The organism is Lacinutrix sp., assembly GCF_029238095.1.
Lineage (GTDB): Bacteria > Bacteroidota > Bacteroidia > Flavobacteriales > Flavobacteriaceae > Lacinutrix.
Window position 1 is genome coordinate 173015 of sequence record NZ_JAQWGS010000027.1, and the last position, 57371, is coordinate 230385.

The window sequence follows — 57371 nt, forward strand, 5'->3', positions numbered from 1 at the left end:
TAATCCAGAGTCACGCATGTTTAAACCTTGATTTAAACCTTGTGACCCACAGCCTATAATTACAATTTTCTTTTCTTTTAAAGCATTTACACCGTCTTGAAACTCTGATGCGTCCATAAAACGACACTTCCCTAATTGCTCTAATTGTTCTCTTAAAGTTAACGTATTAAAATAATTTGACATTTTTTATTCTATTTTTAATGTTGTAATGCTGCAAGCATTGTTGATATTTTCATTTCGTCTTTTGTTACTGCTATACGTCCTGAGCGTGTAAATTGCATGATTCCAAAAACATTTAATTCTCTATATAATAAGTCTATCTCTTCCTTTCTTCCCGATTTTTCAATAACAAAAAAATCTTTGTTTACGGTAACTATTCTGGAATTACTTTCTTTAATTATATTCTGAATGTGACGCTCATCAAACAATAAATTTGATTTGATTTTGAACATACACGATTCTTGATAAATTGTTTCTTCTTCGGTATGATAATATGCTTTAATAACCTCAACTTGCTTTTCTATCTGTCCAATGATTTTTTTCATTTGCTCTTCAGAAAGCTTAACTACCATAATCCATTTGGTTACATTTTCAATTTCTGAAACCGAAGAATTTATACTCTCTATATTAATATGTCTTCTTTGAAAAATTGCCGAAATACGGTTTAGTAATCCGATGTTATTTTCGGTATAAATTGAAACTGTATATATTATTTGTGCACTCATTTATTTAGTTTTAGCTAATTCCACTTTTGTCTTAGTTATAAAAACATTACTCTAATCTTATATCTGAAACACTTGCTCCTGTTGGAATCATAGGAAAAACATTGTCTTCTTTTTCTACTCTTACTTCCAAAAAATAAGGTCCATCTGTTGCTATCATTTCTTTTACAGCAGCTTTTAAGTCTTTTCTTGTTGTTACTTTTTTTGCTTCAATAAAATAGCCTTTAGCAATTGCAACAAAATCTGGATTCGTCATTTCAGTTGATGCATAACGTTTATCAAAAAATAATTGTTGCCACTGTCTAACCATTCCTAAAAACTCGTTATTTAGTACCACAATTTTTACAGGAACTTTCTGTTGAAAAATAGTTCCTAATTCTTGTATTGTCATCTGGTAACCACCATCGCCTATAATTGCAACTACTTCTCTTTCTGGCGCAGCCATTTTTGCACCTATTGCTGCTGGCAAAGCAAATCCCATGGTGCCTAGTCCTCCAGAGGTAATGTTGCTCTTGGTTTTATTGAAGTTAGCATATCGACAGGCAATCATTTGATGCTGACCAACATCGCTAACAATAGCAGCTTCTCCTTTTGTTTGTGTATTAATCTCTTTTAATACTTCTCCCATGGTCAAACCTTCTTTGGTAGGATGTAAATCGTTTTTAATGACTTTCTCGTATTCTATATTATATAAATCTTTAAACTTTTGGTGCCAGTCTTTGTGTGAGTTTTTATTTAACAAAGGTAATAATGACTTTAAACTTGCTTTTGCATCACCCAAAACAGCAACATCTGTTTTTACATTCTTATCAACCTCAGCAGGATCAATTTCAAAATGAACCACTTTGGCTTGTTTTGCATATCGAGATAAATCACCTGTCACACGATCATCAAAACGCATTCCAATAGCAATCAAAACATCACAATCGTTTGTTAATACATTAGGTGCATAATTACCATGCATACCTACCATACCTATATTAAGGTAATGAGATGTTGGCAATGCAGAAGCCCCTAAAATAGTCCAAGCCGAAGGAATTCCTGCTTTTTCTATTACTGCTTTAAATTCAGCTTCAGCTTTACTTAAAATAACGCCTTGTCCCCAAACTATTAGTGGTTTTTTAGCATTATTTATTAATTTTGCAGCTTCCTTTAAAGCCTTTTTATCTGTTTTAGGAACTGGAACATAACTACGAATTCTAGTACATTTTTCATATTTAAAATCAAATAGTTCAAATTGTGCATCCTTAGTGATGTCAACAAGGACAGGACCAGGTCTTCCGGTTTTAGCAATGTAAAAAGCTTTAGCCAAAACTTCAGGAATCTCTGATGCTTTTGTAATTTGATGATTCCATTTAGTTACAGGTGTTGATATCCCTATAATATCGGTCTCTTGAAATGCATCTGTACCCAATAAATGAGATCCTACTTGACCTGTAATACAAACCATTGGAGTACTATCTATTTGAGCATCTGCAATTCCTGTAATTAAATTGGTTGCTCCAGGACCAGAAGTTGCGATTGCAACACCAACTTTACCAGAAATACGCGCATAGCCTTGCGCAGCATGCGTAGCTCCTTGCTCATGACGTGTTAATACATGATGAATTTTATCCTGATACTTGTAAAGTTCATCATAAACTGGCATGATTGCACCTCCTGGATATCCATAAAGAATATCTACACCTTCTGCTAAAAGACATTTAATAACAGCTTCGCTACCTGAAATATGTTCTGCTTTTTGTGAAGATTTATGTGTCTGTTTTATGGTTTCTGCTTCCATATTTATTATTAGTCTTTTTATTTTATTATTTTACTTAATTAAGCATCAGTAATACAGCCTCTAGATGCAGATGCTACTGTTTTTGAGTATTTATATAAAATTCCTTTATTATGTTTTAATGGTGGAGCAACCCATTTTAATTTACGTTCTGCTAATTCTTCATCAGAAATCAAAACATTTATGGAATTGTCTTCTGCACTAATTTTTATTCTGTCTCCTGTTTTTAATAAGCCTATTGTTCCTCCAGATTGTGCTTCTGGTGTAATATGACCAACTACAAAGCCATGTGTCCCTCCAGAAAAACGACCATCTGTAATTAATGCTACAGATTTACCTAAACCTGCTCCCATTATTAAGGATGTTGGCTTTAACATTTCTGGCATTCCTGGACCTCCTTTTGGTCCAACATATCTTATAACAACAACATCTCCTTTTTCTACTTCTCCGTTTGAAATTCCTGTGTTTGCTGCTTGCTCGCCATCATATACCACTGCTTTACCTTCAAAAAGTAATCCTTCATTTCCAGAAATTTTTGCTACTGCACCTTCTGTTGCTAGGTTTCCGTAGATAATTTGAATATTTCCTGAGGATTTTAATGCTTTATTTTTTGGATAAATAACGTCTTGATCTTCAAATTCCATAGCTTTTACATTAGCTAAATTTTCTGCTAATGTTTTTCCTGTTACTGTTAAACAATCACCATGTAAATAACCATTATCTAATAAATATTTCATTATTGCTGGTGTGCCACCAACTCCGTGAACATCTTCCATTAAGTATTTTCCAGATGGCTTTAAATCTGCAATTAAAGGTGTTCTATCTGAAACTTTTTGAAAATCTTCTAAAGTAAACTCAATATCAGCGGCATGTGCAATGGCTAAAAAATGTAATACAGCATTTGTAGAACCACCTAAAGCGTTTACAATTGCAATAGCGTTTTCTAAAGATTCTTTAGAAATAATATCTATTGGTTTTAAATCTAATTCTAATAAATTTTTAATAGCTAATGCTGTGCGCTCTGCTTCAGATAATTTATTAGGATTCTCTGCAGGAATAGAAGAATTGTAAGGTAATGCAAAACCCATACACTCTATTGCAGAAGCCATAGTATTAGCTGTATACATGCCACCACAAGCTCCAGCTCCAGGAATGGCTCTTTTAATAATTTCTCTATATTCTTCTTCTTCAATTTCGCCAGAAACTTTTTGTCCCAAAGCTTCGAAAGCAGAAACGATGTTTAATTTTCTTCCTTTATAATTTCCAGAGGCAATAGTTCCTCCATACATCATTATAGATGGTCGATTTAATCGCAACATAGCTATAACTGCTCCTGGCATATTTTTATCGCAACCAACCACAGAAATCAAAGCATCATAACTTTGTGCATTCATAACGGTTTCAATAGAATCTGCGATAATGTCTCTTGACACCAATGAATAATTCATTCCTGAAGTTCCCATAGAAATTCCGTCTGAAACACCAATGGTATTAAACCCTAAACCAACTAAACCTGCTATTTTACATTCTATTTTAACTTCTCCTGCTAATCCATTTAAATGCATGTTACAAGGATTACCATCGTAACCAGTGCTTGCAATACCTACTTGGGCTTTCTGCATGTCTTCATCGGTCAAGCCAACAGCATAGAGCATGGCTTGAGAAGCTGGCTGAGAATCGTCTTGTGTTAATCGTTTACTGTGTTTGTTTAAATCGCTCATATTGATTGTGCAAATTCTATTTGCTGGACTAAATTAGTGGTTTATAGGTTTTCTGTATATCATGAATACGTTTATTAAGCTAAATCCAATACAACTAAATATTATATAAATATTTAAAAAACAGATACTTAACTGTAATTATTTATGATGTTCAATACTTTTAATAATTAACGTGTTTACATTACAAGCATAAAAAAAGCCTTCCATTTATAGGAAGGCTTAAAATTAATTTATGTTTTAATTTGTCATAGCATTCCTTGGCCTCGTGAAATAATCACGATGCAAATAATAGAAATGATATTAATGGTTTGTTCTTTCATAATGAATTCAAATATTGAAAAAACTTTGTTGTAATCCAAAAAATTTTAAAAAAAATACTGATTCCCTAATGTTTTATGTAATCTTTAAGAACTAACTACGACAAAAAATATTATATTAGAAATTCTAAAAAAATAACTAAACTTTTATATATGTCCAATACATATTACGATCCTGCAGACCTAAAGAAATTTGGAAAAATTAGTGAATGGAATCAGGATTTAGGTGATAAATTTTTTGAGTATTACGGTAAAGTATTCGAAGAAGGTGCGCTCTCTGCTAGAGAAAAATCATTGATTGCGTTAGCTGTAGCGCATACAGAACAATGTCCTTATTGCATTGATGCTTACACAAAAGATGGTTTACAACGTGGTATAACAAAAGAAGAGATGATGGAAGCACTACATGTAGGAGCGGCTATTAAAAGTGGTGCAACCTTGGTTCATGGTGTACAGATGATGAATAAAGTAAACAAATTAGATGGTTAATTTAAAACCATAATCTTTTTTACTTCGTAAAACTTATAAATTAAGAACACCTTTAATGGCAATAAAATCCCTAAAAAAGCAAGGAAGCGACTTATCAAATAGTAAAAGACAATTAGAACTTTTATCTAATGGTATTTTTGCTAATGGTGAATTACCTACGTTTAAAAATAAAATTTCGGAAAGCAATCAGTTTCCTTTAAAAGCAAAAACACTTGAGATTCTTCAAGTTAATGTTGGCTATATGTGTAATCAAGTATGCGAACATTGCCATGTAGATGCTGGTCCAGATAGAAAAGAAATAATGACGAGAGAAACCATGCAACAAATTCTTGATGTTATTAAAACTACTGGAGCACATACTTTAGATTTAACTGGTGGTGCGCCAGAAATGAACCCAGATTTTAGATGGTTTGTTGAAGAGGCCTCAAAAATTGGAATTAAAGATTTTATAGTACGCTCTAATTTAACCATTATTCGCGCTAATAAAAAGTTTTACGATTTACCAGATTTTTTCAAAAAACATAACATTCATGTGGTAAGTTCTATGCCACATTGGACTCGTGGAAAAACAGATAAACAACGTGGTGAAGGTGTTTTTGACATGTCTATAAAAGCCTTGCAAGAGTTAAACGAACGTGGTTATGGTATGCCAGATAGTAATTTAAAGCTAGATTTGGTTTACAACCCAAGTGGTGCTTTTTTGCCTGGAGACCAAGCAGCAATGGAAAAAGACTTTAAAAAAGCGTTGTTAGAGGATTTCAATATACAGTTTCATAATTTATTTGCAATCACTAATCTTCCAATTTCTCGTTTCTTAGATTATTTAATAGCATCAGAAAACTATGAGGATTACATGTATTCTCTTGTTGAAGCTTATAATCCCGCAGCTGTAAAAAACGTAATGTGTACTAACACTTTGTCTGTAAGTTGGGATGGTTATTTGTATGATTGCGATTTTAACCAAATGTTAGAACTCCCAGTAAATAGTAAAGTAAAACACATAAGCCAATACAAACAAGAATTACTGGAAGGCAGAAATATAGTAATTTCTCAACACTGTTATGGTTGTACTGCAGGCGCAGGAAGCAGCTGTCAAGGTGTTGTGGCATAAATTTAAAAATGAAAAAAAGTCTATATATTATATTTGCGCTCATTACTTTAATAGGAAACGCTCAAAACTCTCTTGAAGATTTACTTAAAAAGTATAACGATAATGGTGTGCCTTATATAACTGTTGAAGAATTAGCAAGCCCAAAAACCCAAGCTATTATTTTCGATACTCGAGAACCAAAAGAGTTTAAAGTCAGTCATCTAGAAAATGCCGTTTGCGTAGGTTACGATAATTTTGATATTGCTAAAGTTGAAAAACTTCACCCAAATAAAAACAAAAAAATAGTGGTGTATTGTTCTCTTGGAATTAGGTCTGAAACGATTGGAAAAAAACTAATGAAAGCAGGTTACACCAATGTTTATAATTTATATGGTGGTATTTTTGAATGGAAAAACAAAAATTTCATTGTTATAGATTCCGAAGAAAAAGAAACAAATAAAGTCCATACTTATAATAGAGACTGGAGCAAGTGGCTAAAAAAAGGTGAAAAGGTTTTCTGATTTTTGATAAAAAAGAGATTAAAAAATAATGCATAAAAACCTTATCATAACATTTACTAGAAATCCAGAATTAGGAAAGGTAAAATCGCGTCTAGCAAAAGATATTGGAGAAGCTTCAGCTTTAGAAGTTTACAAATTACTTTTAGAGCACACCAAAAATGTACTTTTACAATTAGATTGTGACAAAGCAGTATATTATTCAGTAAAAATAAGAGAAAACGATATTTGGGATTCCGAAATCTTCTCAAAACACCAACAATCTGGCAATGATTTAGGAGAACGCATGCAAAATGCATTCAAGAATGGATTCGAAAAAGGCTACAAAAATATTATTATAGTTGGTAGTGATTTATACGATTTGGATGCTGAAATCATAAATACAGCTTTTAAAAAACTAGAAAGCCATGATAATGTTATTGGTCCAGCCGTAGATGGTGGTTATTACTTGTTAGGCATGAAAACACTTCATCCATCGGTATTTAAAATAAATAATTGGGGAACCCAAACGGTTTACAAGCAAACCATTTCAAAATTAAACACTAATAGCATGTATGTTTTAGACACACTTAACGACATAGATTACGTTGAAGACTTAGAGCCTTACAACGTTTTTAAACCTTATTTAAAAAATGACTAAATACTTAAATAAAACAGTAGAATACTTACAAGATAAAGGTTTTAAAAACCCAGAAATTGGTATTATTCTTGGTACTGGCTTAGGCCAACTAACAGACGAAGTTGAGATTATTCAAGAGGTAAGCTACAATCATATTCCTCATTTCCCAACAGCAACAGTAGAGTTTCATAAAGGTAAATTAATCTATGGAACCTTAGAAGATAAGACCGTAATTATTATGCAAGGTCGTTTTCATTTATATGAAGGCTACACGTTGCAAGATGTTACTTATCCTGTTCGCGTAATGGAAAAATTAGGTATTAAAACATTATTAGTTTCTAATGCTTCTGGTGCAATTAATTTGAATTATAAAAAAGGAGAATTAATGTTAATAGACGATCATATTAATTTACAAGGTAGTTCTCCTTTAGCGTTTAAAGGAGTTGAAGTATTAGGTGAGCGTTTTGTAGATATGAGTGCGCCTTACGACTTAGAAATAAACACAAAATTTAAAGCTATAGCTAAAGTAAACACTATTACTTTACACGAAGGTGTTTACGCTAGTGTTGTTGGACCACAGCTAGAAACTAGAGCAGAATATAGAATGCTAAAAATTATAGGTGCAGATGCTGTAGGTATGAGTACTGTGCCAGAAATTATTGTTGCCAATCATTTAAATTTAAAGGTAGCTGCAGTTTCTGTATTAACAGATGAATGTAATCCAGATGAACTAAAACCTGTTGATATTCAAGAAATTATTGCCATGGCGAAAAAAGCAGAGCCAGACATGATCACTTTATTTAAAGAACTAATTAAAACGATTTAACATTAAATATTTATCAATAAACATTTGTTAACTAAACTGATAATTGATTAACTGATAATTAATAATTAAAAAAAATGAGCTATTTAAACGCAACTAACGATTTATATAAAGAAGCAGCACTAACTCCAGATGTAGGTTTATGCTGTACAACAAATCCTATTTGGGAATTACCAGGTTTAAAAATCCCCAAAATTATGCAAGAGATGAATTACGGTTGTGGGAGTACTGTAAATGCTAGAGATTTAACCAACAATCCTAAAATGCTTTATGTTGGTGTTGGTGGAGGCATGGAGTTACTTCAATTTGCGTATTTCAATCGTCAAAAAGGTGGTGTTATTGGCATAGATGTTGTGGATGAAATGTTAGAAGCCTCGAGAAAAAACTTTATTGAAGCCGAAGCACAAAACGATTGGTTTAAAAGTGAATTTGTAGACCTTGTAAAAGGAGATGCCTTAAACCTAAATGTTGAAGATAATTCTATTGATGTTGCAGCGCAAAACTGTTTATTCAATATTTTTAAAGCAGAAGACTTAAAGAGAGCTATAGAAGAAATGTATCGTGTTTTAAAACCTCACGGAAAGTTAGTAATGAGTGATCCTACTTGCGAACAAGAAATGAACGATACTCTAAGAAATGACGACAGATTACGTGCGTTGTGTTTAAGTGGAAGTTTACCTATTGCAGACTATGTAAAAGCGTTAACAGATGCTGGTTTTGGAACTATCGAGATTAGAGCTAGAAAACCTTACAGAATTCTAGATCCTAAAAATTATCCTACAGCAGAGTTAATATATATAGAATCTATAGAAGTTGCAGCCATTAAAGATCCAATGCCAGAAGATGGACCTTGTATTTTTACTGGAAAAGCAGCCATATATTATGGTGATGAGGATTATTTTGATGACAAAAAAGGACATGTTTTATTAAAAAACCAGCCAATTGCAATTTGCGATAAAACAGCAGGAGATTTGGCTAATTTAAAAAGAGACGATATTTTTATTAGCGAATCCACCTACCATTACGATGGTGGAGGCTGTTGCTAACTAATAATCGACACTTATTTTTATCACTTAAATGTAAAAAATAACAATGGAAAAATATATAGACATTATAAAAAACGCCTACTTAGGTTATTGGAATTATCTTAAAAATGAAATCATTACCATTAATCATTGGGACAATTATTTTTATGGCTTAATAGCTATATCTATTATTGTTTGGGTATTAGAAATGGCATTTCCGTGGCGAAAAAAACAAGCCTTATTTAGAAAAGATTTTTGGTTAGACACTTTCTACATGTTTTTTAATTTCTTTTTATTAAACCTTATCGTTCTTATTGCGCTTACAGATACTGCAGCTGTTTTTTTTAATGATATTCTAGGTTTAGTAGGTCTTTCGATATCAAGTTTTCAGCTATTCGATGTTGATGAATTACCATTGTGGTTAGGCTTATTTATCTTTTTTATTGTAAGTGATTTTACACAATGGAATACACATAGATTATTACATCGTGTGCCTATGTTGTGGAATTTCCATAAAGTACACCATAGCGTTAAAGAAATGGGCTTTGCGGCACATTTACGTTACCATTGGATGGAGCCTATTGTTTATAAATCTTTACTTTACATTCCAATTGCCATTATTGGAGGATTCGATGCGCAACAGGTTGCCATTGTTCACTTTTTTGCCATAACTGTTGGCCACTTAAACCATGCTAACTTAGGTTGGGATTATGGCGTTTTAAAATATGTGTTTAACAACCCAAAAATGCATATTTGGCATCACGCAAAAGCGCTTCCAGAACATACTAACTACGGTGTTAATTACGGCATTACATTAAGTATTTGGGATTACCTTTTTAAAACCAATTATGTTCCTGGAAGTGGCAGAGATATAGAATTAGGATTTAATGGAGATGAAACCTTTCCAAAAGACTTTATTAGTCAAGAATTATATCCTTTAAAAAAATGAAACACCTTTCAATAGTATTACTAATAATTACAGTATTGTCTTGTAGTAGTACTAAAAAAATAATAGAAAATACTCCAAAAGAAATTGCTAAAACGAATTCTATAAGTATTGAAGACATTCCTGAGGTTGTAGAAGATAGTATCGCTCAAACATTAGAGGTTATAGACAGAAACGGAAAAACAATTGCAAAAATTGACACTTTTAAAGAGACTAAAGACCTTTTAGAAAACGAAAATAAAACGGAAGAAACTAATTCTAAAATACCACTACCTCCAAATCCTCCTAAACAAGATTACAACTCAATTTTCAGCCATAAAAGATGGAATTCAATATTACAAAAGCATGTATCCAACATTGGAAATGTTGATTATAAAAGCATTAGAGAAAATCGGACAGAACTTGATATTTACATTGATACTTTAGGTGAAAATATGCCAACAGAAGATTGGACCAAAAACCAAAAACTAGCCTATTGGATTAACGCTTACAATGCCATGACAGTAGATTTAATTATTAAAAACTACCCAATACAAAGCATTAAAGACATTAAAAATCCTTGGGAACAACGCCTTTGGGAACTAGGAGACAAATGGTATAATCTTGATGAAATTGAACACCAAATTTTAAGAAAAATGGACGAGCCTCGTATTCATTTCTCTATAGTTTGCGCCTCATTTTCTTGTCCAAAATTACAAAATGAAGCCTTTACAGCTTCAAATTTAGAACAACAATTAACCAACGTTACAAAAGCATTTTTATCAGATTCTAATCGGAATAGTATTAAAAAAAACAATGTAAAACTTTCTAAAATATTTAAATGGTTTAAAAAAGATTTTGAGCAAAACGGTTCGTTACTCGATTTTTTAAATAAGTACTCAGAAATCGAAATTTTAGAAAATGCAAAACAATCGTATTTAGATTATAATTGGGATTTAAACGACTAATTGCTATAAAATTACCAATGATTTCTATAGTTATTCCTATACTTAACGAAGCCGAAAACATAGAAAAACTCCTTTTTCATTTAATAGATAATGCTTCGCTTAAAAACATTCAAGAAATTATTGTTGTAGATGGAGGAAGCACAGACGGTTCTCAAGAACTTGTTAAAAATTTAGACTTAAAAGTAATTCTGTTAAACTCTAAAAAAGGTAGAGCGATACAAATGAATAGAGGAGCAAAAATTGCAAAAGGTGAAATACTATACTTCTTACATGCCGATTCTTATCCACCAACACATTACGACAAATACATAATAGACGAAGTAAAACAGAATAATCAAGCAGGTTGTTTTCGTTTAACGTTTAACAATAACCATTGGTGGTTACGTTTGGCGAGTTGGTTTACCCAATTTTCATGGAGAGCTTGTAGAGGTGGAGACCAAAGTCAGTTTATTACAAAAGCGCTTTTTGAAGATATTGGAGGTTTCGATGAGCGTTTTACTATTTACGAAGACAATATTTTAATTAACGAACTCTATAGACGTAAGGAATTTGTGGTTATTAATAAAAAAATAATAACGTCTGACAGACTCTACAAGCGTCATGGTATTTGGAAGCTTCAATATCATTTTTGGGTTATTTATATTAAAAAATGGTTTGGTGCAAATGCACAAGAATTACACAATTATTATAAAAAATATATTAGCTAAGGTTTTTAAGCTCTAAAATCCCTATTTTTAAAAATCTTTAAAACTATCTAATCCAATTTAAAATGAAGAAATCTACAAAAATAATACTTGGTATTTTACTTATAGCAACACTTACAAGTATTAGCTTATATAGAAAATATCTTAGAAATCAAGCACGAATAGAGCAACAGGAAAAAGAAAGAGAGGTCGCTAGAGAGTATTATATAAAGCAAAAAGAACTTAAAATTAAGGAACAAGAAGAAGAGCGCTTAAGGATTTTAGATTCAACAGGAAAAGCTAGAATGGACGAGCTAAATGCTGGCATGAAACAACTAAAAGAAACCAGAGAGCGCCTTGAAAAGGAAATTAGAGACAGTAAATAAACTTTATTCAATAAACCTAACTAAAATTAATATAATCTAGAGTTTTAAAAATGCTGACCAATACCAAAAACTAGCCCTTGTGGTTCTCCACTTGTAATACCAATACTATTACTATTATTACTGCTATTTTTTTCATTTAAAATTCATTTTTGTTTTCCTGAATATAGAAACCTGTTAACATTATCTTTTAGATATAACTTTTGCTTCAGTCTGAAACAATTCAACAAACTTTCAAAAAAATCAAAAAAAATCTCGTCTCTATATTTATAAGAAACTTACAAAAACAAACAATTTATATCTATTCTAAATATCTACTTCCAGATTAAGTTTCTATCTTGTATCACGACTTAAGCACAATAGTAATTAAAATAGAAACCCATAAATGGAACATATCGTAATTATTGGAAACGGAATTTCGGGTGTCACTTTAGCAAGACACATAAGAAAAAACTCCAATAAAAAAATCACTATCGTTTCTGCAGAAACCGATTATTTCTTTTCTCGTACAGCTTTAATGTACGTTTATATGGGACATATGAAATTTGAGCACACACAGCCTTATGAAAATTGGTTCTGGGAAAAAAACAGAATTGAACTTAAAAAAGGATTTGTACAAACTATCGAAACCCATTCTAAAACACTTCATTTTGCAAAAGGCGATACTTTACAATACGACAAGTTAATTCTTGCAACTGGAAGTAAACCTAACAAATTTGGTTGGCCTGGTCAAGATTTAGATGGTGTTCAAGGACTATACAACAAACAAGATTTAGACACACTAGAACAAAACGCACCTAATAATAAAGTTTGTAATCGCGCTGTAATTGTTGGTGGTGGATTAATAGGCATTGAATTTGCCGAAATGCTAGTAAGCCGTAAAATACCAGTTACCTTTCTTGTAAGGGAAAGTAGTTTTTGGAATGGTGTGTTACCAGAAGGCGAAAGCGAAATGATTAGCAGACATATAAAAACGCATCATATAGATTTACGTTTATCTACTAATTTAAAAGAAATTAAAGCAGACGAAAACGGACGAGTAAAATCTATAATTATTGAAGAAACTGGTGAAGAAATAAACTGTAATGTCGTTGGGTTAACTGCTGGTGTTACACCTAATATAGATTTTATAAAAAAATCTAATATAGAAACAGACAAAGGTGTTTTAGTAAATAGAAAACTAGAAACTAGTGTTCCAGATGTTTATGCAATTGGAGATTGTGCGCAACAAAGAGAAGCTATTGGAAACCGAAGACCAATTGAAGCAGTCTGGTATACAGGACGCATGATGGGAGAAACTTTAGCACAAACCATTTGTGGTAATCCTATGGAATATAATCCTGGCCATTGGTTTAATTCGGCAAAATTTATGGATATAGAATACCAAACCTACGGTTGGGTATTTGGAGAACGTAATCGCCCAGATTACGAAAAACATTTTCATTGGATACATAAAGACGATAATAAATGTATAACCATTGCTTACCATAAAGACACTAAACTGTTTTTAGGTATAAATACTTTTGGAATAAGAATGCGTCATGAATTTTTCGATAATGTTTTAACAAAAAAATGGACAGTAGATAAAGTTATCGAGCACCTTTCGGCAGCGAATTTTGATCCAGAATTTTACAAACTACACGAAAAAGATATTGTAACTCAATTCAATTCTGAAACAGGCAGCACTATTTTGCTAAGTAAAAAAAGCTGGAGAAAAATCTTCGCATAAGTACTAAAGAATATGAAAATAATTAAACATACAGGACTCGTTCTTTTTATAATTGCCTTGACCATTTTTACAGGAACTCTATTTACAGGTTCTTTTGGGCTAACAAAAGCCGAAGTAGAAGAATATGTCACAGCACAAGGCTATAAAAGTGAAGTAATAACTGAAGCTCTAGAAAAAGCAGTTTCTACAGAAAAAGAACTTTCAATTTTCGAATTCTCAAACCGTGTACGTGACGCCTATCAAGCATCTAACGATCATTATGATAATTTAATAGCAAAATATGATGCTGAAAAAAATTGGGATAAAAAAGGAGAGCAATACCAATATAAAATCTACGGCAAACCTCACACCCTAAGTTACAATCTCGCTAAAAATGCAGGCTCTGGTTATGTTAAAGAAAATGCAGGACTCATGTGGTGGTTAACTTTTGGATTAGGCATCATTGGAGCGCTATTATTTATATTACCAAACTTTATTTTATTAGGAGCTCCAGGCATTAAAAACGATGGTGTTTTTCATAAAGCAGCTACCAATCGTGGATGGATAGCTTGGCTAGTATTGTTCTACTTGGTTACCTTTTATTTATTACTTTATTTTAAAGCAGACTATGTTGTAAACTGGACGTATATTTTAGACCCAATTAGCGAGTTTTTAAATGGTGGTAAAGCTAGCCAATGGTTTGTTTACGGGTTTTTATATTGTACAATAATGACGGTTATGGCTGTACGTATGTTCATAAAATACCGTCATAATAAATACCAAATTTTGAGAACAACCTCGGTACTATTCTTTCAAATTGTATTTGCTTTTTTAATTCCAGAAATCATGACTAGCTTAAACATGCCTGGTTACGATTTTAAAAATGCTTTTCCATTAGATTACGATTTCTTTTTTGAATGGAATATTGAAAAACTAACAGAAAGTGGTGCTGTTGGTCTTTTTATACTCGTTTGGGGAACCATTTTAACATTAGTAATTGTGCCATTAATGGTTTATTTCTTTGGAAAACGTTGGTATTGTAGTTGGGTTTGTGGTTGTGGTGGCTTAGCCGAGACTTTAGGAGATCCATACAGGCAATTATCAGATAAAAGTTTAAAATCATGGAAACTGGAACGCTGGGTTATCCATTCGGTTTTAGTGTTTTCTGTACTCATGACAGTAGTAACATTATATTGTTATTTTTCTGGAGCAGAATCGTTTCTAGGCATCCATTCGCAATGGATAAAAGATACCTATAGTTTTTTAATTGGTGCTTGGTTTGCTGGCGTAATTGGTACTGGCTTCTATCCTATTTTTGGCAATCGTGTGTGGTGTCGTTTTGGTTGTCCTCTCGCAGCTTATTTAGGTTTAGTGCAACGTTTCAAGTCACGTTTTAGAATTTCGACAAATGGAGGACAATGTATTTCCTGTGGAAATTGCTCAACGTATTGCGAAATGGGAATCGATGTTCGTGCATACGCTCAAAAAGGAGAAAATATAGTCCGTTCAAGTTGTGTTGGTTGTGGTGTTTGTAGCGCTGTTTGTCCTCGTGGAGTATTAAAATTAGAAAACGATAGTATGGATGGTAGAATTAATCCGACTGAGGTATTATTAGGAAACGATGTTAACTTATTAGATTTATTAAATAAAAAATAAATTTGCTGTAAATACACAATGAAAAACATACTCATTTTACTAGCTTTTATTGTAAGTTTTAACACTTTTGCAGAAAGAGTTTACATAAAAAATTATTTTGATAATGGTATAATGAAATCTGAAGGTTGGACAGAAAACAATAAAAAAATAGAGCATTGGAAATATTATCACCCTAATGGAAACCTAGAAAAAGCTGGAGATTATAAAATTGATTTAAAAGAAGGCTTCTGGAACTTTTACCATAAAAATAAAACACTTAAAGCCCAAGGTCATTTTAAAGAGAATCGGTTAACAGGATTTTGGATTTATTTTTTCGAAAACAATACACTTCAAAAAAAAGGCTATTACCTTAACGATAAAAAAACAGGTTTTTGGGAAGAGCGCTATGTTAATGGGCAGCTTAAAAGCGAAGGGAATTATGCTAATGGAAATTACACAGGTTTTTGGAAAACGTATTACTTCTACGGAAAACTAAAAAAAGAAGGTACCTTTGAAACCGGAAAACCTATTGGTTATTGGAAAAGCTATCATGAAAATGGCAAATTACAATCTCAAGGACACTATAAAAACGGAAAAGAAAAAGGATATTGGAAATTCTATCATGGAAATGGTAAACTAGCAAAAGCTGGACAATTTAATTCAGGGTTAGAAACTAAATATTGGTTTTTTTATCGCGATAATGGAAATAAAAATAAAGAAGGCCATTTTGAAAATGGGAAACAATCAGGCTGGTGGTTATTTTATGATGCTTACGAAAAGGTAAATCATAAATGCCAACTTAAAAACAATAAAAAAGATGGTTATTGTTTACTGTATGAAAATGAAAAGTTAGTTTCTGCAAGTAAGTTTTTCGAAGGAAAAAAATGAAGACGTGGACAGATTTAACCACTTTTAAGAAAGAAAATAAACTAAGAGATTTAAGGTAAATGCCAAAAATAAAAGTTATAATTCCTGCTTACAACGAGCAAGATTCCATAGCGAGTGTTATTAAAGACATTCCAGAAATTGTAGACGAAGTTATTGTTGTTAATAACAACTCCACAGACCATACAGTTATTAATGCAAAAAGAGCAGGAGCAACTGTCCTTACAGAAAATAACAAAGGTTATGGCTATGCTTGTTTAAAAGGCATGGACTACATCGCTAAGCAAACCCAAAAACCAGATATTATTGTATTTCTTGATGGTGATTATAGCGATTACCCAGAAGAATTAACAAAAGTTGTGGCACCAATACTAAATGATAACATCGATTTTGTAATTGGATCAAGAGTTAAACGACTTAGAGAAGGTGGCTCAATGACACCTCAACAAGTGTTTGGTAATTGGCTAGCAACATTTTTAATGTCTTTATTTTTTGGAGCAAAATTTACAGATTTAGGGCCTTTTAGAGCTATTAAATATAATAAACTCTTAGGCCTAAAAATGGAAGACAAAACCTATGGTTGGACAGTAGAAATGCAACTTAAAGCCATAAAGCAAAAGTTAACGTATATAGAAGTGCCAGTAAGATATAAGCAAAGAATAGGTGTTTCTAAAGTCTCTGGAACAGTAAAAGGAACAATATTCGCAGGCTTTAAGATATTGGGATGGATTTTTAAATACAGTTTTAAAAAGTGATTTATTTAAACCTATTTATTATAGTAATTTACTCCATAGCGCTTGTGCTTATTCTTATGTATGCACTTGCGCAACTAAATCTATTATTCAACTATTTATCGGCTCAAAAAAAGAAAATTAAAACACCTTTTTTGGATTATAATAATCCAGAAGACGTTCCATACGTTACTATACAGCTTCCTGTTTACAACGAGCACTATGTTATGGAACGTTTGTTAAAAAATATTGCTTTACTAGATTATCCGCAAAACAAATTAGAAATTCAAGTTTTAGACGATTCTACCGACGAAACTGTAATAACAACAGCTGCACAAATAGCTATGCTTAAAAAGCAAGGCTTAGACATTGTTCATATTTGTAGAACCAATAGAAAAGGCTTTAAAGCTGGAGCTTTAAAAGAAGGCTTAGAAGTTTCAAAAGGTGAATTTATTGCCATTTTTGATGCCGATTTTTTACCAAAGGAAGATTGGCTAAAAAAAACCATTCCTTATTTTATAGATAGAAACATTGGTGTTGTACAAACACGTTGGACTCACATAAATAGAAACTATTCTACACTAACAAAAATACAAGCCTTTGCCCTAGATGCACATTTTACTTTGGAGCAAGTTGGACGAAATAGTAAAGGTCATTTTATTAATTTTAATGGTACAGCAGGTATTTGGCGTAAACAGTGTATTGTAGATTCTGGAAATTGGGAAGGCGATACTTTAACAGAAGATCTAGATTTAAGCTATCGCGCACAACTAAAGAACTGGAAGTTTAAATATCTTGAAGATGTAGAAACTCCTGCAGAATTACCTGTGGTAATAAGCGCTGCTCGATCTCAACAATTTAGATGGAACAAAGGTGGTGCAGAAAACTTTAGAAAAATGATGTGGAAGGTTTTAAAAAGCAAAAACATCTCTTCAAAAACAAAACTGCATGGCTTACTACATTTACTAAATAGCACCATGTTTTTAAACATCCTTATTGTTGGTGTTTTAAGTATTCCAATGCTATACATAAAAAATGAATATACGCACTTGAAACCCTACTTTTATGTTATTAGTTTCTTTATTATAAGCACCATCATATTCTTTGTATGCTACTGGCATATGTATAAACGTACTTATGGAGGAGGTTTTAAAAATTTTATACAGTACATAGTTATGTTTTTTACCTTTTTCTCAATTGCAATGGGTTTTAGCTTACATAATTCAATAGCTGTTTTAGAAGGGCATTTTGGGAAACGAAGCGATTTTGTACGCACACCAAAATTTAATATTAATAGTTTAAAAGACAGCTGGAAAGACAATAAATACCTAAAAAAGAACATCTCTACAAATGTTATTTTTGAAGGTATTTTAATGTTCTATTTTGCTTTTGGCATGTATAGCGCTTTTATTGTAGGCGATAAAGGTGGCGATTTTGGTCTTTTCCCATTTCATTTAATGCTATTTCTAGGCTTTGGATTTGTATTCTTTAAATCCTTAACTTCGAAAGCATAATTTTTTTAGGACGTTACTTAAAGGTCGCGCTTTACTCATTGAATCTATTTTAAATTAATGAATTCGTGAATACAAATATTTTGCAAGTCGCTCTCTGCGAAGAGCTCTAACAATTGTTCAATCGCTAACGCACACTAATGTTTACTTTGGCAATAATTAAAACACACAAGTTTTCACTATTATTAGTGATAATAAGTGTTGTTCTCTATTCTGTTTTTGCATATCATTTAGAACGAACAGACTATTTAAAACTTGTTTCTATTTACGCAATTTTGTTTGTTTTGTTCTATAAACTGATTCAGCTTAATAAAGAAAATGTAAATTTTTTAACAGCTGTTGCCTTTTTGTTTAGAGCACTTTTTATCTTGGCTATTCCAAACTTATCTCAAGATTTTTATCGTTTTATTTGGGATGGACGTATGCTTCTAGAAGGCTACAATCCATATTTATACACACCAGAGTCTTTTATTTCTAGTGGTAAATATCCCATAGCACAAGCGCAAGAGTTATACATTGGCATGCGCGAACTTAATGCTAGCCATTTTACTAATTATCCACCTGTAAATCAGTTATGTTTTAGTATTGCTGCTTTATTTGCAGGAAAGAGTATTATTGGTTCTGCATTCGTTTTAAGGCTGTTAATTATTGCAGCAGATTTTGGGACACTCTATTTTGGGAAAAAACTTTTACAAAAGCTAAAACTACCTATTTATAACATTTTTTGGTTTATACTTAATCCATTTATAATTATCGAGCTTACAGGAAATCTTCATTTTGAAAGCGTCATGATTTTCTTTCTCGTTTGGAGTTTATACTTGTTACATTCTCAAAAATGGAAATGGGCTGCTGTAGTTTTCGCCTTATCAATTGCAACAAAATTAGTCCCATTAATGTTTTTACCACTATTTTATTGGTGGTTTGTTAAAAATAGGAACACCAACATTGCAGTATACTCTAAGCAATTTGTTGAAAAGGATGTGGATGCTATCTCGAAAAAAAAGCTTCGAAATAACAGAATAATTGGAATGATAAGGCTAATTAAGTTTTATTCGATAGTATTAATAACAACGTTACTGCTTTTCGCTCCATTTTTTTCAATTCAGTTTATAGATAATTACTCAAAAACCGTTGGTTTATGGTTTGGTAATTTCGAATTCAATGCTAGTATTTATTATTTACTTAGAAACATTGGTTATCTATTTAGAGGTTATAATGAGATTGCTATTATTGGCAAAATTCTTCCAGTTATTACAATACTGTGCATTTTATATTTTTCATTAATTATAAAAAATTCAAATACTAAACAACTTATTACTGCCATGCTATTTAGTTTTACTATCTATTTGTTTTTAAGTACAACTGTACATCCATGGTATATTGCTACTATTCTAATTTTAGGTGTTTTCACAAAATATAAATTCCCATTGGTATGGAGTGCTATTATAATTATTAGCTATCTAGCATATGCAAATACGGATAATACAGAAAACTTATGGGTTATCGCTTTAGAATACTTAGTTGTTTTTAGTGTGTTTATTTGGGAAGTTTTTTTAAAAAAAGATAAAATAAACAACATTTAATTATCTTATAAACCAATATACCTTTAGAAAAATGGAAGATAAATATACCGTTGGTAATTTAATATACGATGCTCAAGTTTATGATGGTATGAATACCTGTCTTAAAGATTTAGAATTCTATAAGCGTTGGCTACCAAAAAACAAAGAGGCACGCATACTAGAACTTTGTTGTGGTACAGGTAGACTTACTATTCCAATAGCTAAAGACAATTATGATATTACAGGAGTAGATTTTACTCCTACAATGCTGGAACAAGCTAAAATAAACGCTACTAAAACAGGTTTAGATATTACTTTTATTGAAGCAGATATTAGAACTCTAAATTTAGAAGAAAAATTCGACCTCATTTTTATTCCATTCAATTCCATACATCATTTGTATAAAAATGAAGACTTATTTAATGCTTTGAGTTCAGTTAAAAATCATCTTAAAGCAGAAGGTCTATTTCTATTAGATTGTTTTAATCCTAACATTCAATATATTGTAGAGAGTGAAAAAAAAGAGCAAGACATTGCTAAATACAACACTAAAGACGGAAGAGCAATATCAATAAAACAGAAGATGCATTTTGAGAGTAAAACTCAAATAAACCGAATAGAATGGCATTATTATATAAATGGTAAATTTAACTCTATTCAAAATTTAGATATGAGACTGTTTTTTCCTCAAGAATTAGATTCTTATTTAAAATCTAACGGTTTTAAGATTATTAAAAAGTTTGGTGATTTTAATGAAACTTTATTTAATGATCACTCTGAAAAACAAATCTTAGTTTGCCAATAAGCAATCACATAACTTATATAAAAATCTATGAAACAAATATTTAAACTAACTACTATTATGCTATTTACTTCGGTCTCTTCTCTAATGGCTCAAGAAAATAGCTTTATTAAAGACTATTTAGTGCGTTTAGAAAATTCTAGAAAATATTTAATTCTTGTGGCAGAAACAATGCCAGAAAAACAATACAACTATAAAGCCTCACCAGAATCTTTATCATTTGCTGAAAATTTAATGCATATAGGTTATGCTATAGATTGGCATAGCCAGTCTTTGTTAGGTGAAAGAGCTTCTAGAGATTGGAAAACAGATACTATTTTTAAGGTAGCCAATAAGTCTAAAGTTAAAATGCTTTCGACTATTAACAAAACCTTTGATGAGGCGATTACATTAATTAAGCAATTTGATATTTCAAAATTTAATGATGAATTAGACTATTTTGGTTTAAAGAGAACAAAACGACAAATATTCTTATTACTTGCAGACCATATTACACATCACAGAGGTCAAATGCTTGTTTATTTAAGGCTTAATGGTCTTGTTCCACCTAGATATGTTTTATTTCAATAAACCAATGTAAAATGAAAAGTAGATTTCCTGTATTAGAATCTGAAAGAGTGGTATTAAGACAATTTGTAGCTTCAGATTTAGAGGTCGTTTTTAAAGGACTTTCTCATCCAGACATAATAAAGTATTATGGAATTAGCTATGATAGTTTAGAAGCAACAAAAGAGCAAATGAATTGGTTTTCAGATCTAGAGAATAACGGAACTGGTATTTGGTGGGCAGTTTGCTCTAAAGTTGATGGAAAGTTTCTTGGCGCTGGAGGATTAAACGATTTAAGCGTTGAAAACAAAAAAGCAGAAATTGGTTTTTGGTTGTTACCAGAAAATTGGGGAAAAGGATATATGACAGAAACTATGCCTCTAATATTAAATCATGCATTTAATACTATTGGCCTTCATAGAATAGAAGGATTTGTAGAAACTAAAAACATAAATTGTAAAAAAGCATTAGCGAAACTAAAGTTTAATTTAGAAGGTACAATGCGAGATTGTGAAATAAAAAATAAAGCCTTTATTAGTTTAGACATCTACTCTAAATTAGCTAAATAATATTGATGAAGAATTTCCTATTAGTAGCAATATTTTTAATTGTACTGAGTTGTACAACTAAAAGCGAATTAGATAATATTCTTGAAAAAGATTCTCATTTAAAAACTTTTGTAGATAGTTTAAAAACAACGTCTTTAATATATAAGAATTGCACTAATTGTAATTTGAGCGGTCTTGAAGAAAATAAAATAATTGGCTTTACAGATAGATATCCTCCAAAAGGTAACTACTACAAAAAAGAAATAGACATAGGACTATTTGAATACGACAGCTACTTAATTTATGATTCTGAAAACGATGAAAGAACAAATGGTAAACTATACATCTGCTATTTTAACCAACAACAAAAAGAGCTTTTTAACAACTTTTTACCGTTTTACTCTAACCATATTGCACATTATAAACAGTTGCTTAAAATAAAACAGGTAAACAATACTATTATAATTAGTATAGAATATCAAGGTTAATACAACAACACATATTAGTCATTAAACAAAAAAAATCGCATGATAAAACATGCGATTTTTTTAAAATTTAAACTTTTACTAATTTTCTATTTGCTCAAGCTTAGTGATGGTTAAGACTTCGATTTTGTTTTCAAAACCGTCTTCGCCTGCTTCTATTTCTGTTACTGCAGTGTAAGTTACTTTCATTGTAGTACCTATTAAAGCTTCTGAAGCTAAATCGAATGCTTCTAAAACTTCATCGTCAGCATTTTGAAACGTAATTGTAGATTCTTCATCATCATCGTTACTTACTATAAAATTATAACCATAGGCTTCAGCACCATCAAAAGTTGCAATTATTGTTTTTGTATCTTGATTTATTAAAGCAATTTTAGTTTCATTCTTAAAACTTGAGAGAATTAAAATAAAAACACCAAGCACTACTAATTGTATTATTTTTTTTGACTTCATTTTGAATAGTTTTTTGTTATCTAAAAACCTGTGAAAGTGACGTCTTATTTCTAATAAAACATGGCTTTCTCTTGTCGAAAATAGTAGTTATAGTATGTTTGCTTTTATATTTTTTTAGTTAATTACAGATAACACCTATTAAAAGTCGTCGTCGTCTGTATCTTCAGTTATTTCTGGATCTTGTACTGCCTCTGGATCATTACCATCAAAATCTTCATAATCATCTTCATCATAATTTTCCATAGTTAACTCCAGTTTTGTACTTACTTTTACTAAGTATTTTGTGTCTTCTGTAATTAATTCTACAGCTTCAACAATCTCGTTTTTAGCATTTCTAAAAGAAATTACATCACGATCGTCATAACCATCAGGAAATTTATCTACCAACATCGCTAAGATTTCAGGTGTCAATTTTTTAAAGTCGACGATAACGCGTTTTAAATTTTCGTGTCTGTTTTTCATTATATTTATTTTTTTTCGCAAGCGCGAAACTAACATCTAATTTATTGTAAAAATACTATTAACTTTTATTAACTCTTAAAACATTGTAAAAATCTTTTCTTCTATCCTTTAAATTTTTTACTGCACCAAAAGAGTGTAATTCTCTTAATAAACTTATATCTACATCTGCTACCAGAATCATTTCTGTGTTTGTAGTTGCTTCTGCTTTTATTCCGTTACTAGGAAAAGAAAAATCGCATGGTGTAAATACAGCAGATTGTGCATATTGAATATCCATATTATTTACGTTTGGCAAATTACCTACGCTTCCTGCTATTGCTACATAGCATTCGTTCTCTATAGCTCTTGCTTGAGCGCACAAGCGCACTCGAGAGTAGCCGTTTTGAGTATCTGTAAGAAAAGGAACAAATAGAATATCCATTCCTTCGTCTGATAATAATCGTGATAATTCTGGAAATTCAGAGTCATAACAAATTAATACACCAATTTTTCCTGCATCTGTCTCAAACGTTTGCAATTTATTACCACGTTGCATACCCCAAACTTTAGCTTCGTCTGGTGTAACATGAATTTTCTCATAACGCTCTAAGCTTCCATCTCTTCTGCATAAATATCCTACGTTATATAAGTTCTCATTTATTAATTCTGGCATACTACCAGTAATAATATTTATGTTGTAAGAGATTGATAATTGCTGCATTTTCTCTACAATCTTCTTAGTGTATTTTGCTAATTCTCTAATAGCATCAGGCTCATGTAAATGATTATATTTAGCCATGAGTGGTGCATTAAAAAACTCTGGAAACAAAGCAAAATCTGATCTATAAGCTGCAACACTATCTACAAAATATTCTACTTGCTGCATTAAATCGTCTAGGTCTTTATAAGGACGCATTTGCCATTGTATTAATCCTAATCTTACAACGGTTTTAACAGAACTTGCTTTCTTGCTTTTCTTAGTGTAATAAATATTATCCCACTCCATTAAAACAGCATACTCGTTTGATGCTGTATCTCCTTCTAAATAGCCTTTTATAACTCTTAATGGATGAAAATCGTTAGAAATTTGAAAGTTTAAAACAGGATCATGAATTTCTTTACGTTTTACTTTTTCTATATATTCTTTGGGTGTTAACTCGTTTTTATGCTTATGGTAGTTTGGCATTCTTCCTCCAAACACGATGCCTTTTAAATTAAGTTCTTCACAAATCTCTTTACGGTAATCGTATAAGCGTCTTCCTAATCTTAAACCTCTATATTCTGGTTTAATAAAAACATCTATTCCATAAAGTACATCTCCTTCTGAATCATGATTTTTAAACTTATCGCCTTCAATAATATCGGCATAAGTATGATTGTCTTCTATCTTGTCGTAATCTACAACAAGTGACAAAGCACAACCAGCTAATTTTCCATCAATTTTAATAACAACTTGTCCTTTAGGAAAAATAGTTGTTAAATGTGCAATGTGATCTCTCTTCCAAAAAGAATCTAAGACACCTCCATAAGATTCAAGTGTTGCTGATTTTAATTCTTCAAAATCATCAACAGTTAAATACTTTAACTCGATATTTTCAATTTTATGTTCTTCCATTATAAACCAAGAAGATAAGCAAAAATTAAAGGTGCAACAATAGTAGCATCACTTTCAATAATAAATTTAGGAGTATCTATATCTAGTTTTCCCCAAGTAATTTTCTCGTTAGGTACAGCTCCAGAATAAGAACCATAACTGGTTGTAGAATCGCTTATCTGGCAGAAATAACTCCAAAACGGTGTTTCTGGACGCTCCATATCTTGATATAACATTGGCACAACACATATAGGAAAATCTCCTGCTATTCCTCCTCCAATTTGAAAGAAACCAATACCTTTTGAAGAATTATCTGTGTACCAATCTGCTAAAAATGTCATGTATTCTATACCAGATTTTACAGTACTCGCTTTCAATTCGCCTTTAAGTACGTAGCTTGCAAAAATATTTCCCATGGTACTATCTTCCCAACCTGGACAAACTATTGGTAGGTTTTTTTGAGCTGCTGCATACATCCATGAGTCTTTAATATCAATCTCGTAATACTGCTCTAAAACTCCAGATAATAACATTTTGTACATATATTCGTGTGGTAAATAACGTTCGCCTTTAGCCTCTGCATCTTTCCAAATTTTAACAATATGTTGTTGTAGTCTTCTAAAAGCTTCTTCCTCAGGAATACATGTATCTGTAACACGGTTTAATCCTTTCTCTAATAAATCCCACTCGTCTTGAGGTGTTAGATCACGATAATTTGGCACGCGCTTGTAATGAGAATGTGCTACCAAATTCATAATATCTTCTTCTAAATTAGCTCCTGTACAAGAGATAATTTGCACTTTATCCTGGCGAATCATTTCTGCAAAACTTTTACCAAGCTCTGCAGTACTCATAGCTCCTGCAAGCGATACTAACATTTTTGCACCATTATCTAATTGTGCTTCGTAACCTTTAGCTGCATCTACTAGAGCTGCTGCATTAAAGTGTAAGTAATGCTTTTCTATAAATTGAGATATTGGTCCTTTAGTACTCATCGTCTTCGTTGTATTTTGAGCTGTTATTTTTTTCTTTTAATGTATTAAATGCGTTATCGTAATCATCTTCGGCTTCATCATTTTCAAACTTATAACTAAGCATTTTATAATATAATTTAGCTGCTAAAAAATCTGAAGATTTCTCGTTTTTATTAGGACATAGTTCTACAATATCAAATCCAACCACATTTTTTTCGGTAAAAACTTGTTTTAAAAACTCTAGTGTTTCGTACCATAATAATCCGCCTGGTTCTGGTGTTCCTGTGCTTGGCATAATTGAAGGATCGAAAACATCTAAATCTATTGTAATAAATACATTCTCTGTCATTTGATCTACAGCAGTATCCATCCAAGTATCGTCTAGAGCCATTTCATGAGCAAAATATGTTCTCTCTTTGTCCATAACTGTAGTTTCTATAATATCCATAGAACGAATACCAACTTGAATTAAATTAGTTGTTTGACTTGCTTCATAAAGTGCACATGCATGGTTACATTTTGAACCTTCGTATTCTTTACGCAAATCTGCATGCGCATCTAGTTGTAACACTGTTAAACTTGGATACATTTCATTAAATGCACGTATGGTACCTATAGAAATTGAATGCTCTCCTCCAAAAATGGTAACAAACTTGTTCTTTTTAATATAATTTTTAGTTGCTTGATGTACAGCATCTACCATAGATTCTGGAGAACTGTTTTCTGTAACAGCATCTGCAAGATAAACACCTTGTTTGTAAACTTCTGTTTCAGTTTCAATATCATAAAGCTCCATATTTTCTGAAGCATCTAAAAAGGCATCAGGACCTTTATCTGCTCCTTTTTGCCATGTACTTGTACCATCGTAAGGTACTGGAATTAATACAATTTTTGCTGTTTCAAGTTTCGAAAACTCTTCCGAAATACCTGCGTAAGTTTTAGTTTGCATAGCCTAAAATTTTAAGTAAGTCTTCACTTTTTTGTTGTTCACTAAATAGTTTTGTTGTTATTGTTCCGTCTACATCCTTATCTATTAAAATGTGTTTTGGTGACGGTATTAAGCAGTGTTGCAAACCTCCAAAACCACCTATAGTTTCTTGGTATGCACCTATATTGAAAAAGCCAATGTATAATGGTTTTTCCTTATTGTATTTTGGTAAATAGATAGCATTCATGTGCTGCTCACTATTGTAATAATCATCACTATCGCAAGTTAGGCCTCCTAACAAAACACGTTCGTAACTAGATTCCCATCTGTTTATAGCTAGCATTACAAAACGCTTGTTAATTGCCCAAGTATCTGGTAATGTTGTGATGAAAGAAGAGTTAATCATGTTCCATTTTTCACGGTCGTTTTGTTGTTTCTGGTAAAGTACCTCGTAAATCGCTCCTCCACTTTCTCCTACTGTAAAACTTCCAAATTCTGTAAAAATATTTGGCACCTCTACTTCTTCTTCTTCACAAGTAATTTTGATTTGATTTACTATTTCGTCTACTAAATATTCGTAATCAAAATCGAAAGCTAATGAGTTTTTAATTGGAAAACCACCTCCAATATTTAAGCTGTCTAAACTTGGGCAAATTCTCTTTAAACTGGTATAAACTTTCAAACATTTTTGAAGTTCGTTCCAGTAATATGCAGTGTCGCGAATTCCTGTATTAATAAAAAAGTGTAACATTTTAAGGTTTACTTTTTTATTATCTTGAATTTGGCTCTTGTAAAAAGGCACAATGTTTTTGTAACCAATTCCTAAGCGCGAGGTATAAAACTCGAATTTAGGTTCTTCTTCTGATGCTATGCGAATTCCAATGTTATATTTTCCTTTTACTTGTTCTGATAATAAATCTATCTCTTCGTAATTATCTATTATTGGAATGCAGTTTTTTTGACCTCCATTTATTAATCGAGCGATGTTTGTTATGTATTGCTCACGTTTAAAACCGTTACTAATCACATAGGTTTCGTTAGTGATTTTACCTTCGGCTTTTAAATTTTCTACAATATCGATATCGAAAGCTGAAGAGGTTTCAATATGTATATTATTTTTTAAAGCTTCGTTTAAAACGTGTTTAAAATGAGAGCTTTTTGTGCAATAGCAATAGTTATAATTACCTTTGTAGTCATGCTTTTCAATAGCATTCGCAAACCACTGTTTTGCACGTTGAATATTATTAGATATTTGTGGCAAGTAGGTGAACTTTAATGGAGCACCATACTGCTCAACTAATTTCATAAGATCGATATCATGAAATTGTAATTGATTTTTTTCTAATTTGAATTCCTCTTGTGGGAAATCGAAAGTTTGATTGATTAAATCAATATATTTAGTATTCATTATTATTTATAAATAAATGTTGAAGATATATAAAAAGTAAAGGTGCCGAAAATTTGTTTCAGTAGAAAAAATGTAAGGAATTCAGACTTGTATTCTTAGGTCTGTTGTAGGCGTAAAGCCATAATTGTGCTGGCTAGCAACAATAGAAGTTAAAGCGGAAGTTAGCTCTAAAATTCGGTTGCTTAATCTATAAGCTGCTTTTGAAAATGACTTCCTAATGTTCAAAAGCCCGAACGTATAAACATGGTTCAATTTGTTCAGCTATAATTCTTACTATTATGAGTAAGTCTTATTTTATTGGCAAATGAAATACTTTTTTTTTAATTACAAATAAAATTTATGTTATTTTTTTAGTGATTTTTAAAAGTAGTTTAAAAAACAACTTTAACAGCTAAATATTAGACACTTACAACAATTTAAATTGTTGGTTTCTACACCAAAAGAACAGCAAAAAATTGCTTCTATTCTAATGTATATTCTGCTACTAGTTTTACAAAATCCATAGCACTTATCATCCCTTTTATTTTGCCATTGTCCATAACCACTATATGATGAACCTCGTGTTTAAGCATCATTTTTGCAGCTGAGTTTGCGCTCGAGTTAACATGTACAACATGAACGTTAGAATTTGTCATTACATCTTGTACAGTTGTATTTTTATTTACTTCTTCACTAATATTCTGATGTTGTAAATATGCCTTGAATAGTCATTTCTGCCTCTGGATTATCTCTAGGGTATGAAATAATTGGAACAGCATGAATGCCTTTTTCTTTCATGAGTGCCATAGTTTCTGAAACTTTGTTTTCTGCTACAGCAGTAATAACTGGAGTAGACATAAAATCTTTTACTTGTATTCTCATAACATATGTTTTTAGTTAAAAAATTAGTTTAAATACTGCGTATTTTTATTCTTAAACATAAGATATTAAAATTCTAACTTTTATGATATTAATCATGTATATATTAATGCATATAGACCTTAAACAAGGTGTTCTTAATATTATGCTTTAATATTAGACAAAAAACAAGTTAAAGGCTAAAAGACACTTTTGGAAACAAGCTATAACAAATACTTTTTTTATGAGCTGTTAATTTAAATATGGTTATTTATATTGTGTTCTTAGTAAAAAAAATACACATTAAATATAAACAACTTAACGAGTAGTGTTGAAGCTATAGTTTACACTTTATAATAAAAAAAACCGAGCAAGCTCGGTATTAAAATTGTAAATTTCTGGTATTGTAATATTACAACATCATTAAAGTTTGCACCTCTTGATCTGTTAGTATTTTCCAGTTACCTCTTGGTATATCTTTTTTGGTTAAATGAGCTATTTGCACACAATCAATTCTTACTAATTCGTATTTAAGGTAATCGAAAATAGTATGTAAAATGGTGTTTCCAGTATTCTTGATTTTTATTCCTACTTCATTTTTCTTATCGCCAACGTAATCTACTTCTTCTACATTTATTAATTTACCTTCTATTCTTAAGCCTTCACGAATTTTTTTTAAATCTTCTAGCTTTAAATTTTTATCTAATTCTAAATGAAATAAACGTTCTACACCTTTGTTAGAACTTGTAAATCGAGACACTATTTTAGCATCGTTTGTAAATAATAATAATCCAGTAGAGTTTCTACCTAAACGTCCTATTGGTTTAATTCTAGAATTGGTGGCATTTGCTACTAAGTCCATAACTGTTCTGCCTTTATGCTCGCTTGTTGTTGTAGCAAATCCTTTAGGTTTGTTTAATAAAACATACGCCTTTTTTTCTGGTGTAATTCGTGAACCATCATAACGCACTTCGTCATCAAATTTTACTTTATAACCCATTTCTACTACTACTTTTCCGTTTACTGTTACTAAACCTGTTGCAATATGAACATCTGCATCACGTCGCGAACAGACTCCAGAATTGGCTATATATTTATTTAATCTAATCTCGTCTGACTGAACTGATTTTTTTTGCTGAGCGGTTTTCTTTGGTTTAGAGCCTGAACCTTTTACTTCTGCATTGCCTTTTACAAAATTGTTTTTGTATGCTTTCTTTCCTCCATTTGGAGCAGATTTTCCTTGTCGTTGACCGCCTTGTTTACTCATGGTTATTTTTTTTGCAAAGATAGATTATAATTTCGATTGACGAATTTAGAATCGTTTTTTGTTCATTTTTAAAAAATTCGGTTTAAAAGTAAATTTACATCTATTAATAAGATACTAAAAACGCCTGCTACAATAATGACTTTTAAAATGTTGTGTAATATAACGTAATGTGTTTTTGTAGATGATTTCCATAGTAAAACTAAAAAAACTACAAGTAGTATTTCTGCTCCTAAAAAATAATAACTCATAAAGCCAATTCTATATTTAGAAATGAGTAAAACCATTGGAATAAGCGTTAATGCAACTAATAAAGTAATCATTTTTTTTGATGTTTTATCACCATAAACTACAGGAATTGTTCTGTAATTTAAAGCTAAATCACCTGTCATGTTTTCTAAATCTTTAGTGAGTTCTCGAATTGATATTATTAAAAACAAGAAAGATGCATGAACGAAAATTACTGTATCGAAGTTCTTATAGTATATAAAAATAGCAAAAAATGGAGCTATGGATAATATTGCAGAAACAAGATTACCCACAATAGGCATTTTTTTGAGTTTGTGAGAATAAAACCAAATGGCAAATATATAAACCGAGAAGAACAGTACAGGATTAAACGAGACGTAACTTGCCATTACGATAGCAGAAAAATTAAGTACAAAATAAAAAGACAGTTTTGTGTTCTGACTAACCAATTTATCTAACATCGATTTGTTTGGCCTATTAATTAAATCTTTTTCAGAATCGTAAAAATTATTAATTATGTATCCTCCTGCTATAACTGCTGAAGATGCTAAAACTAGCATGAGTAAATTAACATCGAAAATGACTTTTTTTGCTGGTTTATCGTGAGCAAAAATATAAATAGCTGTTAAATATTGCGCAAGAACAATAACAAGAATATTATAACCACGAACCACTGAAAACAGACTAAAAAACTTGAGTAGAATGTGTTTCTGCTTTCTGTTGAACATAAATAAAAATGATTTATAAGAATCTAAGACTTGCTCAATAGAAAACGAGTTTATCTAGAAATTGTAAACAACTTCTAGTTTATAATCTTTTAGAGATTGTTGTGCTTTTTTGATGTCTTGTGTAAAACCTAGAATATAACCTCCTCCTCCAGAGCCACAAAGCTTAAGGTAATAATCGTTAGTTTCTAAACCATTTTTCCAAAGCTCATGAAATTGCAAAGGAATCATGGGTTTGAAGTTGTTTAAAACGACTTTAGATAATTGCTTGGTATTACTAAATAATGATTTTATATCACCTTTAAGAAAGTCTTCTACACATGCATCTGTGTGCTTAATAAATTGTGATTTTAGCATGTTACGGAATCCTTCTTGTTTCATACTTTCCATGAAAATACTTACCATTGGTGCTGTTTCGCCTATAATACCACTATCTAGTAAAAATACTGCGCCTTTTCCAGATGTGCTTTGTGTTGGTATTCCTGTGGCTTCTATATTGTCTTTAGAATTAATAAGTATTGGTAAACTTAAATAACTGTTTAATGGGTCTAGCCCAGAAGATTTTCCGTGGAAAAAAGATTCCATTTTAGAAAATATTGCTTTTAATTGTAACAGCTTTTCTCTTGTTAAATTTTCTAAGACTGTTATTTTGTTTAGGGCGTATTTATCGTAAATAGCAGCTACTAATGCGCCACTACTTCCTACTCCATAGCCTTGTGGGATTGAAGAATCAAAATACATACCATTATCTACATCTTCTTTTAACTTTTCAATTTCAAAAACCACTAAATCTTCGTTTACCTTGCTAAGATAAGTTGCAAATTTTTGCAGGCTAATGTTAGATTTTATTGCTTCATCAGATGGGTTTTTATCTGTTTTTAAAGCACCATTATAAAAGTTATATGGTATTGATAACCCTTTAGAATCTTTAATAATACCGTATTCTCCAAAGAGAAGAATTTTTGAATAGAACAATGGACCTTTCATATAAATAGTGTTCAGTATTTAGTTGCAGTTTGCAGTAGTCAAAAAGAACTAAAGTTTTTTTGCACCAAATCCAATTCTATCACAAATATAGTGACCATTTTGACAATATGCAACTAACTCAGTTTTAATGAATTCTAAAATAGCTTCTGCTTCGTTTTCTGGATATAAAATATGTACGTTTGCTCCAGCATCTAAAGTAAAACTAATGTGTAAACCACTTTGCTTTCTAAAACTCCAAATTTTATTAATTATTTCTAGTGTATTGGGCTTCATCAATATAAAATATGGCATGCTCGTCATCATCATAGCATGTAATGTTAACGCTTCGCTCTCTACTAAAGCAATAAAAGCCTCTAAATCTCCACAGGCCAATATTGTTTTTAACTTAGTTATGTTTTTTTCTGCTTGTTTAAAACGTTCTTGAGCAAAAGGATGTCCATGCATTAAATTATGGCCAACTGTACTACTCACTTGTTTTTCTCCTTTATCCACCAATAAAATAGTGTCTTGATAATTTTTGAAATTATCGTGTACTTGATATGGATATTTTACACCAAATAAATCACTACTACCTTCTATATCGTTGTGTTTCCCCCAAACAACAAGGTCTCCTTCTATACTTCTGCAAGCGCTACCTGAACCTAATCTTGCAAGAAAAGATCCTTTTTTAATAAAGTACTCATCGCTTACTTCAGGATTTAATTCTTTTTCGATACTCATTAAACACATAGCCAAAGCACTCATTCCTGATGCAGAAGATGCAATACCAGAACTATGAGGAAACGTGTTTTCTGTTTCTATTTTAAAATGGTAAGCTTTTAAAAAAGGTAAATACGGATCAATACGCTCAAAAAACGTTTTAATTTTTGGTTCAAAATCCTCCTTGTGATCACCATCTAAAAAAACTTTAAAAGAAAAGTTATTATTACTAGTTTCCTTTTTAGAATAAGATAGTTTTGTAATGGTTTTACATGTATTTAAAGTGAAACTTATAGATTGGTTTTCTGGTATTTGATGTTCTTTTTTTCCCCAATATTTAACCAAAGCAATATTACTTGGTGAAGACCATGTTACGGCTCCTCCATTAGCATTTGTATTAAGATTGGTTGGTATAAACTGCTCTATTGTCATGCAAAATAAAATTTTGACAAATATAGCTTATAATTCTATAAAAAAATTCTATTTTGGAGTCCCAAAATGAATAATCATTTATTCTGTTTGCAGTATAATATTAAGATTGATATAGGTAAAAATTAATTTTAAAGTAAAACTAATATTAGTTTTTTTATTCATATTACATTAAAACTCCACTTCATGCTTATTAAAGAACACATGCAATATGTGTTTTTATTTTTTAAATAAATAAAAAACAAAAAATTATAATTACTGTTTTAGAATTAGTGGTGAAACAAGGCGTCCATGCAACTCCTATGTCTCAAATTGCCAAAGAAGCAGGTGTTGCTGTTGGTACTATTTATCATTATTTTAATAATAAAGAAGAAATTATCGAAGAAATTTACACTATAATTTGTAAAGATTTTGGTGTTGTAATGATGGCTAATGTTCCAGAAAATGGTGTGAAAAAACAGTTTGAAATCATGTGGCTTAATTTGTATAATTATTTTATTTCCAACCCATTAGCTTTTAAATTTATGGAGTTTGTAGGTGTCCCACCAATTATTACTCAAGAGATTAGAGACCAAAATATTCCAAACTTTATAACTGTTAGAGATTTCTTTTTAGCTGCTATATTGAATAAAGATTTTAGAGATATTAATTTAAGGTTGTTGTTACAAATTACATTTGGAAATGTGATTTCTTGTGCCAGATTGAAATTTAAAAATGAACTAGAAATGAACTCTGAACAAATTAATGACGCTTTGAAAATGTCTTGGGATTGTGTTAAAAATCCTGATAAACATTAAAAACTACCTAAGTCAAGTAATTTTTTTACAGTATTATAATTTCTGGAAGTAGCATTAACTTTTAATTTTTTCTCGAAGGTATTCATGTTAAATTTTGTGCGACCATAACCTACAGACGAATAAAAATAAAGTGCATTATTAATAACTGAAAACTCTTCGTTTTCAAAAGTAATTTTATTGACTTGTTTAACTAAATCTGTTTCAGGAATCTTGTCTAATAAAATAAAGAAACTTTTTGTCTTTTTTTCTTCTGAAAAAATACATGAGTCAAAAATTAATTGTAATTCTTGTTTTGTTTTTACTATAACTGGTACTAAAAAACCGAAATGAGATTCTATGACCTTTTGAATTTTATCTTCTAAAATAGTTTTGTTTTTATCGGAAGACTGAAACACAATGTTTCCACTTTGGATATAAGTTAAAACTTCATTAAAACCAATACCTGTAAGTAAACTACGTAAATCTGCCATAGATACTTTTTTATGACCACCAACATTTATACCTCTTAATAGCGCAATGTATGTTATCATGATTTAAAAATATTACGTGAAACAATGTAAGCTCCTGTCCAAGCATTTTGAAAATTAAAACCACCTGTAACAGCATCTATATTTAAAACTTCACCAACAAAATATAGGTTTTTATGTAATTTGCTTTCAAAAGTTTTAAAGTTTACTTCTTTTAAATTTACACCTCCTGCAGTAACAAATTCTTCTTTAAAGGTGCTTTTACCATCTACTTTAAAAATGGCTGAAGTGAGCTGATTTACTAAATTTTCTATTTGAGCTTTTGTACAATCTGCCCAACGTGTTTCTAGATTTATTTCTGAAGCTAAAACTAACTGGTGCCATAAACGTTTAGGCAAATCAAATTGCGCATAGTTAATTACTTTTTTCTTGTTAAGTTCTTTCTTTATATCATATAATCGTGAAATTACAATCTCATAATTTAGATTAACAAAATTAACTTCTATTGAAAACTTATAGTTTCTTTTTGCTAATTCTAAAGCACCAAATGCTGAGAGTTTTAAAATTGAAGGCGCGCTCATTCCCCAATGTGTAATTAATAATGGTCCTTCCGTTTCCAAATTTGAGTCTACTACTTTAATGCTAACATTTTTAGCTACTACTCCAGGAATATCTTTAATACGATTGTCTTTAATATTGAAAGTAAAAAGTGAAGGGACAGGTGATGAAACCGAATGTCCTAGCTCTTGTAAAAGATTCCATATTTTAGGATTACTTCCAGTTGCTATTATTAGCTTCTGGCAAGTAAAACTATTTGTTTTTGTGTTTACTAACCAATTATTCTTATCGTAAACTATAGAGATTACAGGATGGTTTCTTAACACCTCAACATTGTGTATTCTAGCTTCATTAATAAAACAATCTATTATGGTTTGAGAGCTATTAGACACTGGGAACATGCGACCATCTTCTTCAATTTTTAATGCTACTCCTCTTTCCTCGAACCAAGCAATGGTGTCTCCTGTCATGAAGGTATGAAATGGCCCAAGCAATTCCCTTTCACCTCTTGGATAATTTGTAACTAATTCTTGCGGAATAAACTCTGCATGTGTTACGTTGCATCGTCCTCCTCCAGAAACTTTTACCTTTGTTAACACCTCTTTTCCGCGTTCTAAAATGGTGACTTTTAAGTTAGGATGCTGTTCTGCTATGTTTATAGCTGCAAAAAACCCTGAAGCGCCTCCTCCTACAATTAGTATATCTTTATTTATCATATTCTATCGGGAAAATCGCTAATTATAGCATCAACATTATAAGATTTTAATCTATTAATTGCTTGTAATGTATTAACAGTCCATGTATTTATTTTATATCCATTTAAATGAGCTTTTTCGACATTGTTTTTACTTAATAAAGAAAAATTAGCGTGAATTGTTTTTGTATTTATACTTTTTGCAAAGTCTATAGCTTCTTCAAGATTTGCTTTTGTTAGCACACCTAATTCGATATTTTTATTCAAATTATAAACTGCTTCTAACTCCTTTTTTTGAAAACTAGACACTAAGAAATTATTATAATTCCAATGTTGGTTTTCTATATAACTTTCAATTGTTTTAACTGTCTCCTCTGCTGTATTTATTCCTTTTAATTCAATGTTAAGTATACACTTTTTATTGATGACTTCTAGGACTTCAATTAATGTAGGAATTTTAAATTGTTTTAAAATAAAAAGTTCTTTTAATTCTTGAAGTGTGAAAGTAGCAATTTCTCCAATACCATTTGTTAACCTATCTAGTGTAAAATCATGAAAAACAACCAACTCACCAGACTTACATTTATGCACGTCTATTTCAATGCCATCTACTCCTAATTTAAGCGCTTTTTGTATAGATTCTATGGTGTTTTCTGCGAGGTAACCTTTTGCTCCTCTGTGACCAAATTTTAATGTTTTAAAATCCTCCATTATTATATTATAAAAAAGTATTAAAAATACAACTAATGTAACAAAATTGATGATTGATAACATAGAAAACAATCTATTTATATGATTAAAAAGAACAAAACCTACTTAATAAAAAAAGCTTCTCAAAAAAGAGAAGCTTTTTAACAGTACAGGCGGAGAGACTCGAACTCTCACACCTCGCGGCACTAGATCCTAAGTCTAGCGTGTCTACCAATTCCACCACGCCTGCGACTTGTTCCAATAATTTTGGATTGCAAATATAAACAATAGTTTGAATATTCATAATAACCACAAACAAAATAATTTTCATTTTTGTACTTTTACATAAAATCAAATTTTAAATATGAAAAACATAAAATCTTACGTTCAAGAAAACAAGCAACGCTTTCTTGATGAACTTATAGAATTACTTAAAATACCATCAATTAGTGCAGATTCTGCTTACAAAGAGCACACCATTAAAACTGCAGATGTTGTTGCGAAAAGTTTGACAGATGCAGGTTGCGATGTTGTAGAAATTTGTGAAACCGAAGGCTACCCAATTATATATGCACACAAAATAATAGATAAAAACCTTCCTACTGTTTTAGTCTATGGCCATTACGATGTACAACCGCCAGATCCACTTGATTTATGGACATCTCCACCATTTGAACCTGTTATTAAAGAAACTAAATTACATCCAGAAGGCGCAATATTCGCACGTGGTGCTTGCGATGATAAAGGACAAATGTACATGCATGTAAAAGCCTTAGAGTATATGACAAGTACAAACACTTTACCATGTAACGTTAAGTTTATGATAGAAGGCGAAGAAGAAGTAGGCAGCGTAAACCTAGGTAAGTTTGTAAAACAAAATCAAGAGAAATTAAGTAACGATGTTATTTTAATAAGCGACACAGGAATGATAGCCAAAGACGTACCATCTATAACTACAGGCTTACGAGGTTTAAGCTATGTAGAAGTAGAAGTTACTGGACCAAACAGAGATTTACACTCAGGTTTATATGGAGGAGCAGTTGCAAACCCAATTAACGTTTTAACAAAAATGATTGCATCACTTCACGACGAAAACAACCATATTACTATTCCTGGTTTTTACGATAATGTAGAAGAATTATCTTTAGATGAACGTGCACAAATGGCAAAAGCGCCATTTTCTTTAGAACATTATAAAGAAGCTCTAGATATAGAAGCTGTATATGGCGAAGCAGGTTACACAACAAACGAGCGTAACAGCATTAGACCAACATTAGACGTTAACGGCATTTGGGGAGGCTACACAGGAGAAGGTGCAAAAACCGTAATAGCAAGTCAAGCCTTTGCTAAAATCTCTATGCGTTTAGTGCCAAATCAAGACTGGGAGAATATAACTGCATTATTTAAAAACCACTTCGAAAGCATTGCACCAAAAGGCGTTACGGTAAAAGTAAAACCACATCATGGAGGACAAGGTTACGTAACACCAATAGATAGTATTGGTTATAAAGCTGCTAGTAAAGCTTACGAAGAAACTTTTGGTAAAACACCAATTCCACAACGTAGTGGAGGCAGTATTCCTATTGTTTCTCTTTTCGAGCAAGAACTAAAAAGCAAAACCATTTTAATGGGCTTTGGTTTAGATAGCGATGCTATACACAGTCCAAACGAACATTTTGGGATTTGGAATTACCTAAAAGGCATCGAAACCATTCCAGGTTTTTATAAATATTTTACAGAACTATCTAAATAAATTTAAAATCCGTTTTTTTAATAAAGCGGATTTTTTTTTGGCGTTCCCTAAAGGTCAGGCTCTTGGCAGTCGCTCTCTACGAGGAGCTTCAACAATTCCTCCATCCTTAACGCACTTACTCGACTATACTCAAAAAATATTGCTCTACATTTGTAGAATTGAAATATTTGTTCTACGTTTGTAGAGAATAATCTAAAATTGTAGAATATGCAGCTTACAAAAACCGAAGAAGATTTAATGAACTACCTCTGGAAACTAGAAAAAGCGTTCATGAAAGACTTGCTAGAAGCTTATCCAGAGCCAAAACCTGCAAACACAACAGTTGCTACATTATTAAAACGCATGACAGACAAAGGTTTTATAGCCTATAACTTGTTTGGAAACTCGCGTGAATACTATCCTTTAGTGAAGAAAAAAGACTATTTCTCTAAACACGTTAATGGATTAATAAAACACTTTTTTAACGATAGTAGCTCGCAATTTGCTTCTTTTTTTATAAAAGAAACCAATTTATCTAAAAAAGAATTAGAAGAGTTACGTGCAATAATAGATACCGAAATTAAAAATAAGTAATCATGGCCATTTTAATCTTAAAATCGGCAGCTTGCTTAGCTATATTAATAGTTTTCTATAAACTGTTTTTGGAGCATTTAACAATTCATAAATTTAAACGCTTTTATTTATTAGGTGCTTTAGTGGTTTCTGTAGTGATTCCTTTTATAACGTTTATAAAATATCCTATTAGTTTTTTTAAAACTTAACAGGTCTTTTTTCTAATTTAGAGCATTATATTTTCTTAACGTATTCTGTAACAATAACAGTTAGCGTTGGACCAACTTTACCTTCAATATAGGTAGCATTTTCACGATCTAATCGAATATTTCTAACTGCTGTTCCTTGTTTTGCGACTTGGCTAGATCCTTTTATCTTAAGATCTTTAATTAATACAACAGCGTCTCCATTCTCTAAGATAACACCATTTACATCTCTATGTATTATTTTTTCAGAGTCGTCTTTATGCTCTCCAGTTGCTCTTGCTAACGCTAAAGCATCATCATCTAAATACATCATGTCTAACAAATCTTTTGGCCAACCTTCTGCACGTAAGCGTTGTAGCATGCGCCAAGCCATAATTTGCACAGCAACATGTTCGCTCCACATACTATCGTTTAGACAACGCCAATGATTAACGTCCATTTCTGTATTACCTTCAATTTGGTCGTAACAATTAGCACAAACTAATAAACTATTGTCTACGTTTTCTGTTAAAGATGGTGGAATATTATAGTCTCTAGTGTTTGTTTTAGAAGTGCACAACTCGCAAGTGGCATGACTTCGGTCTTGTAACATTTGTGATAAACTCATTCTAAATAAAATTATATGCTTGCAAACATACAGTTTTTATTGCAGTGAGTCTCTAAGTTTTTTAGTCATTCCCTTTAGAACCATTTCGTAGGAATGGTCTATTAGTGCCATAATAAACTTAGATGATAATTCTCTTTTGTAGATATAAAGGGTATTCCAGTGTTTTTTATTAGAATGCCAGCCAGGCTCTATACTATTATAATCTGCTCTAAGTTCTTGAGAATACTCTGGATCTGCCTTTAGATTTAATGATGCTAAACCTTGTTCCCATTTTTCTAGTGGAACAAGTGCAAACATTTTTCCAGCGACTTTAAAAACCAAAGTGTCCTGATCGAATGGAAAAGTCTCTTCTGTATGTGGTTTACTTAAACAGTAAGTTCTTAGGTCTTCAATATTCATTAAATAAATTTATAAGAAGAAAATTATTTCTCCTTTAAATAATTGTTTTTTGAATACCTATTTGATGTGGATTGAATTTTTTTTGAATTAGAATCTATATTTGTTCTAATATCTAAACTCTCTAGAACCTCGTTAATGTATTGAAAAAATCTATTCATAATTTGGTTGGTTAATTGTAAATTAATAGCTTAATACTATATATAATTACAACATTTTTAGGTAATTACAGCAAAAACATCGATAAAATACATATAAAATCGGCAAAAAGTAAAGGATGCTTTATACTTTCTGTTAATTTTTTAATTTTGGAGGTATTGTAGTATTTATTTCTAATGCAGAATAATCTAATGTCCAACCAATAGTTTGAACGATGCCTTCAATAATTAATATGGATTCTAAAGCATCTTTTTGGGCTATTTGAAACAATCCGCTTTGTGGTACTTTTTATCTAATGTGAAGTTTAGCTTCGTTATGTAAGGCTGTTAAATCTGTAGCTTGAAACTTATTAAAAATACCATCTTGTTTGTCGTAATATTTTAAGTTTGTTTCTATAAAGAGTATTTCTGCTTGCGGAAAGTGTTTTAGAGTAATGAGTTTAGTTTCAGGATTAGCAACCATATCGATTTTAGATAAATCAAAACCAACGTGTGCTTTAGCATCTATTATTACTAAAGCTTTTTTAGTACTTGATACCAATTTTAAAAAACGTTCTTTTACATCTTCGTAGTGGTAAATTTCAGCAAAGTCACCTTCTACAGTTATAAACTTACACACTTTTTTAATTTTTTCTAAAAGAATTACAGATTGTGTTTGTGCTAGTTTTTTGTTTTGAATGTGTTTAATATAGGTTGAAACTCCCAAAGCTGATAACACTCCAAAAATGATTGCAAAAATTATTTCCATATTAATCTATCTTGTATAAAACAGGTTTACTTGGTGTGGCATCATTCTCAAAAGGTGCTATTTGAAGGTTTAGTATATAGCTTCCATCTAGAACTTTATTGGGTACATATATAAACTCTGTAATTGTAGCTTCTGTTCTAATATTACCATTTACGTCCCAAAAGGCTTTATGGGCTAATAATTGACCATCGTCTTTTTCTTTATCAACGCTTGGCAAATCTATTAACAAATGTAAAATCCCTTTCTCTCTAATATAAACTGCAGCTTCCTCTGTTAAATAAGGCCAATTGGTGTTAGAATAGTGTCTGCTTTTCTTATCTTTAGTATTAGGCATTGTACGTATAACTAAAGCTTGTGGAGATATTCTTTTTAACAAAAACTGAATTTGTTTTTTAGAAATCACTTTATCTTCTCCAACTTGTTCTGGTGCCACAGTAATAACTTCGGCAGTAAACATAAACTGTTTTAAACATTTATTAATACTATAAAATTTCTCGGTAATATGCCCAACACATTCTGTATGTGTACCATGTGCATGTGGATTAAACAGTATGTTATTAAAGTTTATTGCTGCTCCTTCTTTTACACTAGCAATCCACTGGTCTACTTTTACAGGTTCTATTTTTGGAGCATCTATATACCAGGCATTTGCATTTTTATTGGAAGCACGTAATGACATAGAAATATCTAAAGGTTTGGATAAATCTATTTTTATTTTTTTTGAATGTATTTGTATTGTTGAAATCAAACTATATTAATTTTAAAAAGGTCTGATGCAATTCCATCACTTAAAAACTTGCCTTTTTTGGTTACTTTTAATTTATCATCTTCAATATACAACAAATGTTCTTTAATATGTTTTTGAGCTTGTTGTAAAAGGTAGGTTTCAAAAGTAGTGCCAAATTCGGCTTTTATTTTTTTAATTGAAACTCCCCAAACAGTTCTTAAACCTGTCATAACACACTCGTTATATCTATCGGTTTTGGTTAAGGTTTCTGTTTCTATTGGCAACTCATTATTTTGAATTGCTTTAATGTACTTTGTATTGTTTCTAATATTCCAACCACGTTGTTTTCCATTAAACGAATGTGCTGAAGGACCAATACCAATATAGTGTTTGCCTTGCCAATAGGCAGAATTATTTCTACTAAAAAAACCTTCTTTGCCAAAATTAGACAACTCGTAATGCACAAAATTATTAGCCTCTAATTTATCTATTAATATATAAAATTGCTCTTGTATTAGAGCATCATCTACAGTATTAATTAGACCTTTGTCTATAAACGATGCTAATGCTGTTTTAGGCTCTACAGTTAACGCATAACTTGAAATATGTTTTATACCAAAGGCTAAAGCAATATCGATATTCTGTTCCCATTCTTGGTGTGTTGTACCTGGAATACCATAAATTAAATCTAACGAAATGTTATTAAAATACTTTGTAGCTTCTTCTAAACACTGTTTTGCTTCTTGAGTATTGTGTGCACGATTCATGAGTTTTAAGTCTTTTTCATGAAAGGATTGAATACCTATTGAAAGTCTGTTGATTTGAGAATTTGATAAATTAATAATTTGTTCACTACATAAATCGTCTGGATTAGCTTCAAGTGTAATTTCTGGATTTTCAGAAACTTTATAGTTTTTAAAAACAGAATCAATTATGCGTTTTAATTCTTCTGAAGTTAATAGACTTGGTGTTCCGCCTCCAAAATAAATAGTTTCTACTGTGGTGTTTTTAAACTCGTATTGTCGTAATTCAATTTCACGAATTAATGCATCTATTAACTCGTCTTTCTTTTTTAAAGAGGTTGAAAAATGAAAGTCGCAGTAATGGCAAGCTTGCTTACAGAATGGTATGTGAATGTAGATTCCGGACATTTCAATTATCAGTTAACCTTTGTTTATACTTGTTTTTTTAAAAATTGTTTATTGATAATTGTTTAGTGCTCATTGACATTCATTTCTCAACACGCTTCTCATTCTGCTTTACAAAAGCACTCCAGCCAGTATAGCTTTTACCTACATCAACACGTCCTTGATTATAAAAATGGCAAACAGCTGCACCAAGACCATCCATAGCATCTAGGTTTTTGGGTAGTGTTTTAATACCTAAAAGGCTTTGCAACATTTTTGCAACTTGCTCTTTACTAGCATTACCATTTCCGGTAATTGCCATTTTAATTTTTTTTGGCGCATATTCTGTTATTGGTACTTCGCGAGATAAACCTGCTGCCATTGCAACACCTTGTGCTCGACCAAGCTTTAACATACTTTGCACATTTTTACCAAAAAAAGGTGCTTCAATTGCAATTTCGTCTGGATGATGTGTGTCTATTAACTCTATAGTACGCTCGAAGATAAGCTTGAGTTTTAGGTAATGGTCATCGTATTTTTTTAAATCGAGCTCGTTTAGTTGTAAAAAATGCATCTTTTTCCCAACTACTTTTATGAGTCCAAAACCCATAATTGTAGTTCCTGGATCAATACCTAAAATTATTTTTTCTACAGCCATTTAATTACAGGTTCTACAACCACTTAAGGATATTGAAGCTCCAAAAGTTAGTGTTAACATATTACCATTAAAACTTCCAGCTCCATCTGTAATAGGATCAAAATCGCCTGCGAAACCCATAATATAAGAACCATCAACAAATAAAGATACGGTTTTTGACATTGTATAATGCAACTCTAAACCTGCCATTACATTTAAATATGAGTTTTTATTTTCTCTGTAAATATCTAAAGGCTTAATCATAGTGTAACCAGGTCCAGCATGCAAGACCATTCCTATCCCTAAAGGTAAAAATGAAAGATCTCTTGTTGTATCGTAAACCAATTGAGCATTTATTCTAGTGTAATTAACTTTAAAATCTGGTGAATTATTTGCATTGGTAAAACGGTTATAACCAAAATCGAGTTTTGCACCTAATTGTGGTTTAAACATATGCTGAATTCCTAAATTAATAGATGGGAAATTAATACTATTAGCCTCGAAAGGTTGTATTAATCCATCTTGAGAAGGACTATTTAAGCCAAACGAAATTAATGCTTTCCACTTACTCGTGTCTTCTTGCGAAAAACATAAAGTACTCATTAATATTAAGGTTAAAAAACAATAGTAATTAGATTTAAACTTCATTGTGTAATTTTTGGTTTATTTTGCAAGTACGATTATATAAAGCTTTGCATAACGCATTTTCATACAAAACTAAACAATTCTTTTTTGTACTTATTAAATTAAGTATTGTTGTTGGTGCTTTTTATTTTATTTACAACAAATTAGTAAATAATGCATCGCTAGACTTTTTAGACTTTGTTACGTTTTTAAATGAAAATAACGTTTTTTTGACTAAAAACATTGTTTTTTTACTGTTTCTAAGCAGTTTTAACTGGTTTTTAGAAATATTAAAATGGCAAAACCTAGCCAGTTTTGCAAAGAAAACTACATTTGTTATGGCTTTACAACAAAGTTTAGGCTCGCTTACTGCTTCTCTTTTTACACCAAATAGAATTGGAGAGTATGGTGCTAAAGCCATTTACTTTAAAAAACAATTTAGAAAACGTATTTTACTACTAAATTTAATAGGAAACCTATTGCAAATGACAGTTACTGTTGTTTTTGGCATTATAGGTTTTTCGCTTTTTGTAAGTCAATATCCTATTGAAATTAACATAAATCGCATCTCGCGTTTACTTATTATTATAGTGGTCCTTTTAGTTTTTTCGGAATTCAATCCTTTATTTGGGGAACTAGCTGGATTGCCATCGCTTTTAATATTGTTGCTGCTACTTTTGCCGCTTTATCTTTTTTATTAGATTTCGATTTTATAGAACGCTATAAAAACAGAGCACCAAAATATAAAGAATGGATGGCTTGTTATGGTTTACTCGTAACTATTGTTTGGTTGTATGTAGAGATTTTAAGATTGATGAAAAAGTTAGCCATAAAGTTTTAAATTCTAGATTAAAATTCTGTTATCTAGTGTTTCACACGAACAAGCAAATAAGCATTTACAAACTTTAATTTACTGTAATAATAATGGGTAGTTTAAACTCAGTTTTTACAGGTTGATTACGCTTAATGGCAGGAAAAACTTTAGGCAACGTATTAAGACTACTTGCAATCCAGTGTTTTAAGTTTGGGATTTCGGTTTCCGTACTCTCTTTTAAAGCGATGTGTTTTATTGTGATTTCTCCTGTTTCTGAAATCTGAAATTCTAAAATCACTGTATCGTCAATATCTTGAGATACCATTATGGTTTCATTTTGTAAACTTGAAGTAATATGCTCAGATAGTGTGTTTTCGAAACACGTTTTCTTTTCAGCTTTAGCATCAAAAGTATCGCAAGAAGAAAACGTTGGATAGGTGTCTACCGAATTCCAATTGAAGGTTTTTACTTCTTCGTTGTAAATTTCCTCAGAAGTTATTTTTTTCGCATTAAAATATTCGCAAGATGTTGCGCTTATAATTAAAAAGAAAATGAGTACTTTTTTCATGACATTAACTGAAACCGAAAAGTACAATATTTTTCTTTAATTTTTCTGTTCTTCAACTTTTAGAAAACGTTCTTTGGTAAGCTTCTTGAGTTCCCATTTTGCTTGAGTAATGTAATTACTTTCAGGATTCTTTTCAATATAATTCTCGAATAGTTCTATTTTACTTTGTAAATCTTTGTAATAGCTTGCTTTGGTAAGTACTATAAAAAATTTGGCACTTTCATTTTTCGGGTTTTCTTTTAGCGCCTTTTTAAAATAGATTAGCGCTTGTTGTGGCTTCTCTAAACGATTATAAACCGTTGCGAGTTTGCTATATTCTCTATCCAAAGGCAAATCTTGAAGCTCGAGCGCTTGCTTAATATACTTTTCTGCTTTTTTATAGTCGTTTATTAATTGGTACAAACTGCCTAGTTTAAATAAATTTTCTGTGTTTTTAGGCTCAAATAATAGTGCTTGTTCCATACATTCTATTGCCTTTTCGTATTCTAACTCTTTTTTATAAGCATGGCTTAATTTCTCGAATACAAATTGGCTTTTATCTCCTAATGCTAAAAGATTTTCGAACCATACAATAGCCTTAGTATAATCGTTTTGTAAAAACAAGCTTTGAGCTTTTAAACTAATTAATGCAGCATTTTTAGGATAACTATTTAAGCCAACGGTTAGTAAAGTATCCAACCTCTCGAATGCTTTGTTTTTAAGACTGTGTCTCGATAATTTATAAATAGCTTTTTGGTGAGTACTGTCTATTCTAAATGCCTTTTTAAAGCAGTTTTGAGCATCTGTTTCTTGAGATAAGCGCTCTAAAACAACACCTAATTCGTAATGGTAATTTGGGTTAGTGCTATCTTTTGCTTTAAGTGTGTTAAAAATTATAACAGCTTCTCTGTTCTTTTTTACCTTACTTAATAGTTTTGCATATTCGTATTGTAACTGGCTGTTTTGGTTATTATTTTCTACTGCTCTACTAAAATTCTCAAGTGATTTATCATAGTTTCCAATAGCATTATAGGCTTTCCCGAAATAGATGTATTTACATACAAAAACACCTAAAAAGAGCTCAGTAAAAAGAAGTAGAGTTTATTTTTGAGGAATTCGTAAAAGTGCTAATAATCAGATAAATGTGTTGTATAATCAGCTAATTTTAAGTACTTTTCCGCTTCAGGTCATCTTGTATGTAAATACACTTTATCACGTTTCATGAAAGGCAAACACAATAATCCACAAAATCACAAATTGATGCTTGGTGATGTCATTAGTTGGAATCATCGTTTTATGACTATAGCAGATATTATTAATGAATACCCTCTTGAGTTATGGAAGAGGATTCATCCAGATAACAAGTATTTGAAGTATACTGATAAGATTTCTCTTGTAAGACCTGCATATGCTAAACTGAAAACTAAAATAAAGAGTCTGCAACCAGAATTAGTAGCCTTAGTGGATGCTCAACATGAAAAGCACAAAGCTAAACGTAAGCTACAAAAGGAAATAGCTAGTGGTAAACTTGGCACTAATAGTAGTAGCTTTATAAGTTTAGACAAGCGTAAAAAACAAACAAACTAGCAAACACCTCAAAAAAGTAACTAATCACACATCTTTTAGTACTAAAACTAAACGAAATTAAATAATCTACTATTTCAGCTACTGTGTTTATATATATTTAATATATTTACCCTTTAAACGTAAAACAACAATGAAAAAACTACTCTTACTCGCCTCTTTATTAGTCTTCGCTTGTTCAAGTGATGATAGTTCAGAAGACACTAATTTACCAGCTCCAAATTATTCAATTGAAGGTAAATGGCTAATAGAAGGTACTGTCCCAGTTGGAAATACAATGTACCTCTTTAAGGATGGAATCCGTTACACTTACTATTGTGTTGAAGGCGACTGCCAAGCTCAATATGAATCTTTTGAAGCAGGGGACGGAAACCACATTCCTGGAACGAACAACTACACCTTTGAAGATAATATTTTAACGGTTGATTTAAATTTTGGAAACGAATTATTAACTCCTGTTACATTTGAATGTGATGGTGGTGAAGCATATTTTGAAACTCCAGAATATAGTTTGTTTAGATTAAATTCTGACTGTAACTAAACAATAGGCATATCTTCTTCTCTCAGTTCAGCTATTTCTAAACCTCTTAAGTAGGTCAGAGATACATCCATAGACGAATGACCCATAGTGTTTTGTAGCTTGGCTATTGAACCTGTGCGCTTGAATATTTCTATAGCCACAATAAAAGAAAAGCTATCAAAGCTAATAGATGAGGTTATAGCCTCTTTTGATATAGAAGATATGACAAAGGCTGAAAGACTAAAACTAATACAATTAGCAATGCCTTATGTGCTTACAAAACCTCAACAAGAGGAAGTAGAACAACAACAAAACTTTACAGTAGAAATAATAGATAGATTAAGTGATTATTCAGATCAACAACTTGATAATGCTATTAGAAATTAACAACCCAAGAGAAGCTATTATAGAAAGCTACACCAGACCAGTTTCTTATAAGAACCATATACTCTTTAAAGGAAAAGTGATTGTATGTTTAGGTAGGATTGGTTATATTTGACTTGTAACTAATAATTAATTTTAATGAAGAAAATTATTTCCAGTCAAATTAATCGGTTGTGCATTGATATTCCACAGGGTGATATTAAAAATGGACAACATTTACAAATATGGGAAAAACACGGAGGTGACAATCAAAAGTGGGTTTTTGAGGATGATGGTAGTATTGTGTCAGCAATCAATAAAAAATACTGCATTGATATTCCACAGGGTGATATTAAAAATGGACAACATTTACAAATATGGGAAAAACACGGAGGTGACAATCAAAAGTGGGTTTTTAAAAGAGATTCTTAATTATGGGGTAGCCTATCGATAAATTTATTAATTTCAAATACAAATTAAATACTTATGAAATTAGGGGCGGAGGCAATAGACGGAGCGAAAGTTCTGTATGGAGCTATTAAACAATTAAAAGGGAAAAGCACCCCGAATACTCTAGGTCTCATTGGTAAAATTATTCGAGATATACATCACGATGCATTTCCAATAATAAGCAAAGAAAGTGAGCGTGTTGCTAAATTGAAGAATCAAAGTTTTCAGAACATACCACATCACAAAACTTATGTTGTTGCAAAAAAAATTAAAAGGTATAAATTTCATAGAGAACATATTGAAGGTGGAGTAAAGTCAATGGCTCAAAAACTTATAGGTGGATATAAAAATTTTAACTGTCCTGAAGATGTATTAAAATGGTTAAAAGACAACTATTTTGTTGTTTTAAGATTAGATTATGAAAAAGATAAAATTCACAAACAATAAAAACTAGCAGCAATAAAAAATCAAATAATTTTAATAAAACCTAATGAGTAAAAATTATATAAAACATCAAATTGAACGAATAAAACGAGCAATTGAAAGTGAAAAAGAAAAAATAGCAGATTATCGTGAAAATATTGCATCTGTTAGAACCCGTAAAAAAAGAAGAGCTGAATCGTATTCCTACAAGATAAAGTCAACTTCTAGTAGTTCTTCTAAAGCTAATTTAAGAAGCTCGAGGGCGGATGAATGGAAAGAATTTTCTAGGATTATTGACAGAGATAAAGTAAAAATAACAAATAGCCGTGAACGTATTAGCAAACACAAAGAAGAAATTAAGAGAGAAAGAGAAAAATTAAAAAATCATTGGAACAACTAAACCATAGGCATATCTTCTTCTTTTAATTCAGCGATTTCTAATCCTCTTAAATAGGTTAAACTAACATTTATAGATGAATGCCCCATAGCTTTCTGTAACTTAGTTATAGAACCTGTTTCTTTAACTTTTTAATAGCCATGCTAATCTGTTTCTCTACCACCTTACCATAACTATCCTGTGTGGTCTGTATTTTGGCATGACCTAATAACTTGCTTACCACCTCAATAGGCACATTATTATACAACAGTACTGTACTTGCGAAGGTCTTTCTAGCTATGTGGTGCGTTAGGTTGATGTCTATATTACAGAGATCTGCAATTTCCTTTAAATACGCATTAAAATTAGCATTGGATATGTTGGCAAATACATACGCTTCATCATCTGCTTTATACCTATTCATGATCTCTTGGGCTTTTGGTAATAATGGCACCTTATAACTTCTTTTGGTCTTTGACCTCTTTACATTAATCCACAACTCACCGTCAAACTCTTTGGAAATATCTTTTTTCTTGAGGTGTTTCATTTCGGTAAAGCCTAAACCTGTATAACAACAAAACACGAACATATCTTTAACTTTCTGTATGCGCTCTATTTTAAATGTTTTATCTTCAAGTATTTTAAGCTGTTCTGATGATAAAAACACCACCTCTTTTTTAACTCGTTTGGCTTTATAGAGCATAAATGGGTCTTTATCTAAATAATCTTCTGAAATAGCATATTTAATAGCGCTTCTAAAACGTTGAATAACCTTATTTAAGGTGCTTTGCTTAAGGTTCTTTTCTGTTTTGAGATAGTATTCATAATGTTCTAAAAAGGTGCTTTTAAGCGTCTTTAATTTAATATCGTTGACTTTATATTTAAACTTAATAAAGCACTTTAAATGTCTACCTGACTCTACGTATTTGGAATAGGTCACTTCTTGTATCTCTAGACCAACAAGTTTTTTAATTCTAGCAGTGTGCAGGTTGTATATTTCCAAAACGCCATAATCTGTTTTTGGGGTTTCGCCTTTGTACTTGTTAAGCACATCATCCACATCAAAGTCTGTACCCCTCACCTGTAAAAACAAAAAAGCCTGACTAAGTTTGGTCTTAATCAGGCTCAATTGGGTGTTTAGTGATTCTTCATCAGGTTCAGGTGGTTCTACAAACTGTGTTTTTGAGTTCCAGTGCTCTGGTTTAATAAACAAACCTGTAGAGAACTCTTTTCGGGTTTTATTGAAGGTGATTCTACATTTAATAGGGCATTTACCTTTAGAATTGGTTTTAGCTTTATACAATAGGAATAGTATATTTAATTTCATGATTTTCAATATTTTATGAGATTTTACGATGGTACACCTTTTGAAGAATATGGTACACCGAAAAGGACACCTTTTTTGGAAGAAAAAACGGCTAAAAACAAAAAAGCATCCCAATTTTCTATATAGAAAAAAGGAAAGCTTCTCATTGGTTTAAGCTATTAACTAGCTTTCTACCTGTTTGATGGACTACTACATCCATCAAAACAACACAACTAAATTTTTTGCTAAAAAAAGCTTCAACTACGTTGAAGCTTTAAGCAATTTTGCGGTCTGGACGGGACTCGAACCCGCGACCTTCGCCGTGACAGGGCGACATTCTAACCAACTGAACTACCAGACCGTTGCGTATTGCGAGGGCAAATATACACTGCTTAATTAATACTGCAAACCTTTTATTGATTTTTTTTAAAAAAAATTTAAATAAATTTTTGTCGCTCTAACATATAGCTAGTTAAAATAGCATCAAAATTTTTATTTATATCTGCTTCAACGTATTTAATTCTGTTTTGACCACATTTTACACGAAGCTCTTTAAAATAATCGCCAACTAAAGCTTCATAATTATCTTTTACTTGTTCACTATATAAATTAATATGCTCACCAGTTTCAACGTCTAAAAATCGCTTAGGTTTGTTGTCGAAATCAAAAGTTAACTCTTTACTTTTATCAAAAACATGAAACAGGACAACTTCATGCTTGTTGTGTTTTAAGTGCCTTAAAGCTTCAAAAAGCTTAACCTCATCTGTAGTGGTTTGAAACATGTCTGTAAACACAAATATTAGAGAACGCCTGTGTATTTTCTCTGCAATTTGATGTAGATATTGGTAAGTTTCTGTTTTCTTGTTTTTGGGTTTGCTTAAAGCGGCATTACTTAATTGTGCTAAAAGCATTTGATGGTGACGTTCGCTTCCTTTTTCACTTGAATAAAAATCATATGCGTCACTATAAATACTTAATCCAACAGCATCACGTTGTTTTTTTAAAATATGCATTAACGAGGCAGCAGCTAAAGCAGAAAATGCAATTTTATTTAATTTATCTATCGAAAAATGATTCATTTCTGGATAGTGCATCGAGCTACTATTATCTAGAATAATATGACAACGCAAATTCGTTTCATCATCATATCGTTTAGTATATAACTTATCTGTTTTTGCAAATAATTTCCAATCTATATGGCGCGTGCTTTCGCCTTGATTGTAGATTTTATGTTCTGCAAATTCTGCCGAAAACCCATGAAACGGACTTTTATGCATACCAGAAATAAAACCTTCAACAACTTGTTTTGCCAAGTGTTCAAGGTTTTTAAATCCCCCAGCTTTATTTAATTCGTCTTGTAAATTCATCCTATTTAAATCTTCCCAATAGGAAGTAAGTGTTGTTTTTTATAGGATTATATAATATTGTCTACAATGCCATAAGCTTTAGACTCTTCTGCTCCCATCCAGTGGTCACGATTAAAATCTTTCATTACTTTATCAAAATCTTGCCCACAATTCTCTGCTAAAATTTTAGCACTTAACTCTTTTGTTTTTACAATTTCTTGAGCCGTAATTTCTATATCACTGGCTTGACCTCGAGCTCCACCACTTGGCTGATGAATCATAACTCTAGCATGTGGTTGAATAAACCGTTTTCCTTTTGTACCTACAGACAAAAGAATAGATCCCATAGAAGCAGCTAAACCTGTACAGACTGTAGACACATCGCTTTTAAGCGATTTAATACAATCGTACATTGCAAAACCAGAAGTTACATAACCTCCTGGACTGTTAATATATAATGTTATGTCTTTAGTCTCTAAACTGTCTAAATACAACAATCTATCAATAACATGTTTTGCACTTTTATCGTCTACCATTCCCCAAAGAAACACTTTTCTTTCTTCTAATAATTTGCTATCTATAGCGTCTTGCGCTTTTATTGTTTTACTCATTATAGTTTACTTTTTTACTAAAATAAAAAAAGGTTTGCCATTACAGCAAACCTTTATCAATTCTTTATGAAATATATTTCTATAATAAAGCGTCAATAGCTTCAGAGTATGCATTCTTTGGTGCTACACCAACTTGTCTTCCAACCACTTCTCCATTTTGGAAAACTAATACTGTAGGTATGTTTCTTACACCATACTTCGCTGCAAATTCTTGGTTAGCATCTACATCTACCTTTCCTACTATAGCTCTTCCTTCGTACTCTTCGCTAATTTGGTCTATAATTGGCCCAACCATTCTACATGGTCCACACCAAGCAGCCCAAAAGTCTACCATTACTGGCTTGTCGCTATTTAATACTGTTTCTTCAAAATTTGCATCTGTTATTTCTAATGCCATAATACTATAATTTAATTGTGTGTTTACTCACTGTTAATATGCAATATTAGTCAAAAATTCTGCCAAACCTTACAAGCCTTCAATTTGTTTAACTTATGGCTGTATTGACTGTGCTTATTTTGTATTAAAATATTTAAGAATTTAACTTATAATAAACTTGTTGTTCTTCTAGTTCGCTTAATAGCTCTTGAGTTACTTTTACTTTTTGTCTTCTACTTGGCATTTCAACTTTAATTTCCTCTCTATTATCGTACACCACAAAATCTAGCAAGTGGCTTCCTGGATGCATAGCAATTAATGCTTTTAAATTTTGAATTTTATCCGGCTCTAATTCTTTAATATTTAGCTGAATGGACAGTTTTTTAACATGCTTATCCATAACATCATGCAACAATTGAAAACTGTTAAATTGTAATCTTGGATCACTCTTTTTACCAGTATCTCTGTTTACCCAACCTTCTCGTACAAAGGTTTTAACATGCACAAAATTATTTTTCATTAAAAAGTGCCTGTGCTTTAAATATTCTTCTCCGAAAATGCGAAACTCGAAGGTATCTGTATAATCTTCAACTGTAAATAAAGCCCAACCTTTACCTTGTTTACTCACTCGATGTTGCACATCTGTAACAACTCCACCAAAGGTGATTTCTTTGTTAATGTGTGGTGTTAAATCATTAAAATAGGCAATGGTTCCTGTACAGAAATTTTTCATTTCTGTTCTAAAATCGTCTAATGGATGCCCAGAAATATAGACACCTACCACTTCACGTTCTTGAGCTAGTTTTTCCATTGTTCCCCAAGTTTCGCATGGTGGAATTTGTGGTTCGGCTATTTCTACCTCACTCGCACTACCAAATAAGCTTACTTGAGCTGAATTTTCATTTTCCTGAAATTTATGTGCAAATTTTATTGCCTTTTCTAGAAAGGTTAAATCGCTTCCTTCCTTTTGAAAATACTGTGCACGATGCGTTTCTTGAAAACAATCAAAACCTCCTGCTAAAGCTAAATTTTCGAACGCTTTTTTATTTGCTGCTCGTAAATCGATTCGTTTTGCTAAATCGAAGATGGATTTATAATTTCCATCTTTTTTTCTGTTTTCTACAATCGTCATCACTGCACCATGTCCAACACCTTTTATGGCTCCCATTCCAAAACGCACAGCATTATCTTTATTTACAGAAAACTTATAATAACTCTCGTTAACATCTGGGCCTAATACAGGCAATTTCATGCGTTTACATTCTTCCATAAAAAAGGTAACCTGCTTAATATCGTTCATGTTATTAGACAATACAGCTGCCATATATTCTGCAGGATAATGTGCTTTTAAATAAGCCGTTTGGTAGGCAATCCAAGCATAACAAGTAGAGTGCGATTTGTTAAAAGCATAACTCGCAAAGGCTTCCCAATCTTTCCAAATTTTTTCTAGTTTTTTAGCATCGTGACCTTTTGCACTGGCTTGCTCGATAAATTTTGGTTTCATTTTATCGAGAACTGCAATCTGTTTTTTACCCATGGCTTTACGTAAAACATCGGCTTCACCTTTGGTGAAATCTGCGAGTTTTTGGGAGAGCAGCATCACTTGCTCTTGGTATACTGTAATACCATAAGTTTCTTTTAAGTACTCTTCCATAGCTGGTAAATCGTACTCAATATCTTCATCGCCATGTTTTCTGCGAACAAAACTTGGAATGTATTCCATTGGCCCTGGACGATAAAGTGCGTTCATGGCAATTAAATCGTCGAAAACGGTAGGTTTTAAATCTTTTAAATGCTTTTGCATTCCTGGTGATTCGTATTGAAAAACACCAACAGTTTCTCCTCTTTGAAATAACTTGTATGTCTTTTCATCGTCTAAGGGAAAGCTATCAGGATCTAATAAAATACCATGTTTTGCTTTTACAATTTTTACAGTATCTTTTATGAGCGTTAGCGTTTTAAGACCTAAAAAATCCATTTTTAATAATCCTGCATCCTCTACAACAGAGTTATCAAATTGCGTTACATATAAATCTGAATCTTTAGCTAGTGCTACTGGAACGAACTTAGTAATGTCGTCTGGTGTGATAATAACACCACAGGCATGAATTCCAGTGTTTCTAACTGAGCCTTCTAATGATCTTGCAATGTTTACAGTTTCAGCTTGAAGGTCATCTCCTTCAGAAATATTTAAAAGCTCATTTATTTTTTCTAAATCTTCAGCTCTAAATTTGCTTCCTAATTCTTTTTCCGATAAGCCAAAAATTTTATTTAGTTTTGACATTGTTGGAATGAGCTTCGCTATTCTATCAGCATCAAAAAGCGGCAAATCTAAAACACGAGCAGTATCTCTAATTGATGACTTCGCAGCCATTGTTCCATAAGTGATAATTTGTGCTACTTGATTACTTCCGTATTTATTAATTACGTAATCCATAACACGACTTCGACCTTCATCATCAAAATCGATATCGATATCTGGCATACTTACACGATCTGGATTTAAGAAACGCTCAAAAAGTAAATTGTATAATAACGGATCGATATTAGTAATCCACAAGCAATAAGCTACTACAGAGCCAGCTGCAGAGCCACGACCTGGTCCAACAGAAACATCCATATTTCTAGCCTCACGAATAAAGTCTTCTACAATTAAAAAATAGCCTGGATAACCCGTTTTCTCAATTACACTTAACTCAAAATCAAGTCTTTCTATAACTTCTTCACTAAGCTCTTCTCCATAACGTTTTTTAGCACCTTGATAGGTTAAATGTCTTAAAAAAGCGTTTTCACCACGTTTACCACCATCTTTTAAATCTTCTTCGCTTATAAATTCTTCAGGAATATCGAAGGCTGGTAATAACACCTCACGAGCTAATTGAAAGCTTTCAATTTTATCGACTACTTCTTGGATATTGGTTATAGCTTCTGGAACATCTTTAAAGACATTTTTCATAGCCTCTGCAGACTTAAAATAATACTCTTGGTTTGGCAAACCGTATCTGTAACCTCTGCCTCGCCCTATTGGTGTAGCTTGTTTTTCTCCATCTTTTACACACAATAAAATATCGTGAGCATTAGCATCTTCTTGTTTTGAGTAATATGTGTTGTTTGTTGCAACAAGTTTTATGTTATGCTTATTTGCAAGATTTATTAATGTTGGATTTACACGGTTTTCGTCTTCTTGATTGTGACGCATAATCTCAACATACAAATCGTCTTTAAAAGTCTCTTTCCACCAAACTAAAGCTTCTTCTGCTTGGTTTTCACCTACATTTAAAATCTTACTTGGCACTTCGCCATATAAATTTCCAGTTAAGCAAATTAAATCTTCTTTGTATTGTTCAATCAGTTTTTTATCAATTCTTGGTAAGTAGTAAAAGCCATCAACAAATGCGTGAGATGATAATTTTGCTAGATTATGATAGCCTTTTTTATTTTTAGCAATAAGTACAATTTGATAACCATTGTCTTTTCTTGTTTTATCTAAATGGTTATCGCAAACAAAGAACTCGCAACCAACAATTGGTTTTATTTCTTTAGCAGACGTTGTTTTGCCTTCGGCTTCGGCTGCTGCAATTTTTACCTCTACTGCTTTGTTGTGCTTATTTACTGCATTTACAAAGTGAAAAGCTCCCATCATGTTTGCATGATCGGTTAGTGCAACTGCAGGCATATTATGCTCTGCTGCAACTGCAACTAAATCTGCCACGCTCATTGTAGATTGTAATACAGAAAATTGGGAATGATTATGCAAGTGCACAAAATCTACAGCTTGTAAGTCGGCTATATTTTCTTTTATTTCAGCTGAAGAAATATCGCTTGTTTGTGCTTTTTGTAATCTGGCATTAATCTTGGCACTTTCCTTTTTAAGGTTAATATGTTTTAAACCTATAAGTTCTATTGGCTGTGGATTCGCCTCTGAAAAACGCTCGAAATAATCTGGCTGAACATCTAGCTGTTCTTGAGTATATTGCTGTCTTCTAACTAATTCTAAAAAGCAACGCGTTGTAGCCTCTACATCTGCTGTTGCATTATGTGCTTCTGCAAATGGTTGATTAAATAGATACTGATGTAACTCTGTTAATGTTGGTAATTTAAACTTTCCATAACGTCCTCCTGGAAGCTCGCATAAACTGGCTGTATGTTCTGTACAAGTATCTAAAACCGGTAATTCTTGTAAGTTGTTTGTAAGGTTTTCTCGTACAAATTCTGCTCCCATAATATTGAGATCGAACTTTACATTTTGCCCAACTACAAATTTAGTTTTGTTAAGCGCTATATTAAACTTCTCTAAAACATTTTTTAAAGCAGAGCCTTGTTCTTGAGCTAATTCAGTAGAAATGCCATGTATCTTCTCTGCATCGTAAGGTATATTAAAGCCTTCTGGTTTTACTAAATAATCCTCGCTTTCAACACAGTTTCCCATGGCATCATGCAATTGCCAAGC

67 protein-coding genes and 2 tRNA genes (2 of these 69 running past the window's edge) are annotated in these 57371 nt (G+C 31.6%); 31 read left to right on the forward strand and 38 right to left on the reverse strand.

The genetic code is table 11. The features are described from left to right. The 4 genes in view from ilvC to ilvD are tightly spaced (at most 46 nt apart) and all read right to left on the reverse strand, a layout consistent with a single transcriptional unit that may run on beyond the window. Nucleotides 1-183, reverse strand: partial view of a ketol-acid reductoisomerase gene (gene ilvC / locus P8H50_RS10280; protein WP_300208615.1) — the 5' end (the start) only. The gene continues 1314 nt to the left of window position 1, outside the view; only the first 183 of its 1497 coding nucleotides appear in the window; it begins with the start codon at nt 181-183; its stop codon lies beyond the left edge, outside the window. A gap of 14 nt (nt 184-197) precedes the next feature. After that, on the reverse strand, nt 198-725 hold the full coding sequence (ilvN, locus tag P8H50_RS10285; RefSeq protein WP_300208617.1) for an acetolactate synthase small subunit: 528 nt from the start codon (nt 723-725) through the stop codon (nt 198-200). 46 nt (nt 726-771) lie between these two features. Further along, nucleotides 772-2505: a biosynthetic-type acetolactate synthase large subunit gene (ilvB, locus tag P8H50_RS10290; RefSeq protein ID WP_300208619.1), complete on the reverse strand. Its 1734-nt coding sequence runs from the start codon at nt 2503-2505 to the stop codon at nt 772-774. Nucleotides 2506-2543: 38 nt separating this feature from the next. Further along, nucleotides 2544-4223, reverse strand: a complete 1680-nt coding sequence (gene ilvD / locus P8H50_RS10295) for a dihydroxy-acid dehydratase (protein ID WP_300208621.1) — start codon at nt 4221-4223, stop codon at nt 2544-2546. Nucleotides 4224-4693: 470 nt separating this feature from the next. Between ilvD and P8H50_RS10300 the strand changes: the two genes are divergently transcribed. From P8H50_RS10300 to P8H50_RS10395, 20 genes are all read left to right on the forward strand, one after another. Continuing rightward, nucleotides 4694-5029, forward strand: a complete 336-nt coding sequence (locus P8H50_RS10300; RefSeq protein WP_300208623.1) for an arsenosugar biosynthesis-associated peroxidase-like protein — start codon at nt 4694-4696, stop codon at nt 5027-5029. Nucleotides 5030-5084: 55 nt separating this feature from the next. Further along, complete coding sequence (gene arsS / locus P8H50_RS10305; RefSeq protein WP_300208625.1) at nt 5085-6140, forward strand: arsenosugar biosynthesis radical SAM (seleno)protein ArsS; 1056 nt, start codon at nt 5085-5087, stop codon at nt 6138-6140. 8 nt (nt 6141-6148) lie between these two features. Next, nucleotides 6149-6640, forward strand: coding sequence for a rhodanese-like domain-containing protein (locus P8H50_RS10310; RefSeq protein WP_300208627.1), 492 nt, complete (start codon nt 6149-6151; stop codon nt 6638-6640). A gap of 28 nt (nt 6641-6668) precedes the next feature. Continuing rightward, nucleotides 6669-7277, forward strand: coding sequence for a TIGR04282 family arsenosugar biosynthesis glycosyltransferase (locus P8H50_RS10315; RefSeq protein ID WP_300208629.1), 609 nt, complete (start codon nt 6669-6671; stop codon nt 7275-7277). After that, nucleotides 7270-8082 (forward strand): purine-nucleoside phosphorylase, encoded by an 813-nt coding sequence (locus P8H50_RS10320; protein ID WP_300208631.1) that lies wholly within the window; start codon nt 7270-7272, stop codon nt 8080-8082. Before P8H50_RS10315 ends, P8H50_RS10320 begins: the two co-directional genes overlap by 8 nt. A gap of 74 nt (nt 8083-8156) precedes the next feature. Next, nucleotides 8157-9125: an arsenosugar biosynthesis arsenite methyltransferase ArsM gene (arsM, locus tag P8H50_RS10325; RefSeq protein WP_300208633.1), complete on the forward strand. Its 969-nt coding sequence runs from the start codon at nt 8157-8159 to the stop codon at nt 9123-9125. Between the two features lie 46 nt (nt 9126-9171). Continuing rightward, on the forward strand, nt 9172-10053 hold the full coding sequence (locus tag P8H50_RS10330) for a sterol desaturase family protein (protein WP_300208635.1): 882 nt from the start codon (nt 9172-9174) through the stop codon (nt 10051-10053). Next, nucleotides 10050-10997 (forward strand): DUF547 domain-containing protein, encoded by a 948-nt coding sequence (locus tag P8H50_RS10335; protein ID WP_300208637.1) that lies wholly within the window; start codon nt 10050-10052, stop codon nt 10995-10997. Before P8H50_RS10330 ends, P8H50_RS10335 begins: the two co-directional genes overlap by 4 nt. A gap of 17 nt (nt 10998-11014) precedes the next feature. Next, a complete protein-coding gene (locus P8H50_RS10340; protein WP_300208639.1) occupies nt 11015-11704 on the forward strand; it encodes a TIGR04283 family arsenosugar biosynthesis glycosyltransferase in 690 nt (229 codons plus the stop codon). Between the two features lie 62 nt (nt 11705-11766). Further along, nucleotides 11767-12066, forward strand: a complete 300-nt coding sequence (locus P8H50_RS10345; protein ID WP_300208642.1) for a hypothetical protein — start codon at nt 11767-11769, stop codon at nt 12064-12066. A gap of 382 nt (nt 12067-12448) precedes the next feature. Further along, nucleotides 12449-13792, forward strand: coding sequence for an FAD/NAD(P)-binding oxidoreductase (locus P8H50_RS10350; protein ID WP_300208644.1), 1344 nt, complete (start codon nt 12449-12451; stop codon nt 13790-13792). Between the two features lie 12 nt (nt 13793-13804). Next, on the forward strand, nt 13805-15427 hold the full coding sequence (locus tag P8H50_RS10355) for a 4Fe-4S binding protein (RefSeq protein WP_300208646.1): 1623 nt from the start codon (nt 13805-13807) through the stop codon (nt 15425-15427). 18 nt (nt 15428-15445) lie between these two features. Then, complete coding sequence (locus P8H50_RS10360; protein ID WP_300208649.1) at nt 15446-16294, forward strand: toxin-antitoxin system YwqK family antitoxin; 849 nt, start codon at nt 15446-15448, stop codon at nt 16292-16294. 59 nt (nt 16295-16353) lie between these two features. Further along, nucleotides 16354-17046 (forward strand): glycosyltransferase family 2 protein, encoded by a 693-nt coding sequence (locus tag P8H50_RS10365; RefSeq protein WP_300208651.1) that lies wholly within the window; start codon nt 16354-16356, stop codon nt 17044-17046. A 56-nt stretch (nt 17047-17102) separates the two neighbouring features. Beyond that, nucleotides 17103-18536, forward strand: coding sequence for a cellulose synthase family protein (locus tag P8H50_RS10370; RefSeq protein ID WP_300208898.1), 1434 nt, complete (start codon nt 17103-17105; stop codon nt 18534-18536). A 137-nt stretch (nt 18537-18673) separates the two neighbouring features. After that, on the forward strand, nt 18674-20116 hold the full coding sequence (locus P8H50_RS10375) for a mannosyltransferase (protein ID WP_300208653.1): 1443 nt from the start codon (nt 18674-18676) through the stop codon (nt 20114-20116). A gap of 31 nt (nt 20117-20147) precedes the next feature. Next, the gene (locus P8H50_RS10380; RefSeq protein WP_300208655.1) at nt 20148-20900 is read left to right on the forward strand and encodes a class I SAM-dependent methyltransferase; all 753 of its coding nucleotides are present in this window, start codon (nt 20148-20150) and stop codon (nt 20898-20900) included. A 27-nt stretch (nt 20901-20927) separates the two neighbouring features. Beyond that, nucleotides 20928-21467, forward strand: coding sequence for a DinB family protein (locus P8H50_RS10385; RefSeq protein ID WP_300208657.1), 540 nt, complete (start codon nt 20928-20930; stop codon nt 21465-21467). Between the two features lie 11 nt (nt 21468-21478). Beyond that, nucleotides 21479-22012, forward strand: coding sequence for a GNAT family N-acetyltransferase (locus tag P8H50_RS10390; protein ID WP_300208659.1), 534 nt, complete (start codon nt 21479-21481; stop codon nt 22010-22012). A 5-nt stretch (nt 22013-22017) separates the two neighbouring features. Then, nucleotides 22018-22479, forward strand: a complete 462-nt coding sequence (locus P8H50_RS10395) for a hypothetical protein (RefSeq protein ID WP_300208661.1) — start codon at nt 22018-22020, stop codon at nt 22477-22479. Between the two features lie 78 nt (nt 22480-22557). Here P8H50_RS10395 and P8H50_RS10400 read toward each other — a convergent pair whose 3' ends face one another. From P8H50_RS10400 to P8H50_RS10455, 12 genes are all read right to left on the reverse strand, one after another. Beyond that, nucleotides 22558-22929 carry a hypothetical protein gene (locus tag P8H50_RS10400; RefSeq protein ID WP_300208663.1) on the reverse strand — a complete coding sequence of 124 codons (372 nt, stop codon included), beginning with the start codon at nt 22927-22929 and terminating at the stop codon, nt 22558-22560. A 138-nt stretch (nt 22930-23067) separates the two neighbouring features. Next, a complete protein-coding gene (locus P8H50_RS10405) occupies nt 23068-23391 on the reverse strand; it encodes a hypothetical protein (RefSeq protein WP_300208665.1) in 324 nt (107 codons plus the stop codon). Between the two features lie 58 nt (nt 23392-23449). Further along, nucleotides 23450-24985, reverse strand: coding sequence for a bifunctional GNAT family N-acetyltransferase/carbon-nitrogen hydrolase family protein (locus P8H50_RS10410; RefSeq protein WP_300208667.1), 1536 nt, complete (start codon nt 24983-24985; stop codon nt 23450-23452). After that, complete coding sequence (locus P8H50_RS10415; RefSeq protein ID WP_300208669.1) at nt 24985-25959, reverse strand: deoxyhypusine synthase family protein; 975 nt, start codon at nt 25957-25959, stop codon at nt 24985-24987. The genes P8H50_RS10410 and P8H50_RS10415 overlap by 1 nt, the downstream gene beginning before the upstream one ends. After that, on the reverse strand, nt 25949-26887 hold the full coding sequence (speB, locus tag P8H50_RS10420; RefSeq protein WP_300208671.1) for an agmatinase: 939 nt from the start codon (nt 26885-26887) through the stop codon (nt 25949-25951). Before speB ends, P8H50_RS10415 begins: the two co-directional genes overlap by 11 nt. Then, nucleotides 26877-28274: an arginine decarboxylase gene (locus P8H50_RS10425; RefSeq protein ID WP_300208673.1), complete on the reverse strand. Its 1398-nt coding sequence runs from the start codon at nt 28272-28274 to the stop codon at nt 26877-26879. Before P8H50_RS10425 ends, speB begins: the two co-directional genes overlap by 11 nt. 461 nt (nt 28275-28735) lie before the next feature. After that, nucleotides 28736-28909, reverse strand: coding sequence for a CBS domain-containing protein (locus tag P8H50_RS10430; protein WP_300208675.1), 174 nt, complete (start codon nt 28907-28909; stop codon nt 28736-28738). A gap of 37 nt (nt 28910-28946) precedes the next feature. Further along, the gene (locus tag P8H50_RS10435; protein WP_300208677.1) at nt 28947-29135 is read right to left on the reverse strand and encodes a CBS domain-containing protein; all 189 of its coding nucleotides are present in this window, start codon (nt 29133-29135) and stop codon (nt 28947-28949) included. 388 nt (nt 29136-29523) lie between these two features. Further along, nucleotides 29524-30378, reverse strand: a complete 855-nt coding sequence (locus tag P8H50_RS10440) for a pseudouridine synthase (protein WP_300208679.1) — start codon at nt 30376-30378, stop codon at nt 29524-29526. Between the two features lie 68 nt (nt 30379-30446). Next, the gene (locus P8H50_RS10445) at nt 30447-31352 is read right to left on the reverse strand and encodes a geranylgeranylglycerol-phosphate geranylgeranyltransferase (protein ID WP_300208681.1); all 906 of its coding nucleotides are present in this window, start codon (nt 31350-31352) and stop codon (nt 30447-30449) included. A 54-nt stretch (nt 31353-31406) separates the two neighbouring features. Next, nucleotides 31407-32336: a mevalonate kinase gene (locus tag P8H50_RS10450; RefSeq protein WP_300208683.1), complete on the reverse strand. Its 930-nt coding sequence runs from the start codon at nt 32334-32336 to the stop codon at nt 31407-31409. A gap of 48 nt (nt 32337-32384) precedes the next feature. Then, nucleotides 32385-33467: a diphosphomevalonate decarboxylase gene (locus P8H50_RS10455; protein WP_300208685.1), complete on the reverse strand. Its 1083-nt coding sequence runs from the start codon at nt 33465-33467 to the stop codon at nt 32385-32387. Nucleotides 33468-33739: 272 nt separating this feature from the next. Between P8H50_RS10455 and P8H50_RS10460 the strand changes: the two genes are divergently transcribed. After that, nucleotides 33740-34261 carry a TetR/AcrR family transcriptional regulator gene (locus tag P8H50_RS10460; protein ID WP_300208687.1) on the forward strand — a complete coding sequence of 174 codons (522 nt, stop codon included), beginning with the start codon at nt 33740-33742 and terminating at the stop codon, nt 34259-34261. Here P8H50_RS10460 and P8H50_RS10465 read toward each other — a convergent pair. From P8H50_RS10465 to P8H50_RS10480, 4 genes are all read right to left on the reverse strand, one after another. After that, nucleotides 34258-34791 carry a DUF1697 domain-containing protein gene (locus P8H50_RS10465; RefSeq protein WP_300208689.1) on the reverse strand — a complete coding sequence of 178 codons (534 nt, stop codon included), beginning with the start codon at nt 34789-34791 and terminating at the stop codon, nt 34258-34260. The two genes, P8H50_RS10460 and P8H50_RS10465, sit on opposite strands and share 4 nt — an antisense overlap. Then, the gene (locus P8H50_RS10470) at nt 34788-36002 is read right to left on the reverse strand and encodes an NAD(P)/FAD-dependent oxidoreductase (protein WP_300208691.1); all 1215 of its coding nucleotides are present in this window, start codon (nt 36000-36002) and stop codon (nt 34788-34790) included. The genes P8H50_RS10465 and P8H50_RS10470 overlap by 4 nt, the downstream gene beginning before the upstream one ends. Then, on the reverse strand, nt 35999-36691 hold the full coding sequence (locus P8H50_RS10475; RefSeq protein ID WP_300208693.1) for a glycerophosphodiester phosphodiesterase family protein: 693 nt from the start codon (nt 36689-36691) through the stop codon (nt 35999-36001). Before P8H50_RS10475 ends, P8H50_RS10470 begins: the two co-directional genes overlap by 4 nt. A 147-nt stretch (nt 36692-36838) precedes the next feature. After that, nucleotides 36839-36920 (reverse strand) — tRNA-Leu (locus tag P8H50_RS10480). 114 nt (nt 36921-37034) lie between these two features. Between P8H50_RS10480 and P8H50_RS10485 the strand changes: the two genes are divergently transcribed. Both P8H50_RS10485 and P8H50_RS10490 read left to right on the forward strand, forming a co-directional pair. Further along, nucleotides 37035-38423, forward strand: coding sequence for a dipeptidase (locus P8H50_RS10485; RefSeq protein WP_300208695.1), 1389 nt, complete (start codon nt 37035-37037; stop codon nt 38421-38423). A gap of 207 nt (nt 38424-38630) precedes the next feature. Continuing rightward, the gene (locus tag P8H50_RS10490) at nt 38631-38996 is read left to right on the forward strand and encodes a BlaI/MecI/CopY family transcriptional regulator (protein WP_300208697.1); all 366 of its coding nucleotides are present in this window, start codon (nt 38631-38633) and stop codon (nt 38994-38996) included. A 213-nt stretch (nt 38997-39209) separates the two neighbouring features. Here P8H50_RS10490 and P8H50_RS10495 read toward each other — a convergent pair whose 3' ends face one another. From P8H50_RS10495 to P8H50_RS10530, 9 genes are all read right to left on the reverse strand, one after another. Continuing rightward, complete coding sequence (locus P8H50_RS10495) at nt 39210-39788, reverse strand: alkylphosphonate utilization protein (RefSeq protein WP_300208699.1); 579 nt, start codon at nt 39786-39788, stop codon at nt 39210-39212. Nucleotides 39789-39824: 36 nt separating this feature from the next. Beyond that, nucleotides 39825-40187, reverse strand: coding sequence for an MmcQ/YjbR family DNA-binding protein (locus P8H50_RS10500; RefSeq protein WP_300208701.1), 363 nt, complete (start codon nt 40185-40187; stop codon nt 39825-39827). A 23-nt stretch (nt 40188-40210) separates the two neighbouring features. Further along, the gene (locus tag P8H50_RS10505) at nt 40211-40345 is read right to left on the reverse strand and encodes a hypothetical protein (protein WP_300208703.1); all 135 of its coding nucleotides are present in this window, start codon (nt 40343-40345) and stop codon (nt 40211-40213) included. A gap of 133 nt (nt 40346-40478) precedes the next feature. Then, a complete protein-coding gene (locus P8H50_RS11085) occupies nt 40479-40613 on the reverse strand; it encodes a hypothetical protein (RefSeq protein WP_366900975.1) in 135 nt (44 codons plus the stop codon). Nucleotides 40614-40631: 18 nt separating this feature from the next. Continuing rightward, nucleotides 40632-41090: a DUF4230 domain-containing protein gene (locus P8H50_RS10510; RefSeq protein ID WP_366900976.1), complete on the reverse strand. Its 459-nt coding sequence runs from the start codon at nt 41088-41090 to the stop codon at nt 40632-40634. Nucleotide 41091: 1 nt separating this feature from the next. Continuing rightward, complete coding sequence (locus P8H50_RS10515) at nt 41092-41838, reverse strand: cyclase family protein (protein WP_300208706.1); 747 nt, start codon at nt 41836-41838, stop codon at nt 41092-41094. Beyond that, on the reverse strand, nt 41835-42968 hold the full coding sequence (gene hemW / locus P8H50_RS10520) for a radical SAM family heme chaperone HemW (RefSeq protein ID WP_300208708.1): 1134 nt from the start codon (nt 42966-42968) through the stop codon (nt 41835-41837). Before hemW ends, P8H50_RS10515 begins: the two co-directional genes overlap by 4 nt. Nucleotides 42969-43047: 79 nt before the next feature. Beyond that, on the reverse strand, nt 43048-43602 hold the full coding sequence (gene ruvC / locus P8H50_RS10525; RefSeq protein WP_300208710.1) for a crossover junction endodeoxyribonuclease RuvC: 555 nt from the start codon (nt 43600-43602) through the stop codon (nt 43048-43050). Further along, complete coding sequence (locus P8H50_RS10530) at nt 43603-44184, reverse strand: cell envelope biogenesis protein OmpA (protein ID WP_300208712.1); 582 nt, start codon at nt 44182-44184, stop codon at nt 43603-43605. A gap of 89 nt (nt 44185-44273) precedes the next feature. On the opposite strand from P8H50_RS10530, the gene P8H50_RS10535 reads away from it, so the two are divergent. Both P8H50_RS10535 and P8H50_RS10540 read left to right on the forward strand, forming a co-directional pair. Next, complete coding sequence (locus P8H50_RS10535) at nt 44274-44906, forward strand: hypothetical protein (protein WP_300208714.1); 633 nt, start codon at nt 44274-44276, stop codon at nt 44904-44906. Continuing rightward, nucleotides 44831-45046, forward strand: coding sequence for a Bax inhibitor-1/YccA family protein (locus tag P8H50_RS10540; RefSeq protein WP_366900979.1), 216 nt, complete (start codon nt 44831-44833; stop codon nt 45044-45046). Before P8H50_RS10535 ends, P8H50_RS10540 begins: the two co-directional genes overlap by 76 nt. A 64-nt stretch (nt 45047-45110) precedes the next feature. On the opposite strand, the gene P8H50_RS10545 is transcribed toward P8H50_RS10540, so the two are convergent. Together P8H50_RS10545 and P8H50_RS10550 are read right to left on the reverse strand one after the other, a co-directional pair. After that, on the reverse strand, nt 45111-45587 hold the full coding sequence (locus P8H50_RS10545; RefSeq protein ID WP_300208715.1) for a hypothetical protein: 477 nt from the start codon (nt 45585-45587) through the stop codon (nt 45111-45113). A gap of 36 nt (nt 45588-45623) precedes the next feature. Beyond that, nucleotides 45624-46265 (reverse strand): tetratricopeptide repeat protein, encoded by a 642-nt coding sequence (locus P8H50_RS10550; RefSeq protein WP_300208717.1) that lies wholly within the window; start codon nt 46263-46265, stop codon nt 45624-45626. 522 nt (nt 46266-46787) lie between these two features. Between P8H50_RS10550 and P8H50_RS10555 the strand changes: the two genes are divergently transcribed. From P8H50_RS10555 to P8H50_RS10580, 6 genes are all read left to right on the forward strand, one after another. Then, nucleotides 46788-47153, forward strand: a complete 366-nt coding sequence (locus tag P8H50_RS10555; RefSeq protein WP_300208719.1) for a hypothetical protein — start codon at nt 46788-46790, stop codon at nt 47151-47153. 130 nt (nt 47154-47283) lie between these two features. Continuing rightward, a complete protein-coding gene (locus tag P8H50_RS10560) occupies nt 47284-47691 on the forward strand; it encodes a hypothetical protein (RefSeq protein ID WP_300208721.1) in 408 nt (135 codons plus the stop codon). A gap of 120 nt (nt 47692-47811) precedes the next feature. Continuing rightward, entirely contained in the window at nt 47812-48057 is a 246-nt protein-coding gene (locus P8H50_RS10565; RefSeq protein WP_300208723.1) for a hypothetical protein, read from the forward strand. Nucleotides 48058-48192: 135 nt separating this feature from the next. Then, on the forward strand, nt 48193-48465 hold the full coding sequence (locus P8H50_RS10570; protein ID WP_300208725.1) for an RICIN domain-containing protein: 273 nt from the start codon (nt 48193-48195) through the stop codon (nt 48463-48465). A 54-nt stretch (nt 48466-48519) separates the two neighbouring features. After that, on the forward strand, nt 48520-48930 hold the full coding sequence (locus P8H50_RS10575) for a hypothetical protein (RefSeq protein ID WP_300208727.1): 411 nt from the start codon (nt 48520-48522) through the stop codon (nt 48928-48930). A 43-nt stretch (nt 48931-48973) separates the two neighbouring features. Continuing rightward, entirely contained in the window at nt 48974-49306 is a 333-nt protein-coding gene (locus P8H50_RS10580) for a hypothetical protein (protein ID WP_300208728.1), read from the forward strand. Between the two features lie 103 nt (nt 49307-49409). On the opposite strand, the gene P8H50_RS10585 is transcribed toward P8H50_RS10580, so the two are convergent. The 7 genes from P8H50_RS10585 to dnaE form a co-directional block, all read right to left on the reverse strand. Further along, nucleotides 49410-50609, reverse strand: a complete 1200-nt coding sequence (locus P8H50_RS10585) for a site-specific integrase (RefSeq protein WP_300208730.1) — start codon at nt 50607-50609, stop codon at nt 49410-49412. Nucleotides 50610-50632: 23 nt separating this feature from the next. Next, on the reverse strand, nt 50633-50755 hold the full coding sequence (locus P8H50_RS10590; protein WP_300208732.1) for a hypothetical protein: 123 nt from the start codon (nt 50753-50755) through the stop codon (nt 50633-50635). Nucleotides 50756-50875: 120 nt separating this feature from the next. After that, nucleotides 50876-50949: transfer RNA gene (locus P8H50_RS10595), tRNA-Asp, on the reverse strand. Between the two features lie 76 nt (nt 50950-51025). After that, nucleotides 51026-51955: a DUF58 domain-containing protein gene (locus P8H50_RS10600; RefSeq protein WP_300208734.1), complete on the reverse strand. Its 930-nt coding sequence runs from the start codon at nt 51953-51955 to the stop codon at nt 51026-51028. 47 nt (nt 51956-52002) lie between these two features. Then, the gene (locus tag P8H50_RS10605) at nt 52003-52545 is read right to left on the reverse strand and encodes an ATP-dependent Clp protease proteolytic subunit (protein ID WP_300208736.1); all 543 of its coding nucleotides are present in this window, start codon (nt 52543-52545) and stop codon (nt 52003-52005) included. A gap of 79 nt (nt 52546-52624) precedes the next feature. Beyond that, nucleotides 52625-52942, reverse strand: coding sequence for a thioredoxin (gene trxA / locus P8H50_RS10610; protein WP_300208738.1), 318 nt, complete (start codon nt 52940-52942; stop codon nt 52625-52627). A gap of 133 nt (nt 52943-53075) precedes the next feature. After that, nucleotides 53076-57371: the 3' portion of a DNA polymerase III subunit alpha gene (dnaE, locus tag P8H50_RS10615; protein WP_300208740.1), read on the reverse strand. It continues 96 nt past the right edge of the window; the window shows 4296 of its 4392 coding nt (coding positions 97-4392); its start codon lies off the right edge, out of view; the stop codon is at nt 53076-53078.

Coding starts and splice junctions, on each gene's coding strand:
- P8H50_RS10545 (WP_300208715.1), bottom strand. CDS start 45,587: ATGAAAAAAGTACTCATTTTCTTTTTAATTATAAGCGCAACATCTTGC.
- P8H50_RS10395 (WP_300208661.1), top strand. CDS start 22,018: ATGAAGAATTTCCTATTAGTAGCAATATTTTTAATTGTACTGAGTTGT.
- ruvC (WP_300208710.1), bottom strand. CDS start 43,602: ATGGCTGTAGAAAAAATAATTTTAGGTATTGATCCAGGAACTACAATT.
- P8H50_RS10585 (WP_300208730.1), bottom strand. CDS start 50,609: ATGAAATTAAATATACTATTCCTATTGTATAAAGCTAAAACCAATTCT.
- P8H50_RS10590 (WP_300208732.1), bottom strand. CDS start 50,755: ATGAGAAGCTTTCCTTTTTTCTATATAGAAAATTGGGATGCTTTTTTG.
- P8H50_RS10350 (WP_300208644.1), top strand. CDS start 12,449: ATGGAACATATCGTAATTATTGGAAACGGAATTTCGGGTGTCACTTTA.
- P8H50_RS10425 (WP_300208673.1), bottom strand. CDS start 28,274: ATGAATACTAAATATATTGATTTAATCAATCAAACTTTCGATTTCCCA.
- P8H50_RS10475 (WP_300208693.1), bottom strand. CDS start 36,691: ATGGAGGATTTTAAAACATTAAAATTTGGTCACAGAGGAGCAAAAGGT.
- P8H50_RS10580 (WP_300208728.1), top strand. CDS start 48,974: ATGAGTAAAAATTATATAAAACATCAAATTGAACGAATAAAACGAGCA.
- P8H50_RS10450 (WP_300208683.1), bottom strand. CDS start 32,336: ATGAAAGGTCCATTGTTCTATTCAAAAATTCTTCTCTTTGGAGAATAC.
- P8H50_RS10445 (WP_300208681.1), bottom strand. CDS start 31,352: ATGTTCAACAGAAAGCAGAAACACATTCTACTCAAGTTTTTTAGTCTG.
- P8H50_RS10385 (WP_300208657.1), top strand. CDS start 20,928: ATGAAACAAATATTTAAACTAACTACTATTATGCTATTTACTTCGGTC.
- P8H50_RS10390 (WP_300208659.1), top strand. CDS start 21,479: ATGAAAAGTAGATTTCCTGTATTAGAATCTGAAAGAGTGGTATTAAGA.
- trxA (WP_300208738.1), bottom strand. CDS start 52,942: ATGGCATTAGAAATAACAGATGCAAATTTTGAAGAAACAGTATTAAAT.
- P8H50_RS10440 (WP_300208679.1), bottom strand. CDS start 30,378: ATGAGTAAACAAGGCGGTCAACGACAAGGAAAATCTGCTCCAAATGGA.
- P8H50_RS10495 (WP_300208699.1), bottom strand. CDS start 39,788: ATGAGTTTATCACAAATGTTACAAGACCGAAGTCATGCCACTTGCGAG.
- P8H50_RS10320 (WP_300208631.1), top strand. CDS start 7,270: ATGACTAAATACTTAAATAAAACAGTAGAATACTTACAAGATAAAGGT.
- P8H50_RS10335 (WP_300208637.1), top strand. CDS start 10,050: ATGAAACACCTTTCAATAGTATTACTAATAATTACAGTATTGTCTTGT.
- P8H50_RS10455 (WP_300208685.1), bottom strand. CDS start 33,467: ATGACAATAGAGCAGTTTATACCAACCAATCTTAATACAAATGCTAAT.
- P8H50_RS10505 (WP_300208703.1), bottom strand. CDS start 40,345: ATGAATAGATTTTTTCAATACATTAACGAGGTTCTAGAGAGTTTAGAT.
- P8H50_RS10430 (WP_300208675.1), bottom strand. CDS start 28,909: ATGACAAATTCTAACGTTCATGTTGTACATGTTAACTCGAGCGCAAAC.
- arsS (WP_300208625.1), top strand. CDS start 5,085: ATGGCAATAAAATCCCTAAAAAAGCAAGGAAGCGACTTATCAAATAGT.
- P8H50_RS10415 (WP_300208669.1), bottom strand. CDS start 25,959: ATGAGTACTAAAGGACCAATATCTCAATTTATAGAAAAGCATTACTTA.
- P8H50_RS10490 (WP_300208697.1), top strand. CDS start 38,631: ATGCAGCTTACAAAAACCGAAGAAGATTTAATGAACTACCTCTGGAAA.
- P8H50_RS10600 (WP_300208734.1), bottom strand. CDS start 51,955: ATGAATTTACAAGACGAATTAAATAAAGCTGGGGGATTTAAAAACCTT.
- P8H50_RS10500 (WP_300208701.1), bottom strand. CDS start 40,187: ATGAATATTGAAGACCTAAGAACTTACTGTTTAAGTAAACCACATACA.
- P8H50_RS10405 (WP_300208665.1), bottom strand. CDS start 23,391: ATGAAAAACAGACACGAAAATTTAAAACGCGTTATCGTCGACTTTAAA.
- ilvB (WP_300208619.1), bottom strand. CDS start 2,505: ATGGAAGCAGAAACCATAAAACAGACACATAAATCTTCACAAAAAGCA.
- P8H50_RS10575 (WP_300208727.1), top strand. CDS start 48,520: ATGAAATTAGGGGCGGAGGCAATAGACGGAGCGAAAGTTCTGTATGGA.
- P8H50_RS10570 (WP_300208725.1), top strand. CDS start 48,193: ATGAAGAAAATTATTTCCAGTCAAATTAATCGGTTGTGCATTGATATT.
- P8H50_RS10530 (WP_300208712.1), bottom strand. CDS start 44,184: ATGAGTACTTTATGTTTTTCGCAAGAAGACACGAGTAAGTGGAAAGCA.
- P8H50_RS10375 (WP_300208653.1), top strand. CDS start 18,674: ATGTTTACTTTGGCAATAATTAAAACACACAAGTTTTCACTATTATTA.
- ilvN (WP_300208617.1), bottom strand. CDS start 725: ATGAGTGCACAAATAATATATACAGTTTCAATTTATACCGAAAATAAC.
- hemW (WP_300208708.1), bottom strand. CDS start 42,968: ATGTCCGGAATCTACATTCACATACCATTCTGTAAGCAAGCTTGCCAT.
- P8H50_RS10345 (WP_300208642.1), top strand. CDS start 11,767: ATGAAGAAATCTACAAAAATAATACTTGGTATTTTACTTATAGCAACA.
- P8H50_RS10465 (WP_300208689.1), bottom strand. CDS start 34,791: ATGATAACATACATTGCGCTATTAAGAGGTATAAATGTTGGTGGTCAT.
- P8H50_RS10330 (WP_300208635.1), top strand. CDS start 9,172: ATGGAAAAATATATAGACATTATAAAAAACGCCTACTTAGGTTATTGG.
- P8H50_RS10555 (WP_300208719.1), top strand. CDS start 46,788: ATGAAAGGCAAACACAATAATCCACAAAATCACAAATTGATGCTTGGT.
- P8H50_RS10310 (WP_300208627.1), top strand. CDS start 6,149: ATGAAAAAAAGTCTATATATTATATTTGCGCTCATTACTTTAATAGGA.
- P8H50_RS10470 (WP_300208691.1), bottom strand. CDS start 36,002: ATGATAAATAAAGATATACTAATTGTAGGAGGAGGCGCTTCAGGGTTT.
- ilvD (WP_300208621.1), bottom strand. CDS start 4,223: ATGAGCGATTTAAACAAACACAGTAAACGATTAACACAAGACGATTCT.
- P8H50_RS10370 (WP_300208898.1), top strand. CDS start 17,103: ATGTATGCACTTGCGCAACTAAATCTATTATTCAACTATTTATCGGCT.
- arsM (WP_300208633.1), top strand. CDS start 8,157: ATGAGCTATTTAAACGCAACTAACGATTTATATAAAGAAGCAGCACTA.
- P8H50_RS10315 (WP_300208629.1), top strand. CDS start 6,669: ATGCATAAAAACCTTATCATAACATTTACTAGAAATCCAGAATTAGGA.
- P8H50_RS10355 (WP_300208646.1), top strand. CDS start 13,805: ATGAAAATAATTAAACATACAGGACTCGTTCTTTTTATAATTGCCTTG.
- P8H50_RS10485 (WP_300208695.1), top strand. CDS start 37,035: ATGAAAAACATAAAATCTTACGTTCAAGAAAACAAGCAACGCTTTCTT.
- P8H50_RS10435 (WP_300208677.1), bottom strand. CDS start 29,135: ATGAGAATACAAGTAAAAGATTTTATGTCTACTCCAGTTATTACTGCT.
- speB (WP_300208671.1), bottom strand. CDS start 26,887: ATGCAAACTAAAACTTACGCAGGTATTTCGGAAGAGTTTTCGAAACTT.
- P8H50_RS10365 (WP_300208651.1), top strand. CDS start 16,354: ATGCCAAAAATAAAAGTTATAATTCCTGCTTACAACGAGCAAGATTCC.
- P8H50_RS10605 (WP_300208736.1), bottom strand. CDS start 52,545: ATGAGTAAAACAATAAAAGCGCAAGACGCTATAGATAGCAAATTATTA.
- P8H50_RS10400 (WP_300208663.1), bottom strand. CDS start 22,929: ATGAAGTCAAAAAAAATAATACAATTAGTAGTGCTTGGTGTTTTTATT.
- P8H50_RS10300 (WP_300208623.1), top strand. CDS start 4,694: ATGTCCAATACATATTACGATCCTGCAGACCTAAAGAAATTTGGAAAA.
- P8H50_RS10410 (WP_300208667.1), bottom strand. CDS start 24,985: ATGGAAGAACATAAAATTGAAAATATCGAGTTAAAGTATTTAACTGTT.
- P8H50_RS10360 (WP_300208649.1), top strand. CDS start 15,446: ATGAAAAACATACTCATTTTACTAGCTTTTATTGTAAGTTTTAACACT.
- P8H50_RS10560 (WP_300208721.1), top strand. CDS start 47,284: ATGAAAAAACTACTCTTACTCGCCTCTTTATTAGTCTTCGCTTGTTCA.
- P8H50_RS10380 (WP_300208655.1), top strand. CDS start 20,148: ATGGAAGATAAATATACCGTTGGTAATTTAATATACGATGCTCAAGTT.
- P8H50_RS10510 (WP_366900976.1), bottom strand. CDS start 41,090: ATGGAAATAATTTTTGCAATCATTTTTGGAGTGTTATCAGCTTTGGGA.
- P8H50_RS10340 (WP_300208639.1), top strand. CDS start 11,015: ATGATTTCTATAGTTATTCCTATACTTAACGAAGCCGAAAACATAGAA.